Origin of the sequence: Actinoplanes nipponensis (genome assembly GCF_016862275.1) — a bacterium.
Lineage (GTDB): Bacteria > Actinomycetota > Actinomycetes > Mycobacteriales > Micromonosporaceae > Actinoplanes > Actinoplanes nipponensis.
In genome coordinates this window covers 1-57,671 of record NZ_BOMQ01000075.1, presented here as the reverse complement: position 1 = coordinate 57,671, position 57,671 = coordinate 1, and the positions used below count along the sequence as shown (strand labels likewise).

General features: G+C 72.9%; 46 protein-coding genes and 1 pseudogene (1 of these 47 running past the window's edge). 24 read left to right on the top strand and 23 right to left on the bottom strand.

Annotated elements, in window-relative coordinates:
- The 6 genes in view from Ani05nite_RS31915 to Ani05nite_RS31890 are tightly spaced (at most 1 nt apart) and all read left to right on the top strand, a layout consistent with a single transcriptional unit that may run on beyond the window.
- A protein-coding gene (locus Ani05nite_RS31915; protein ID WP_203774553.1) for a bifunctional aldolase/short-chain dehydrogenase crosses the window boundary here: on the top strand, positions 1–1,955 show its 3' portion. 76 nt of this gene lie to the left of the window's left edge; 1,955 of the gene's 2,031 nt are visible here — the last part of the coding sequence; its start codon lies beyond the left edge, outside the window; its stop codon occupies positions 1,953–1,955.
- Positions 1,952–3,361 (top strand): rhamnulokinase, encoded by a 1,410-nt coding sequence (locus Ani05nite_RS31910; protein WP_239130836.1) that lies wholly within the window; start codon positions 1,952–1,954, stop codon positions 3,359–3,361. The genes Ani05nite_RS31915 and Ani05nite_RS31910 overlap by 4 nt, the downstream gene beginning before the upstream one ends.
- 1 nt (position 3,362) lies before the next feature.
- The gene (locus Ani05nite_RS31905; RefSeq protein WP_203774551.1) at positions 3,363–4,100 is read left to right on the top strand and encodes a (Fe-S)-binding protein; all 738 of its coding nucleotides are present in this window, start codon (positions 3,363–3,365) and stop codon (positions 4,098–4,100) included.
- Complete coding sequence (locus tag Ani05nite_RS31900) at positions 4,097–5,515, top strand: lactate utilization protein B (protein ID WP_203774549.1); 1,419 nt, start codon at positions 4,097–4,099, stop codon at positions 5,513–5,515. The genes Ani05nite_RS31905 and Ani05nite_RS31900 overlap by 4 nt, the downstream gene beginning before the upstream one ends.
- Entirely contained in the window at positions 5,512–6,108 is a 597-nt protein-coding gene (locus Ani05nite_RS31895) for a LutC/YkgG family protein (protein ID WP_203774547.1), read from the top strand. Before Ani05nite_RS31900 ends, Ani05nite_RS31895 begins: the two co-directional genes overlap by 4 nt.
- The gene (locus Ani05nite_RS31890; RefSeq protein ID WP_203774545.1) at positions 6,105–7,526 is read left to right on the top strand and encodes an L-fucose/L-arabinose isomerase family protein; all 1,422 of its coding nucleotides are present in this window, start codon (positions 6,105–6,107) and stop codon (positions 7,524–7,526) included. Before Ani05nite_RS31895 ends, Ani05nite_RS31890 begins: the two co-directional genes overlap by 4 nt.
- Before the next feature lie 1,316 nt (positions 7,527–8,842).
- Here Ani05nite_RS31890 and Ani05nite_RS31885 read toward each other — a convergent pair.
- The gene (locus Ani05nite_RS31885) at positions 8,843–10,504 is read right to left on the bottom strand and encodes a Na+/H+ antiporter (protein WP_203774543.1); all 1,662 of its coding nucleotides are present in this window, start codon (positions 10,502–10,504) and stop codon (positions 8,843–8,845) included.
- 84 nt (positions 10,505–10,588) lie between these two features.
- Positions 10,589–12,049, bottom strand: a complete 1,461-nt coding sequence (ahcY, locus tag Ani05nite_RS31880) for an adenosylhomocysteinase (protein ID WP_203774541.1) — start codon at positions 12,047–12,049, stop codon at positions 10,589–10,591.
- A 321-nt stretch (positions 12,050–12,370) separates the two neighbouring features.
- Between ahcY and Ani05nite_RS31875 the strand changes: the two genes are divergently transcribed.
- Genes Ani05nite_RS31875 through Ani05nite_RS31865 form a run of 3 tightly spaced genes read left to right on the top strand, consistent with a single transcriptional unit; the run spans position 12,371 to position 14,399 of the window.
- Positions 12,371–12,703: a YciI family protein gene (locus Ani05nite_RS31875; protein WP_203774539.1), complete on the top strand. Its 333-nt coding sequence runs from the start codon at positions 12,371–12,373 to the stop codon at positions 12,701–12,703.
- A gap of 5 nt (positions 12,704–12,708) precedes the next feature.
- The gene (locus Ani05nite_RS31870) at positions 12,709–13,902 is read left to right on the top strand and encodes an RNA polymerase sigma factor (protein ID WP_203774537.1); all 1,194 of its coding nucleotides are present in this window, start codon (positions 12,709–12,711) and stop codon (positions 13,900–13,902) included.
- Positions 13,899–14,399 carry a pyridoxamine 5'-phosphate oxidase family protein gene (locus Ani05nite_RS31865; RefSeq protein ID WP_203774535.1) on the top strand — a complete coding sequence of 167 codons (501 nt, stop codon included), beginning with the start codon at positions 13,899–13,901 and terminating at the stop codon, positions 14,397–14,399. The genes Ani05nite_RS31870 and Ani05nite_RS31865 overlap by 4 nt, the downstream gene beginning before the upstream one ends.
- Before the next feature lie 6 nt (positions 14,400–14,405).
- Here Ani05nite_RS31865 and Ani05nite_RS31860 read toward each other — a convergent pair whose 3' ends face one another.
- Complete coding sequence (locus tag Ani05nite_RS31860; protein WP_203774533.1) at positions 14,406–15,407, bottom strand: Gfo/Idh/MocA family protein; 1,002 nt, start codon at positions 15,405–15,407, stop codon at positions 14,406–14,408.
- 243 nt (positions 15,408–15,650) lie between these two features.
- Here Ani05nite_RS31860 and Ani05nite_RS31855 point away from each other — a divergent pair, with 243 nt between their 5' ends.
- Positions 15,651–16,790, top strand: a complete 1,140-nt coding sequence (locus Ani05nite_RS31855; protein ID WP_203774531.1) for a M48 family metallopeptidase — start codon at positions 15,651–15,653, stop codon at positions 16,788–16,790.
- A gap of 199 nt (positions 16,791–16,989) precedes the next feature.
- Positions 16,990–17,526 carry a peptide deformylase gene (gene def, locus Ani05nite_RS31850; RefSeq protein ID WP_203774530.1) on the top strand — a complete coding sequence of 179 codons (537 nt, stop codon included), beginning with the start codon at positions 16,990–16,992 and terminating at the stop codon, positions 17,524–17,526.
- A 464-nt stretch (positions 17,527–17,990) separates the two neighbouring features.
- Here the strand turns inward: def and Ani05nite_RS31845 are convergent, their stop codons facing one another.
- Positions 17,991–19,193, bottom strand: coding sequence for a cytochrome P450 (locus tag Ani05nite_RS31845; protein WP_239130842.1), 1,203 nt, complete (start codon positions 19,191–19,193; stop codon positions 17,991–17,993).
- A 215-nt stretch (positions 19,194–19,408) separates the two neighbouring features.
- On the opposite strand from Ani05nite_RS31845, the gene Ani05nite_RS31840 reads away from it, so the two are divergent.
- Positions 19,409–19,828 carry a helix-turn-helix domain-containing protein gene (locus Ani05nite_RS31840; RefSeq protein ID WP_203774526.1) on the top strand — a complete coding sequence of 140 codons (420 nt, stop codon included), beginning with the start codon at positions 19,409–19,411 and terminating at the stop codon, positions 19,826–19,828.
- 64 nt (positions 19,829–19,892) lie between these two features.
- On the opposite strand, the gene Ani05nite_RS31835 is transcribed toward Ani05nite_RS31840, so the two are convergent.
- The 9 genes from Ani05nite_RS31835 to Ani05nite_RS31795 form a co-directional block, all read right to left on the bottom strand.
- Positions 19,893–21,308, bottom strand: coding sequence for an MAB_1171c family putative transporter (locus Ani05nite_RS31835; protein ID WP_203774524.1), 1,416 nt, complete (start codon positions 21,306–21,308; stop codon positions 19,893–19,895).
- Positions 21,305–21,718, bottom strand: a complete 414-nt coding sequence (locus Ani05nite_RS31830; protein ID WP_203774522.1) for a hypothetical protein — start codon at positions 21,716–21,718, stop codon at positions 21,305–21,307. Before Ani05nite_RS31830 ends, Ani05nite_RS31835 begins: the two co-directional genes overlap by 4 nt.
- A 140-nt stretch (positions 21,719–21,858) precedes the next feature.
- Entirely contained in the window at positions 21,859–22,908 is a 1,050-nt protein-coding gene (locus Ani05nite_RS31825; protein ID WP_203774520.1) for a sensor histidine kinase, read from the bottom strand.
- The gene (locus Ani05nite_RS31820) at positions 22,901–23,620 is read right to left on the bottom strand and encodes a response regulator transcription factor (protein WP_203774518.1); all 720 of its coding nucleotides are present in this window, start codon (positions 23,618–23,620) and stop codon (positions 22,901–22,903) included. The genes Ani05nite_RS31825 and Ani05nite_RS31820 overlap by 8 nt, the downstream gene beginning before the upstream one ends.
- 262 nt (positions 23,621–23,882) lie before the next feature.
- Positions 23,883–24,305 (bottom strand): hypothetical protein, encoded by a 423-nt coding sequence (locus Ani05nite_RS31815; protein ID WP_203774516.1) that lies wholly within the window; start codon positions 24,303–24,305, stop codon positions 23,883–23,885.
- The gene (locus Ani05nite_RS31810) at positions 24,302–25,570 is read right to left on the bottom strand and encodes a molybdopterin-dependent oxidoreductase (protein ID WP_203774514.1); all 1,269 of its coding nucleotides are present in this window, start codon (positions 25,568–25,570) and stop codon (positions 24,302–24,304) included. Before Ani05nite_RS31810 ends, Ani05nite_RS31815 begins: the two co-directional genes overlap by 4 nt.
- On the bottom strand, positions 25,543–26,220 hold the full coding sequence (locus tag Ani05nite_RS31805; RefSeq protein WP_203774512.1) for a class I SAM-dependent methyltransferase: 678 nt from the start codon (positions 26,218–26,220) through the stop codon (positions 25,543–25,545). The genes Ani05nite_RS31810 and Ani05nite_RS31805 overlap by 28 nt, the downstream gene beginning before the upstream one ends.
- Positions 26,217–26,843 (bottom strand): TIGR04282 family arsenosugar biosynthesis glycosyltransferase, encoded by a 627-nt coding sequence (locus tag Ani05nite_RS31800; protein WP_203774510.1) that lies wholly within the window; start codon positions 26,841–26,843, stop codon positions 26,217–26,219. The genes Ani05nite_RS31805 and Ani05nite_RS31800 overlap by 4 nt, the downstream gene beginning before the upstream one ends.
- Entirely contained in the window at positions 26,840–27,499 is a 660-nt protein-coding gene (locus Ani05nite_RS31795) for a glycosyltransferase family 2 protein (protein WP_203774508.1), read from the bottom strand. The genes Ani05nite_RS31800 and Ani05nite_RS31795 overlap by 4 nt, the downstream gene beginning before the upstream one ends.
- 132 nt (positions 27,500–27,631) lie before the next feature.
- Between Ani05nite_RS31795 and Ani05nite_RS31790 the strand changes: the two genes are divergently transcribed.
- The gene (locus Ani05nite_RS31790) at positions 27,632–28,678 is read left to right on the top strand and encodes an NAD-dependent epimerase/dehydratase family protein (RefSeq protein ID WP_239130834.1); all 1,047 of its coding nucleotides are present in this window, start codon (positions 27,632–27,634) and stop codon (positions 28,676–28,678) included.
- A gap of 2 nt (positions 28,679–28,680) precedes the next feature.
- Positions 28,681–30,087 (top strand): hypothetical protein, encoded by a 1,407-nt coding sequence (locus Ani05nite_RS31785; RefSeq protein ID WP_377883070.1) that lies wholly within the window; start codon positions 28,681–28,683, stop codon positions 30,085–30,087.
- Between the two features lie 66 nt (positions 30,088–30,153).
- Here Ani05nite_RS31785 and Ani05nite_RS31780 read toward each other — a convergent pair whose 3' ends face one another.
- The 5 genes from Ani05nite_RS31780 to Ani05nite_RS31760 all read right to left on the bottom strand — a co-directional run bounded on the left by Ani05nite_RS31780 (position 30,154) and on the right by Ani05nite_RS31760 (position 35,604).
- Positions 30,154–31,842: an alpha/beta hydrolase gene (locus Ani05nite_RS31780; protein ID WP_307836726.1), complete on the bottom strand. Its 1,689-nt coding sequence runs from the start codon at positions 31,840–31,842 to the stop codon at positions 30,154–30,156.
- Between the two features lie 395 nt (positions 31,843–32,237).
- On the bottom strand, positions 32,238–32,690 hold the full coding sequence (locus Ani05nite_RS31775; protein ID WP_203774586.1) for a hypothetical protein: 453 nt from the start codon (positions 32,688–32,690) through the stop codon (positions 32,238–32,240).
- 329 nt (positions 32,691–33,019) lie between these two features.
- On the bottom strand, positions 33,020–33,766 hold the full coding sequence (locus Ani05nite_RS31770) for an alanyl-tRNA editing protein (RefSeq protein ID WP_203774506.1): 747 nt from the start codon (positions 33,764–33,766) through the stop codon (positions 33,020–33,022).
- A gap of 105 nt (positions 33,767–33,871) precedes the next feature.
- Positions 33,872–34,693, bottom strand: coding sequence for an ABC transporter permease (locus Ani05nite_RS31765; RefSeq protein ID WP_203774505.1), 822 nt, complete (start codon positions 34,691–34,693; stop codon positions 33,872–33,874).
- Entirely contained in the window at positions 34,690–35,604 is a 915-nt protein-coding gene (locus Ani05nite_RS31760) for an ABC transporter ATP-binding protein (protein WP_203774504.1), read from the bottom strand. The genes Ani05nite_RS31765 and Ani05nite_RS31760 overlap by 4 nt, the downstream gene beginning before the upstream one ends.
- Before the next feature lie 145 nt (positions 35,605–35,749).
- On the opposite strand from Ani05nite_RS31760, the gene Ani05nite_RS31755 reads away from it, so the two are divergent.
- Genes Ani05nite_RS31755 through Ani05nite_RS31740 form a run of 4 tightly spaced genes read left to right on the top strand, consistent with a single transcriptional unit; the run spans position 35,750 to position 40,278 of the window.
- Positions 35,750–37,054, top strand: coding sequence for a sensor histidine kinase (locus tag Ani05nite_RS31755; protein WP_203774503.1), 1,305 nt, complete (start codon positions 35,750–35,752; stop codon positions 37,052–37,054).
- Positions 37,051–37,725, top strand: a complete 675-nt coding sequence (locus Ani05nite_RS31750; protein ID WP_203774502.1) for a response regulator — start codon at positions 37,051–37,053, stop codon at positions 37,723–37,725. The genes Ani05nite_RS31755 and Ani05nite_RS31750 overlap by 4 nt, the downstream gene beginning before the upstream one ends.
- Positions 37,722–38,657, top strand: a complete 936-nt coding sequence (locus tag Ani05nite_RS31745) for a DMT family protein (protein WP_203774500.1) — start codon at positions 37,722–37,724, stop codon at positions 38,655–38,657. Before Ani05nite_RS31750 ends, Ani05nite_RS31745 begins: the two co-directional genes overlap by 4 nt.
- Positions 38,658–38,688: 31 nt before the next feature.
- Positions 38,689–40,278, top strand: coding sequence for a methyl-accepting chemotaxis protein (locus tag Ani05nite_RS31740; RefSeq protein WP_203774499.1), 1,590 nt, complete (start codon positions 38,689–38,691; stop codon positions 40,276–40,278).
- Positions 40,279–40,287: 9 nt separating this feature from the next.
- On the opposite strand, the gene Ani05nite_RS31735 is transcribed toward Ani05nite_RS31740, so the two are convergent.
- From Ani05nite_RS31735 to Ani05nite_RS31720, 4 genes are all read right to left on the bottom strand, one after another.
- Positions 40,288–41,412 (bottom strand): citrate synthase 2, encoded by a 1,125-nt coding sequence (locus Ani05nite_RS31735; RefSeq protein ID WP_203774498.1) that lies wholly within the window; start codon positions 41,410–41,412, stop codon positions 40,288–40,290.
- Between the two features lie 74 nt (positions 41,413–41,486).
- Positions 41,487–42,527: a beta propeller repeat protein gene (locus Ani05nite_RS31730; protein ID WP_203774497.1), complete on the bottom strand. Its 1,041-nt coding sequence runs from the start codon at positions 42,525–42,527 to the stop codon at positions 41,487–41,489.
- Positions 42,527–45,643 (bottom strand): isoleucine--tRNA ligase, encoded by a 3,117-nt coding sequence (gene ileS, locus Ani05nite_RS31725; RefSeq protein WP_203774496.1) that lies wholly within the window; start codon positions 45,641–45,643, stop codon positions 42,527–42,529. The genes Ani05nite_RS31730 and ileS overlap by 1 nt, the downstream gene beginning before the upstream one ends.
- 23 nt (positions 45,644–45,666) lie before the next feature.
- Positions 45,667–46,287 carry an L-threonylcarbamoyladenylate synthase gene (locus Ani05nite_RS31720; RefSeq protein WP_203774495.1) on the bottom strand — a complete coding sequence of 207 codons (621 nt, stop codon included), beginning with the start codon at positions 46,285–46,287 and terminating at the stop codon, positions 45,667–45,669.
- A gap of 127 nt (positions 46,288–46,414) precedes the next feature.
- On the opposite strand from Ani05nite_RS31720, the gene Ani05nite_RS31715 reads away from it, so the two are divergent.
- The gene (locus Ani05nite_RS31715; protein ID WP_203774494.1) at positions 46,415–48,337 is read left to right on the top strand and encodes a zinc metalloprotease; all 1,923 of its coding nucleotides are present in this window, start codon (positions 46,415–46,417) and stop codon (positions 48,335–48,337) included.
- A gap of 46 nt (positions 48,338–48,383) precedes the next feature.
- On the opposite strand, the gene Ani05nite_RS31710 is transcribed toward Ani05nite_RS31715, so the two are convergent.
- Positions 48,384–48,809, bottom strand: a complete 426-nt coding sequence (locus Ani05nite_RS31710; RefSeq protein WP_203774493.1) for an NUDIX domain-containing protein — start codon at positions 48,807–48,809, stop codon at positions 48,384–48,386.
- 72 nt (positions 48,810–48,881) lie between these two features.
- On the opposite strand from Ani05nite_RS31710, the gene Ani05nite_RS31705 reads away from it, so the two are divergent.
- The 5 genes and pseudogenes from Ani05nite_RS31705 to Ani05nite_RS31685 all read left to right on the top strand — a co-directional run.
- Positions 48,882–52,538 (top strand): WGR and DUF4132 domain-containing protein, encoded by a 3,657-nt coding sequence (locus Ani05nite_RS31705; protein ID WP_203774492.1) that lies wholly within the window; start codon positions 48,882–48,884, stop codon positions 52,536–52,538.
- An 83-nt stretch (positions 52,539–52,621) separates the two neighbouring features.
- Positions 52,622–53,695 carry an ATP-binding protein gene (locus Ani05nite_RS31700; RefSeq protein WP_239130841.1) on the top strand — a complete coding sequence of 358 codons (1,074 nt, stop codon included), beginning with the start codon at positions 52,622–52,624 and terminating at the stop codon, positions 53,693–53,695.
- Positions 53,696–53,698: 3 nt separating this feature from the next.
- Positions 53,699–56,080, top strand: coding sequence for a DUF5682 family protein (locus Ani05nite_RS31695; protein WP_203774490.1), 2,382 nt, complete (start codon positions 53,699–53,701; stop codon positions 56,078–56,080).
- On the top strand, positions 56,073–57,197 hold the full coding sequence (locus Ani05nite_RS31690; RefSeq protein ID WP_203774488.1) for a VWA domain-containing protein: 1,125 nt from the start codon (positions 56,073–56,075) through the stop codon (positions 57,195–57,197). Before Ani05nite_RS31695 ends, Ani05nite_RS31690 begins: the two co-directional genes overlap by 8 nt.
- 76 nt (positions 57,198–57,273) lie before the next feature.
- A pseudogene (locus tag Ani05nite_RS31685) lies at positions 57,274–57,671 on the top strand (hypothetical protein); the annotation flags it as partial.

The following is a 57,671-nucleotide window of genomic DNA, read 5'->3' as shown; positions in this document are numbered from 1 at the left end:
CCGGCGGCAACACGTCGGCGAAGGGGACGGAGACCGACCCCGTCACCAACGCCCCGACCGAGCTGGTCTGGGTCAAGGGCTCCGGCGGCGACCTCGGCACGCTCACGGAGTCCGGCCTCGCGGTGCTGCGGCTGGACCGGCTCCGCGCGCTGGCCGGGGTCTTCCCCGGCGTCGAGCGCGAGGACGAGATGGTGGCGGCGTTCGACTACTGCCTGCACGGCCGGGGCGGCGCCGCCCCGTCGATCGACACGGCCATGCACGGCCTGGTGGACGCGCCGCACGTCGACCATCTGCACCCGGACGCGGGCATCGCGCTGGCCACCGCCGCCGACGGCCCGGCGCTGACCAAGGAGATCTTCGGCGACCGGGTGCTGTGGGTGCCGTGGCGCCGGCCCGGCTTCCAGCTCGGCCTGGACATCGCCGCCGTGCAGCGGGCCAACCCGCAGGCCATCGGCGTCATCCTCGGCGGCCACGGGATCACCGCGTGGGGCGCCACCAGCGCCGAGTGCGAGGCCAACTCGCTCGAGATCATCAACACCGCCGCGGCCTGGATCGCCGGTCACGGCCGCGAGGCGCCCTTCGGCCCCCTGGTCCACGAGGCCCTCACCGACGAGGTACGGCGGGAGCGCGCGGCCGCCCTGTTCCCGATCGTCCGGGGCCTCGCCTCCACCGACCGCCCGCAGGTCGGCCACTACACCGACAGCGAGGTCGTGCTCGACTTCGTCCGCCGCGCGCGGATGCCGGAGCTGGCCGCGCTGGGCACCTCCTGCCCGGACCACTTCCTGCGGACCAAGGTCAAGCCGCTGGTGCTGGACACCGCGCCGGACGCGCCGCTCGCCGAGGTCGAGGCCCGGCTCAAGGAACTGCACGCCGCCTACCGCGAGGACTACCGCGGCTACTACGAGCGGCACGCCGGCCCGGACAGCCCGGCCATGCGCGGGGCGGACCCGGCGATCGTGCTCATCCCCGGCGTCGGCATGTTCAGCTTCGGCGCGAACAAGCAGACCGCCCGGGTGGCCGGCGAGTTCTACGTCAACGCCATCAACGTGATGCACGGGGCCGAGTCGGTCTCCACCTACGCCCCGATCGACGAGGCGGAGAAGTTCCGGATCGAGTACTGGGCGCTGGAGGAGGCCAAGCTCCGGCGGATGCCGAAGCCCAAGCCGCTGGCCACCCGGATCGCGTTCGTCACCGGCGGCGGCTCCGGCATCGGCCGGGCGATCGCGCTGCGGCTGGCCGCCGAGGGCGCCTGCGTCGTGGTCGCCGACCGCGACGCCGACGCCGCGCGGACGGTGGCGGCCGAGATCGGCGGACCGGACGCGGCGGTGGCCGTGGCCGCCGACGTGACCTCGCCGGCCCAGGTCGCCGCCGCCCTCCGGGACACCGTGCTGGCCTTCGGCGGGGTGGACCTGGTCGTCAACAACGCCGGGCTGTCGATCTCCAAGCCGCTGCTGGAGACCACCGAGGCCGACTGGGACCTCCAGCACGACGTCATGGCCAAGGGCTCGTTCCTGGTCGCCCAGGCGGCCGCCGCGGTCATGATCGCGCAGGGTCTGGGCGGCGACGTCGTCTACATCTCCAGCAAGAACTCGCTCTTCGCGGGCCCGAACAACGTCGCCTACGGCGCGGCCAAGGCCGACCAGGCGCACCAGGTCCGGCTGCTCGCCGCCGAGCTCGGCGGGCACGGCATCCGGGTCAACGGCATCAACCCCGACGGGGTGGTCCGCGGCTCCGGCATCTTCGCCGGCGGCTGGGGCGCCCAGCGGGCCGCCGTCTACGGCGTGGAGGAATCCGAGCTCGGCGCCTACTACGCCCAGCGCACGCTGCTCAAGCGCGAGGTGCTCCCGGAGCACGTGGCGAACGCGGTGTTCGTGCTGACCGGCGGCGAGCTGTCACACACGACCGGCCTGCACATCCCGGTGGACGCCGGGGTGGCAGCCGCCTTCCTGCGGTGAAGACGTTCGCGGCGGTCGACCTCGGCGCGTCCAGCGGGCGCGTCATGGTCGGCCGGGTCGGGCCGGGCACGCTCGCCCTGGAGGCGGTCAACCGGTTCCGCAACGAGCCCGTCCGCGCCGGCGGCACCCTCTACTGGGACATCCTGGCGCTGTACCGGGGCGTCCTGGAGGGGCTGCGCCGGGCCGGGCCGGTCGACGGCATCGGCATCGACTCCTGGGCCGTGGACTACGGGCTGCTCGACGCGACCGGGGCCCTGCTGGGCAACCCGGTGCACTACCGCGACTCGCGGACCGAGGGCGCGGCCGAGCGGGTCGCGTCGGTGATCGGCGAGGAGAAGCTGTACGCGCTCACCGGCCTGCAGAAGCTGCCCTTCAACACCATCTATCAGCTGGTCGCCGCGGCCGGCACCCCGCAGCTGGCGGCGGCCCGGCAGCTGCTGATGATCCCGGACCTGCTGGCGTACTGGCTGACCGGCGAAACGGGAGCGGAATTCACCAACGCTTCCACGACCCAGCTTCTCGATCTAGGCTCGGGTCGGTGGGCCGGAGAACTGATGACCGCGCTCGGGATCCGGCCCACCCTCTTCCCGCCGCTGCGGGCGCCCGGCACGGTCATCGGCCCGGTGCTGCCTGAGCTGGGCCTCGGCACGCCGGACGTCATCGCCGTGGGGTCGCACGACACCGCGTCCGCGGTGGTGGGGGTGCCGGCGGCGGGCCCGGACTTCGCCTACATCTCCTGCGGCACCTGGTCGCTGGTCGGTGTCGAGCTGGACGCGCCGGTGCTCACCGAGGCGTCCCGGCGGGCCAACTTCACCAACGAGGGCGGCGTCGACGGGACGGTGCGCTATCTGCGCAACGTGATGGGGCTCTGGCCGCTGCAGGAGTGCCTGCGCGAGTGGGGCTCCCCGGACCTGCCCGCGCTGCTGCGCGAGGCCGCCGCGGTGCCCGCCTTCCGGGCCGTCGTCGACCTGGACGACCCGGTCTTCCTGCCGCCGGGGGACATGGCCGGCCGGCTGACCCGGGCCGGTGACCGCCCGCCGTCCGGCCGGGCCGAGATCGTGCGGTGCGTGCTGGACAGCCTCGCGCTGGCCCACCGCCGGGCCGTCCGCCAGGCCCAGGAGCTGTCCAGCCGGTCCGTCGGCGCGGTGCACATCGTCGGCGGCGGCGCCCGCAACGAGCTGCTCTGCCAGCTCACCGCCGACGCCTGCGGACTGCCCGTGCTGGCCGGCCCGGTCGAGGCCACCGCGCTGGGCAACGTGCTGGTGCAGGCCCGGGCGGCCGGGGCGATCAGCGGTGACCTCCCGGCGCTGCGGGCCCGGTTGCGGGAGACTCAGCAGATCGTGCGCTACGAGCCGCGCGGCGACGCGGCCGCGTGGCGAGCGGCCGAGCGCCGACTGGAGGCCTGACATGCGCATCGCGCTGTTCGTGACCTGCCTGGCCGACACCATGTTCCCGGCGGCGGCCAAGGCGACCGTGCACCTGCTGGAGCGGCTCGGCCACGAGGTGGTCTTCCCCGAGGGGCAGACCTGCTGCGGCCAGATGCACATCAACACCGGCTACCAGCAGGACGCCCTGCCGCTGGTCCGCCGGCACGTCCGGACCTTCGCCCCGTACGACGTGGTGGTGGCGCCGTCCGGGTCGTGCGTGGGATCGGTGCGGCACCAGCACGCGATGGTGGCCCGGTCGGCGGGGGACGAGGGGCTGGCCGCCCGGGCCGAGGACGTCGGCTCGCGCACGTACGAGCTGTCCGAGCTGCTGGTCGACGTGCTCGGGGTGGAGGACGTGGGCGCGTACTACCCGCACCGGGTGACGTACCACCCGACCTGCCACTCGCTGCGGATGATCCGGGTCGGCGACAAGCCGCAGCGGCTGCTGCGCCACGTCCGCGGGCTGGAGCTGGTCGAGCTGCCCGCGGCCGACCAGTGCTGCGGCTTCGGCGGCACGTTCGCGCTGAAGAACGCCGACACGTCGACGGCGATGCTGGCCGACAAGATGCGCCACGTGCTCGACACCGGGGCGGAGGTCTGCACCGCCGGCGACTCGTCCTGCCTGATGCACATCGGCGGCGGCCTGTCCCGGCTCGGCGCCGGCGTCCGGACCGTGCACCTCGCCGAGATCCTCGCCGCGACGGAGGACACCCCATGACCACGTTCCTCGGCATGCCGACGACCTCGCCGCGTGGCGTGGGGCACCTGCGCGGCGACGAGGCGTTCCCGGCCGCCGCCCGCAAGGCCCTGGGGAACGCCCAGCTGCGCCGCAACCTCGGCCACGCCACCACGACGATCCGGGCCAAGTCCGGCGCGGTGATCGCCGAGCTGCCGGACTGGCAGGAGCTGCGGACGGCCGGCTCGGCGCTGAAGACCGACACCATGGCCCGGCTGCCCGAGCTGCTGGCGCAGCTGGAGGAGAACGTCACCGCGGCCGGCGGCGTCGTGCACTGGGCGGCGGACGCCAACGAGGCCAACCGGATCGTCACCGAGCTGGTCCAGGCCACCGGGGAGACCCGGGTCATCAAGGTCAAGTCGATGGCCACCCAGGAGATCGCCCTCAACGAGGCGCTGGAGGCGGCCGGCATCGAGCCGGTCGAGACCGACCTGGCCGAGCTCATCGTGCAGCTCGGCCACGACAAGCCCAGCCACATCCTGGTGCCGGCGATCCACCGCAACCGGGCCGAGATCCGCGAGATCTTCCTGCGCGAGATGCCCGGCGTCGACCCGGCGCTCACCGACGAGCCGGTGATCCTGGCCGGCGCGGCGCGGCGCTACCTGCGCGAGACGTTCCTCAGCACGAAGGTCGCGGTGTCCGGGGCCAACTTCGCCGTCGCGGAGACCGGCACGCTGGCCGTGCTGGAGTCCGAGGGCAACGGCCGGATGTGCCTGACCCTGCCGGAAACCCTGATCACGGTCATGGGCATCGAGAAGCTCGTGCCGACGTGGCAGGACCTCGAGGTGTTCCTGCAACTGCTGCCCCGGGCCTCGACCGGGGAACGGATGAACCCGTACACGTCGATGTGGACCGGGGTGACGCCGGGCGACGGGCCACAGAACTTCCACCTGGTGCTGCTGGACAACGGACGTACCGCGGTGCTGGCCGACGAGGTGGGGCGCCAGGCGCTGCACTGCATCCGCTGCTCGGCGTGCCTCAACGTGTGCCCGGTCTACGAGCGGACCGGCGGGCACGCGTACGGGTCGGTCTATCCGGGCCCGATCGGGGCGGTGCTGTCGCCGCAGCTCACCGGGGTCGAGGACAACGCCTCGCTGCCGTACGCGTCGTCGCTGTGCGGTGCCTGCTTCGACGCCTGCCCGGTGAAGATCGACATCCCGTCCATCCTGGTGCACCTGCGCAACGAGGCGCCGCACCCGCGGGGCGAGCGGGCGGCGATGCACGCGGCCGCGTACACGATGGACCATCCCCGGCTCTACGCGGCCGCGCAGCATGCCGCGAAGCTCAGCCGGCTCGCCGGTCGGCGCCTGCCGCCACCGCTCAGCGGCTGGACCGCCAGCCGCGATCTGCCCGACCCGCCGCCCGAGACCTTCCGCGACTGGTGGGCCAAGCGATGAACAGCCGCGAGCTGATCCTCGGCCGGATCCGCGCCGCCCTCGGCGACACCGCGCCGCCGGCCGAGATCCCGCGCGACTACCGGCGCGGCGACGAGCCCGCCGACCTGGACCGGCTGGTGGAACGGCTGGAGGACTACAAGGCGGTCGTGCACCGCGGCGTCCCCGTCGCCGAGACGGTGGCCGCGCTCGCGCCCGCGCCGCTGATCGTGCCGCCCGGCATCGACCCCGACTGGCTGCCCGTCGGCGTCGACGTGCTGCGCGACGAGGGACTGAGCGCGGGGACGCTGGCCGGCGCCGGGGGAGTGCTCACCGCCGCCACCGTCGCCGTCGCGGAGACCGGCACGATCGTGCTCGACGGATCACCCGGCCAGGGCCGGCGGATCATCTCACTGCTGCCGGACCTGCACATCTGCGTGGTACGGGCGGACCAGGTCGTCGCTTCCGTGCCGGCGGCGCTGGCCCGGCTCGACCCGCGCCGCCCGCTCACCTGGATCAGCGGCCCGTCGGCCACCAGCGACATCGAACTCAACCGCGTCGAGGGCGTCCACGGCCCGCGCCGCCTGCACGTCATCCTCCTGGAGGCACCGTCATGACCGACCTTCTCCCCGTCAAGCAGCGGCGCAGGACCCGGATCGGGCTGGTCGCCGGCGGCCTGGGCACGTACTGGCCGCAGTTCCCCGACCTGCTGCCCCAGCTGCAGGAGTCCGCCCGCTACGTCTCCCAACGCTTCCAGGACATGGACGCCGAGGTCACCGACGTCGGCTTCATCTCGGACGCGCAGGAGGGCGCGGCCGCCGCGGAGAAGCTGCGGGTGGCCGACTGCGACCTCATCGTGCTGTTCCTGACGACGTACCTGACGGCCTCGATGGTGTTGCCGATCGCCCAGCGGGCCAACACCCCGGTCCTGGTCATCGACCTGCAGCCGACCGAGAAGATGGACCACGCGTCGTTCGACACCGGGGCGTGGCTGGCGTACTGCGGGCAGTGCCCGGTGCCGGAGATGGGCAACACGTTCCGCCGGGCCGGGATCCCGTTCCGCTCGGTCTCCGGCTGGCTGCGGCAGGAATCGGCCTGGCAGCGCATCGGCCAGTGGATCCGGGCGGCCCACGTCCGCGCGGCCCTGCGGCATGCCCGGCACGGGCTGATGGGTCACCTCTACCCCGGCATGCTGGACGTCTCGACCGACCTGACGCTGCTGCCCGCGACGTTCGGCTCGCACGTCGAGGTGCTCGAATTCGACGACCTGCGCCAGCGCGTCGAGCAGGTCACCGAGGCCGAGACCAAGCAGCGGATGGACCTGGCCCGGGAGATCTTCACCCTGGACGACACGGTGCAGGAGGAAGACTTCGCCTGGGGCGCCACGGTGTCGGTCGCGCTGGACCGCCTGGTCGACGACTTCGCGCTGGACAGTTTGGCCTACTACCACCGCGGCCTCGACGGCGAGCAGCACGAACGCCTCGGCGCCGGCATGATCCTCGGCGCGTCCCTGCTGACCGCCCGCGGCATCCCGGCCACCGGCGAGTACGAGCTGCGCACCACCGTGGCCCAGCTCGCCACCCAGGCGGTCGGCGCGGGCGGCTCGTTCTGCGAACTGCAGGCGCTGAACTTCACCGACAACGTGGTGGAGATGGGCCACGACGGCCCGGCCCACCTGGCGGTCAGCGCCCGCGACCCGCTCCTGCGCGGCCTGGGCGTCTACCACGGCAAGCGCGGCTGGGGCGTCAGCGTGGAGTTCGATGTCCGCCCCGGCCCGGTCACGCTGCTCGGCCTCGGCCAGGACCGGGACGGATCGCTGTCGTTCATCGCCGCGGAGGGGACGGTGGTGCCGGGGCCGCTGCTGGCCATCGGCAACACGACCAGCCGGGTCGACTTCGGCCGGGATCCGGGTGAGTGGGTGGACGAGTGGAGCGCGTCGGGGGTGGGGCATCACTGGTCGCTGTCGCTGGACCACCGGGCGGCGGATTACAGGGCGGCGGCTAGCCTGCTGGGCATCGACTTCCGGCAGGTCTGACCCGGTTGTGGGCAATGATGGCGGTGCTTCCTGGATCTTGATGAGGGGTGGCCGGGTTTGGGGGCCGGTAGTTATCAAGGTCTCGAAGTGGGTCTGCGTGGTCGAGGGGGTTGGGGCTTCGTCGTTGGGGAAGTGGCGCGGCGAGGTCCTGTATGGATTCGGTGCTCGGGTGCTCGGGTGCTCGGGTGCTCGGGTGCTCGGGTGCTCGGGTGCTCGGGTGCTCGGGTGCTCGGTTAGCCGGTGGCGGCGGCGTTGGCGGTTCAGCATGATGCCGTGGCGTGGCCATCACGGGGCAGCTGCCGCATTGATGTTGCCCACCTGTGCAGATCTTGGAGAGTTGGGGCCTCTTCCAGGGCGCTGAGTCATCAAGATCCGGCTGCAGAGGATCTTGATCGACGTTGCCCAGTGCTCGTTGGTGGCGGGCGTCGGCTGTTGAGCGGGATGCTGTGGCGTGGCCATCAAGGGGCAGTCGCCTCATCACTGCTGCCCGCCTACGCGGATCTTGGAGAGTGGGGGCCTTCTCCAGGGCGCTGAGTCATCAAGATCCAGCTAGAGACGATCTCCGGTGCCCGGTGCCCGGTGCCCGGTGCCCGGTGCCCGGTGCCGGTTGGTGGCGGGCGTCGGCTGTTGAGCGGGGTGCTGTGGCGTGGCCGTCACGGGGGCAGTCGCCTCATCACTGCTGCCCGCCTACGCGGATCTTGGAGAGTGGGGGCCTTTTCCAAGGCGCTGAGTCATCAAGATTCAGCTAGAGACGATTCATATCACTCGGTGCTCGTGCTCGGTGGCTCGATTAGCCGGTGGCGGTGGCGGTGGCGGTGGCGGTGGCGGTGGCGTCGGCGGTTCAGCGGGATGCCGTGGCGTAGCCATCACGCGCCAGCTGCCGCATCACCGCCCCCCAGCTGCGCGGATCTTGGAGAGTGGGGACCATTTCCAAGGCGCTGAGTCATCAAGATCCAGGTGAAGACAATCTCCACCGGGAGACGGGGCCGCGGGCACATGGGAAAGCCCTGCGGCGGGCCGGGCCGGGCTCGGCGGAACCGGATGCGCGAGCCGGATGGGGGCGGGTCGGGCTGGCCGTGACCAACCGGAGCGGGTACCCAGGCGAGGCCAGCTAGCCGGACCCCCTGCCGGATCGGGGGCCCACCCGCGGCAGGTAGGCCTGGCGACACGCCGGCGACAGCCAAGCCGCGGGCAGCCGCCACAACCCCCACCCCCACCCAGCCGGAAGCCGAAGAAAGAGCCATGCAATTAGCCGGAGCGACGGTCAGCACCATGCAACCAGGCACGACATCGCCCGAAAGAATTTGATCAAGAACCTACCGGGGCCGATCCGGCAGCAGCCGCTCCTCGAAGTCGAGTTCCCGTTCCAGCACCCGCAGCCCTTCGTCCGAGAGCCGGTCCGCGTCCCGCCAGCGCAGCAGTTCGTCGCGCTGGGCGTCGATCACCGCGCGGCGGACGCGCAGACCGGCCTCGTACTGCGGGGAGTGCGGCACCCGGTCCGAGTCGGACTGGTCGAGCAGGTCGAGCCGGCGCCGGTAGCGCTCCATCCGGTGGCCGAGCTGTTTGCGCATCGCCTCGATCGCGGCGTCCTCGACGTCGTCGTGCTTCTCGTGGTCGATCTCGTCGAGCCGGTCGAGTGCCGCCTGCACCGACGCCGAGCGGGCCTCGTTGCGCAGCCGGACCTTGTCGGCTTCGTTGGCGCGCAGCCCGAGTATCCGCACCAGCGGGGCGAAGGTGACGCCCTGGCCGACCAGCGTCACCAGCACGACGACGAAGGCGCAGAACAGCAGCAGGTCGCGGTCGGGGAACGGCGCGCCGCTCTTGGTGGTGAGCGGCACGGTGAAGATCGCCGCCAGGGTGATGACGCCGCGGGTGCCGGCCCAGCTGAGGGCGGTGATCTCCTTGCCGTTGAGGCGTCGTTCGCGTTCCCGGCCGCGCTGTTCGGTCTCGTCGCTGGTGCCGCCGAGCCGGGTGTGCAGCGAGATCGGCAGCATCTGGGTCAGCACCAGGAACAGCGGGCGCAGCAGCAGCACCACGCCGACGGAGATGGCGACGGCGATGACGATCGTCGATGTCTCGTACTGCGACAGGCCGCGGACCACGGCCGGCAGCTGCTGGCCGATCATCAGGAAGACCAGCCCCTCCAGCAGGAAGTCGACCAGCCGCCAGACCGCGCTGACCTGCAGCCGGCTCGCGCCCGAGCCCAGCCGGGGCATGTCGTGGCCGACGATCAGGCCGGCCACGACCACGGCCAGCACGCCGGAGACGTGCACCCGCTCGGCCAGCAGGTACGCCACGAACGGGGTGGCCAGCGAGACGGCGTTGGCGATCAGCGGGTCGTGCATGATCGGGCGGGCGGTCCGGACGCCGTACGCGACCAGGATGCCGGCGATCACCCCGCCCACGGCCATGATCACGAACTCGCCCACGGCCGAGGTGAACGAGAACTTGCCGTTCGAGGCGGCGGCCAGCGCGACGCTCAGCAGGGTCAGCGCGGTCGCGTCGTTGAGCAGGCCCTCGCCCTGGATCAGGGTGACGATGTTGCGGGGCAGGCCGATCCGCTTGCCGATGGCGAGCGCGGCCACCGGGTCGGGGGGTGCCACGGCGGCGCCGATCGCGACCCCGGCGGCGAGCGTGGCGCCGGCTACGAACAGGCTGAAGCCATAGCCGATGAGCAGGGCGGTGAGCAGCACCAGGACCACGGAGAGGCTGATCACGGTCCGCAGGTTGCGGCGGATGTCGACCAGCGAGGAGTTCAGCGCCGCGTTGTAGAGCAGCGGCGGGAGGATGAGCGTCAGGACCAGGTGGGGGTCGAGTGCGATGTTGGGGCCGGGCAGGACGGCGTACACGATCCCGACGACCGTCAGCAGGGCGGCGGCGGGCAGACCGGTCTTGGCGGCGACCCAGCGCATCGCCACCACGACGGCGACTCCGGCCAGGATGAACAGCAACGTCGTCTCGACTTTCACCCGGCACATTCTCCCGGACGGCGGCCGATCACGCGCTCATGATCGAACGTGGCCCGGGTCTCCCGGTGAGCGGGTGACCCGGGCCTCGATCGGTCAGTACCGGTAGTGGTCCGGCTTGTACGGGCCCTCGACGTCGATGCCGAGGTACTCCGCCTGCTTCTTGGTCAGCGTGGTGAGCCGCACGCCGAGCGCGTCCAGGTGCAGCCGCGCGACCTTCTCGTCCAGGTGCTTCGGCAGCACGTAGACCTGCTTGTCGTACGCCTCGGGCTTGGTCCAGAGCTCGATCTGGGCCATCACCTGGTTGGTGAACGAGTTGGACATCACGAAGCTGGGGTGCCCGGTGGCGTTGCCCAGGTTCATCAGCCGGCCCTCGGAGAGCACGATGATCGCGTGCCCGTCCGGGAAGCGCCACTCGTGCACCTGCGGCTTGATCTCGACCTTCTCGATGCCCGGGACCTTGGCCAGCCCGGCCATGTCGATCTCGTCGTCGAAGTGGCCGACGTTGCCGACGATCGCGTTGTGCTTCATCTGCGCCATGTGCTCGGGCGTGATGATGTCCTGCCCACCGGTGGTGGTGATGAACAGGTCGGCCTCGGCGACGACGTCCTCGATCCGGACGACCTGCATGCCGTCCATGGCCGCCTGCAGCGCGCAGATCGGGTCGATCTCCGTCACGACGACCCGGGCGCCCTGGCCGCGCAGCGTCTCGGCCGAGCCCTTGCCGACGTCGCCGTAGCCGCAGACCACGGCGAGCTTGCCGCCGAGCATGACGTCGGTGGCCCGGTTCAGGCCGTCGACCAGCGAGTGCCGGATGCCGTACTTGTTGTCGAACTTGCTCTTGGTGACCGAGTCGTTGACGTTGATCGCCGGGAAGAGCAGCTCGCCGGTCTTGGCGAACTTGTACAGCCGGGCGACGCCGGTGGTGGTCTCCTCGGTGACGCCCTTGATGTCGGCGGCGATCCGGGTGAACCGCTGCGGGTCCGACGCCAGGCTGCGGCGCAGCGTGTCGAGGATGACCGTGTACTCGTGGCTGTCCTCGGTGGTGGTCGCGGGGACCGCGCCGGCCAGCTCGAACTCGCGGCCCTTGTGCACCAGCAGGGTGGCGTCGCCGCCGTCGTCGAGGATCATGTTCGGGCCGAGGCCGTCACCGAAGTCGAACAGCTGCTCGGTGCACCACCAGTACTCCTCCAGCGTCTCGCCCTTCCAGGCGAAGACCGGGGTGCCGGTGGGGGCGTCGACGGTGCCCTCGGGGCCGACCACGATCGCGGCGGCGGCCTCGTCCTGGGTCGAGAAGATGTTGCAGGACACCCAGCGGACGTCCGCGCCGAGCGCCACGAGGGTCTCGATGAGCACGGCGGTCTGGATGGTCATGTGCAGCGAGCCGGCGATGCGCGCGCCGCTGAGCGGCTTGCTGTCGGCGTACTCGGCGCGGATGGACATCAAGCCCGGCATCTCGTGCTCGGCCAGCCGCATCTGGTGGCGGCCGAACGCGGCCAGGGACAGGTCGGCCACGGCGAAATCGAGGCCGTTGCGCTGCTGAAGACGATCGTTCATGAAGAAGGGCACCCCCCTCATCGGGAGGCGCCCTTGAGACTCTGACCCGGGGGCCGAGCGTGGCGGAGCTCCGATCGCACGGAGTCCGTCGCAGCGCCTCTCGGCCGGGGGCTAGCGCCGCTCTTGGGCGCGCAGCCAAGAATAGCGGCCGACTCGCAAGATCGCCTCTGTCCCTCGGTTCCGGGCACGGCGTTCCCGCTGCTCGTGCGGGGGGTGGCGGCAAATTGTGACGCGGGCCACTATCTCCGGGGGCCGGACCTGTCCGGAACGGCGGCGCCCGTTCGTCACGGTGGTGAGATCACGGGAAAGAGGAGAACCGACATGAAGTACATGATGTTCGTCTGCACCGACACCGAGCCGGAGACCGACGAGTCCCGCATCCCGACCATCGAGGCCTGGGTGGCGGAGAACGACGCCGCCGGGCGGCGGGTCGAGGGCAGCGTGCTCGGCGCGGCCGCGGCGGCCACGACGGTCCGGGTACGCGGCGGCGAGCTGCTCCTCTCGGACGGCCCGTTCGCCGAGACCAAGGAGGTCATCGTGGGCTTCGACATCCTCGAGTGCGCCGACCTGGACGAGGCCATCGAGGTGGCCCGGGCGCACCCGATGGCCCACGGCGGCCGCCTCGAGCTGCGCCCGTTCGTCGACCTGGCCTGACGCGCATGACCGACGCCGGGAAGGCCGTCGCCCGAGCCGGTGCCGAGGCGTACCCGCGGATCGTGGCCGCCCTGATCCGGGTCACCGGCGACTGGACGCTGGCCGAGGACTGCGCCCAGGAGGCCCTCACGCTCGCCCTGGAACGCTGGCCGCGCGACGGGGTGCCGGCGAACCCGGGCGGCTGGCTCATGACGGTCGCCCGCAACAAGGCGACCGACGTGCTCCGGCGGGCGGCCGTCGAACGCCGCAAACTGGCCGAGCTGGCCCTGCTCACGGCGCCGGCGAGGGAGGGGGAAGAGGTCGTGGACGACCGGCTGCGGCTCATCTTCACCTGCTGCCATCCCGCGCTGGCCCTGGAGGCGCGGGTCGCGCTGACCCTGCGGACCGTGGCCGGGGTGCCGACCGCCGACATCGCGCGCGCCTTCCTGGTCACCGAGCCGACCATGACGCGGCGGCTCACCCGGGCCAAGAACAAGATCGCGACGGCCGGCATCCCGTACCGGGTGCCGGCCGGGCCGGCCCTGGCCGAGCGCCTGCCGGGGGTGCTGGCGGTGCTCTACCTGCTCTTCACCCGGGGGTACGACGCGGACGGCGAACCGGCGTTCGCGGCGGAGGCGATCCGGCTGGCCCGGCTCCTCGCCGAGCTGATGCCGCGCGAGCCGGAGATCACCGGCCTGCTGGCGCTGTGCCTGCTGCAGCACTCCCGGCGGGCCGCCCGCCGCGACAACGACGGCAACCTGCGCCCGCTGGACCGGCAGGACCGGTCGCGCTGGGACCACGCGGCGATCGCCGAGGCGCTGGCGCTGCTGCCGTCGACCACCGGCCCGTACGCGTTGCAGGCCCGCATCGCCGCCTGCCACACCGCGACGCCGACCGACTGGCCGGCCGTCGCGGGCCTGTACGACCAGCTGTACGCGCAACTGCCCACCCCGGTGGTCGCGCTCAACCGGGCGGTGGCCCACGGGTACGCGCACGACCCGGCGGCCGGGCTGCGGTTGCTGGCCGAGGCGCGGGCCGGCGGTGCGCTGGACGGGTACCCGTACGCGGTGGCGGCGGAGGCCGAGCTGACCGCCCGGGCCGGGGACACAACCGGCGCGGTGGCCCTCTTCGAGCAGGCCGCCGCCGTGGCCCCGTCCGCGCCCGAGCGGCGCGCCCTGCTGGCCCGCGCCGAGGAACTCAGTCGTGAAGAGGAGCCATGACCACACCGACCGCCGAACTCAACGAGGACTTCAGTGAGCCGGGCGCCACCGCGGTCCCGTGGGCCGACGCCGAGCGGGTGCTGGCCGCGGCGGAGATGTTCTTCCTGTCGACCGTGCGCGCCGACGGCCGCCCGCACGTGACCCCGCTGCCGGCGATCTGGGACCGGGGCCGGCTGCACATCTGCACCGGCGACCGGGAGCAGAAGGCGAAGAACCTGGCCCGCCGACCGGAGTGCGTGCTGTCCACCGGCAGCAGCCGGTTGCACGGCGGGCTGGACGTGGTGGTCGAGGGCGTGGCGCTCCGCGTCACCGGGCCGGAGCGGCTGCGCGCGCTGGCGGCGCTGTGGAAAGCCCGGCTGGACTGGGACTTCGAGGTGGGCGAGGGCGCCTTCCGGGACCCGGCCGGGCGCACCGGGCTGGTGTACGGGATCAGGCCGGCCAAGGTGCTGGCCTTCGGCAAGGGGCCGTACACGCAGACCCGGTACCGCTTCGGGTGAGCCCTGTCAGGCGGCGCCGCGCACGTCGCTGACGCGGACGGGCCGGTGCTCCCGCAGCGACACCGTGCACGCCTCGGCGATCCAGGCCGCCTCGACCGCGTCCGCGACCGTGCACGGGCTCTCCCGCGTACCGGCCACGACCTCGGTGAAGGCGGCCAGCTCGCGCCGGTACGCCGCCGCGAACCGGTCCATGAAGAAGGTGTGCGGCGGGCCGGCCGGGAAGGTGACGCCGGGCTCGACCGAGCGCAGCGGTAGCCCGTCCTCCAGCCCGACGGCGATGCTGTCCGCGCTGCCGTGCACCTCCAGCCGCACGTCGTAGCCGCGGCCGTTGTAGCGGGTGTTCGACACGACGGCGAGGGTGTCGTCGTCCAGGGTCAGGATGGCCGCGGCGGTGGCGGCGTCGCCGAGCTGCGCGAACAGGTCGTCGCCGCGGGCGCTGCCGGTGGCGTACACCTCGGTCACCTCGCGGCCGGTGACGTACCGGACGATGTCGAAGTCGTGCACCGCGCAGTCCCGGAAGATCCCCCCGGAGCCGGCCAGATACGCCGCCGGCGGCGGCGCCGGGTCCATGGTCGTCGACCGTACGGTGTGCAGCCGGCCCAGCTCGCCGCTCGCGACGGCGGCCCGCGCCGCCAGGAAGCCGGGATCGAAGCGCCGGTTGTAGCCGACCTGCACCCGCGCGCCCGCACAGTGCCGCAGCACCTCCTCGGCCGCGGCGGCGTGCCGGGCCACCGGCTTCTCGCAGAAGACCGGCAGACCCGCCTCGACGGCCGCGAGGATCAGCTGCGGATGCGCGTCGGTGGCGGCCGCGATGACCACGCCGTCGACGCCGCTGGTCAACAGGGCGGCCGCGGTCGGCGCGGGCTCGGCGCCGTACTTGCGGGCCGTTCGCTCGGTCACCGCCGGCACCGCGTCGGTGACGACGAGCTGGGTGACCGCGGGCAGCCCGCTGAGCGTCTCGGCGTGCAAGGCGCCGATCCGGCCGAGACCGATGAGTCCGATCCGCATCCTCAGTTCCTCGATCCGGTCCCGTTCCGCAGCTCCACGCTCTGAGAATGGGCGAGATGCAAGATCGAGACAAGGCGGCGGGGCCATCGGTGACGTCCCGCCCGGGCCTCGCGGGCGCGGGCCGACCGGGTCGGCCGAAAGTCGGAGGCGGCCGGGCGGAAGTCCCGCTCGGAGCCGATGCGCCCGGCCCCCGCATTGGCGAAGCTCATCTCGGATCTCCGGACGAGGCGCGGAAGGACCACCATGACGATCGACGACGAGAATCGGCCGGCCCGGCAACGGGTCACGCTGACCGACATCAGCTCCCGGGCCTGGGAGCACCCGGCCGACCGCGGCGCGCTGACCGCGCTGCGCGAACTGCGTGGCTTCGACGACGTGGTCAAGGCGTTCTTCGGCATGTGGAACGAGCGCGGCTTCCGCCTGCAGTACCTGGCCGGGTCGATCCGCGTGGACCACCGTCAGTATCCGCGCGTCTACCAGCGCTTCGCCGAGGCGGCCGCCACGCTCGACATCGCGGAGCTGCCCGAGCTGTACGTGACCCAGTCGCCGATGATCCACGGTCAGGCGATCGGGATGGACAAGCCGTTCATCGTGATCACCACGGCCGCGGTGGAGAAGCTGGACGACGAGGAGCTGCGCGCGCTGCTGGGCCACGAGATCGGCCACGTGCGCAGCGGTCACGCCGTCTACAAGACAATCATGATGATCCTGACCAAGTGGGCCACCAACGTCAGCTGGCTGCCCATCGGTGCCATCGCCCTGCGCGCGATCATCGCGGCGATGTACGAGTGGTGGCGCAAGGCCGAGCTGTCGGCCGACCGTGCGGGCCTGCTGGCCGGCCAGGACCCGGCGGCGTCGACCCGGCTGCTGATGAAGCTGGCCGGCGGCGGCGACCTCAGCCAGATCGACACGGCCGCGTTCCTGGAGCAGGCGGCCGAGTACCAGGGCGGCGGCGACCTGCGCGACAGCATCCACAAGATCAGCATGACGGCGTGGAGCAGCCACCCGGTCCCGGTGGCCCGCGCGGCGGAACTGCGCCGCTGGGTCGACTCGGGTGAGTACAGCCGCATCATCGGCGGCGACTACCCGCGCCGCGACTCCGACGGCAACACCTCGGTGACCGGCGACGTCAAGGCGGCGGCGAGCCACTACCGCGAAACCTTCGAGACCTCCCAGGACCCGCTGGTGACGCTGGCCCGCCGGGTGACGGGCGGCGCCGTCGACCTGGGCGACTGGGCCGGCACCCAGGCGGGCCGGGCGCGGGCCTGGGCCAGCACGGCCGCGGACGCGGCGAGCCGGGCGGCCCGGCGCGAGAGCCGGCCCGCCGACCGCCCGGCCGATCCGCCGGACGATGCCCCGGCCGGGGACAACCCGCCGGTCTGATCGGGATCGCCCGCGCGCCGTAGCCCCCAAACCCGCCGCGCGGGCGATCCGCCGGGGCGCTCGACGGCGGACGGTCGGTGGCTTGATCGACCGCCCGCGCGCCGCACCCCACCTGCGTCTCTTCGGCACGTTGCGCGACTCCGGCCGCATGATCGGTCGCCGGGCGGCCCGGGTGCCGCGGGCGTCCTAAAATCGGGCTGTGCAGACTCGTGCCGGAACCCCGCGACCCATCACCCGCTACGGCAACCCCGTCCTGCATCGACGATGCGCCGAGGTGACCTCCTTCGACGAGGACCTCCAGCAGCTCGTGGCCGACATGTTCGCCTCGATGGCCGCCGCCGAGGGGGTCGGCCTGGCCGCCAACCAGATCGGCGTCGACGCGCGGGTCTTCGTCGTCGACTGCCCCGACGCGACGGACACCAACGTCGTCGCCCACGTGGTCAACCCCGTCCTGCACCTGCCCGAGGGCCGGGAACTGGAGGTCGACAGCGAGGGCTGCCTGTCGGTTCCCGGCGTCCGCGCGGACGTGGGCCGCCCCACCACTGCCTCCGTGACCGGCGTCGACATGTTCGGCCAGCCGGTGCGGATCGACGGCACCGGACTGCTCGCCCGCTGCCTGCAACACGAGACCGACCACCTCGACGGCCTGCTCTACGTCGACCGGCTGCCCGCCAAGCAGCGCAAGCGGCTGCTGTCCGAGAGCGCGGAGGCGCCCGGCGTCGGCGTACCCGAGTAGGGCGTCGGCGTACCCGAACAGGGCCGGGGCCCGCATCGCCGACCCGGCTGCTGGTGGGCCCGGTCGGCGGGCCGGTGTCCGCCGACCGGCCGCCGCGGCCGTCGCGACGGCCCGGTCGCGCCGCCGCTTCCGCCGACGGCGGGCTGCTGACCGGAGAGTGGGCCATCGGCGGTTCGGCCATTCGGTGATGATCGACGGTACGGATGGACAATAACCGCCGCGGTCGATACTCTTTCCTGGACGCCGTTGCGAGTTCTTCCCCCGTGGAATTCGCAGCGGCGCCCTTATTTTCCTGGGGTTTCCGGGGTGAAGTGGGCTGGGGAATGCGCTTTCCGGGGCGCTCGTCAGCGCAGGCCGGGGATCCGGTCGGGCGTCTTGGTCCATGTTGCCCTTGGCGGCGGTCCGGTTGGTGGTCTCCGGCGGATGACGGGCCGGACCGGGTAGCGGTCGGCGCGACCGGGCCGTCAGCCCACCGATATCGGCAGCTGGGTGTAGCCGCGGATGGCCAGGCTGTCGCGGCGGCCCGGCTCGCCGGCGAGCGTCAGCTTCGGGAAGTGCGCGAGCAGCGCCGGGATGGCGATCTGAGCCTCGAGCCGGGCGAGCGGTGCCCCGAGGCAGTAGTGGATGCCGCCGCCGAAGGACAGCGGCGCGTTGTCCGGCCGGGCCAGGTCGAGCCGGTCCGGGTCGGCGAAGCGTTCCGGGTCGCGGTTGCCGGCTCCCAGGTACGCGACGAACCGTTCACCGCCCTGCACCGGCACGCCCGCGATCTCCACGTCTTCCCAGGCCACCCGGGCCAGCAACTGCACCGGGGTGTCGTACCGCAGCAGCTCCTCGACCGCCGAAGCCGCCAGCCCGGGCTGCCGGCGCAGGAGCTCCAGCTGGTCCGGGTTGCGCAGCAGGGCCACCACGCTGTTGGCCAGCAGGTTGGTGGTCGTCTCGAAGCCCGCCGCGAACAGCAGCGCGGCCATGGTGAGCAGCTCGTCCTCGGTGAGCTTGTCGCCGTCCTCCTCGGCCGCGACCAGCGCGCTCATCAGGTCGTCGCCCGGTTCGCGGCGGCGTTCCGCGGCCAGGCCGGCGAGGTACTCCCGGATGGTGGCCGCCGCCGGGTCGGCCGTGGCCAGCACCTCCGGCGTGATCACCTCGAGCACCTGGGTCCAGTCGCGGACCAGGCCCTGGAACTGGGCGCGGTCCGCTTCCGGGACGCCGAGGAGCTCACCGATGACGTTGACGGGCAGCGGGAACGCGAACGCATCGATGAAGTCGACGTCGCCGTCCATCCGTACCAGAAGATCCTGGACCATCTCCGCGATCCGCGGCTGCAACGCCTGCACCCGGCGGGCGGTGAAGGAGGAACTGACCAGCCGGCGCAGCCGGGTGTGGTCCGGGGGGTTGATCGCCAGGATGCTGGTGAAGAGCTGGTGCAGCGCGGGGTGGTCGGCCCAGCCGGGCTGGACGAACTCCAGCATGTGCGACGGCATGTGCCCGAGCCGGGGATCGCGGGTGACCGCGACGCAGTCGGCGTGCCGGGTGACGACCAGCGCGCCGTCGTCGGCGCGCACGATCGGGGAGATCTCCCGCAGCCGCCGATAACGAGGGTACGGATCCTCGCGCCCGGTCAGGCGGGTCAGCTCATCGAGCAGCGTCGAGACCTCGGCACTCTCCACAATGTCCGTCACGAGGAAAAGAATACCGGCGGGTTGAGCGGTGGCGGAGCATCGTTTACGCTCGGCCCGAGCGTCATCAACCTGAGTTTACGGTCGTTCACCGGTGCCCCTACATCGGGGGATGTGCAGCCTCGGCTGCTCATGGGCATCGATGCAGCGACCGGTTTTCGTCAGTATGATCCGCATGTCCCATCTTGACCCGGCGACGAGGGAGTGCGGTGTCCAGCGAGTTCTCCATCGCCGAAAAGCTGGACCGCCTCTTCACCCAGGTCCGGTCGGCCGGCCAGGGCGAGGTCAGCTACATGACGGTGGCCGAGGCCATCCGGGCGCAGCAGGGCATCCAGATCTCCCACACGTACATCTGGCAGCTCCGCACCGGCCGCCGCACCAACCCGACCGTGCAGCACCTGAAGGGACTCGCCACGTTCTTCGGCGTCCCGGTGGCGTACTTCCTGGACGACGACGCGGCCCGGAAGATCGACAGTCAGCTGGCGCTGCTGGGGACGCTGCGGGATGCGAAGGTGCAGGAGATCGCGCTGCGGGCGGCGGATGTCTCGCCGAGCTCCCGGGACACGATCGGGGAGTTGGTGCGGAAGGTCTGGGAGCTGGAGCGGGACCGGGGTAAGCCTGCCGGGTGAGTGGGTGGGTGACGGGCGGGCTTCGCGGCCTGCTGTGCGCCTGGTTCGCAGCACCAGGTGCCCTCTAGTTGCGTTCTTCCCGTTGGCAACGTCGTCCGTTGGCTGGTGTTTTGGTCTCGTCGAGGTTGGTTGATCCCCCCGTCGCGTTCGTCGTCGCTGTCGCTGTCGCTGCTGCTGCTGTCGCTCCTGTCGCTCCTGTCGCCGCTGTCGCCGCTGTCGCCGCTGTCCTTGCTGTTGCTGTCGCCGCCGTCGTTGTTGTCGTCGCCGTGGGCGGCGGGCTCGTGGTGGCGGTGGGAGTCGCGGTTGCGGCGGGGTGGGGAGTGGTGGCGGGGGTTGCCGGCTGGTGGTGGGCGAATGCCGATGCCTCTCTGCGGCGGAAGGCGGCACTTACGGCGCTGAGCCAGGCGACCTCGTCGGCGATCTCGCCGCCGATGTCCGCCCAGCCGTCGCCGTTCTCGATCGGTGCCGCTCCGGACCGGTAGCGACTCAGGGCGAAAGCGATGCCGCAGGCTTCGATCAGCGCAGGGTCGTCGCCGACGTGGCTTCGTGCCTCGTCGCGCGTGCCGGCCGGCAGGTGATCGCGCAGGGTCAGCATGCCGTCCCGGATCTCGATCACCCGGCGGTACAGCCGCAACTGCACCTCGTCGACGCCGGCCAACTCGAGAAGAGCCCGTCGCCGCGAGAAGAGGATCAGTTCGGGAAACGTTCGGCGCATCACCGACCACAGCGGGCGAAGCGCCCACAGGGAGTGGTAGGTGCGCATAATCGCGCGCAGCTTGCCGACGGCCGGCACTGCAGCACCGATCAGGCAGACGATGATGCCGATGGTGCGGAGCGCGTTGGCCGCCGGCTCCGCTTTGTCGACCGGGATGGTCAGGCCGGCGCTGTGGGCCACGATCACCGCCGTCTTCAGCGCCGCGTACACCGCGACCAGGAACGTGCCCGCCGCGATGGCGCGGAGGCCCTGGCGTAGCGCGCCGGCGGGTGCCGGGCGGCTGATCCGCCAGAACAGACCGGTGGCGAGGGCGAGGACTGCGCCCAGGTAGCCGTTCAGGATCACCCAGTAGGCGGCGGCCGTCGGCGCTGTGGCCGTACCCATCAGCTCGGCACCCTTGGTCTTGATGCCGCCCGGCGTCACAGCCACCAGCACGAGCAGAACCACCAGCTCCGACACGGCCAGCACCAGCTGCCAGCGCGCGGCGCGCGGATGGTCGGCGTCGTAGCCGGTGATCAGGGAGAGGAAGCGCAGCAGAAAGAACGCGGTGACCACGGCGAGCAAGTGGGGGATGACCTGGGCTTGGGGGACCAGCTTTCCGAGGAGCGCGTTGACGCCCGGCGTGGTCACTGTCTTGGTGACGGCCAGCGCGAACAGGGTCGCCCACATCGCCCGCTGCTGGGCGTCGCGCCAGAGCGTGGGAAAGCGGACCGCCACGGTGCCCCAGAGCAGCACCAGGACGACGCCGGTGAGGACGCCGTTCAAGACGGGAACTTCAGCACATCGGCGACCCGGCCCAGCGTGTCGCCGGGCAGGCCGGCGTGGGACAGCCGGCCGGCGGCCGGGCGCCGGCCCGAACGGGCGCGGATCAACGAGGCGAGAATCTCCGCCTCGCGCTCCTGGGCAGTGGTGTAGCTGGTCCGGCCGAGGATCGTCTCGATCGTGGTGGGATCGAGGTCCGGCACGAGGCGGCCGATCACGCCGCCGTCGGCCGCCGGCCCCGCCTGGAGGTCGGCGTTGAGGCCGGTGGTGTGGCCGCTGAGCATGTGGCTCAGCTCGTGCAACACGATGTGTTCGGCGTGCAGCCGCGACGTTCCGGGGTCGTAGAACACATAGTCCGCGTCCGGCACGGAGATCCACAACCCGCACGGCGCCCCCGCGCTGAGCCCCGGCATCGGCTGCAGGGTGAGGGGTCGTCCCCGATGAGCGGCCATGACGGCGCAGAAGGTGTCCAGATCGAACGGGTTCGGGATGGGAATGTTCTCTAGGCGACGCTCGCAGCGTCGACGCAGCCGACTCACCTGTTCCCCCCGGTCTAGGTTCGGTTGCCCAGGCTACTCGCCGGAATGCGCACCTCGAATCGGCAGCCGTTGCCGGTGTTGCGGACACCGACATGTCCGCCGTGCGCCTCGACGAGTCCTCGAACGATGGCGAGACCGAGCCCTCCACCGGCTGCCGAGCTGCTCGGACCGTCGTCCTGCGGCGCCGGCGTGCGGGAGCGTTCGCCGCGGAAGGCCACGTCGAAGACCCTGGGCAGGTCGTCCTCCGGTATGCCGCCGCAGGTGTCGGACACGGCCAGCCAGACCTCGCCCCGCTCCGCCCCGGCGTCGACCACGACGGTGCCGTCCGGCGGCGTGTAACGCACGGAGTTGACGAGCAGATTGGCCACCACCCGGCTCAATTCCGGCTCGCCCGCAGTCACGATCGGCCATCCGGACTCGCGGGCCAGGACCCGCACGCCACGGCGAGCGGCGAGCGGGGCGGTCGTCGCGATGGCGTCCGAGACGATGTCGCCGAGCGGCACGCTGGACAGCGCGAGCCGTAGCGCGCCGGCGTTGATTCGGGACAGTTCGAACAAGTCGTCCACCAGCGAGGCCATCCGGTCCGTCTCGATGCGGATTCGTCGGTGGTACACCGCCACCGTCGCGGGATCCTGGACGATGTTGTCCTCCAGCGCCTCGGCCATCGCCCGCAGCCCCGCGAGCGGGGTGCGCAGGTCGTGCGACACCCAGGCCACCAGGTCACGCCGGCCCGCCTCGAGCTGACGTTCACGCTCACGGGCCTGGGTGGCCCACACCGACGCGGCGGCGAGCCGGTGGCCGAAGGTGGCACCCACTCCCAGGCTCACCGCGGCCGACGCGGCCACGGTGATCAGGACGACCTGAAGGTCGTGGGCGGAGAGGAACATCGCCCGGGCGACGGCGGCGACCCCGGCGACCACGGAAGCGACGGTGATGGTCAGCAGCACGCAGACATGGAGAATGATCGACCGGTTCCGCAGCAGCCGGAGTGCCACTTCACCGACCACGCCGACGACGGCGCCGGCCGCAAGCGCGTAGAGCCCGATCAGGACGAGGTCAGACATCGCCGGACACCCGTTCGTAGCGGTAGCCCACGCCCCACGCGGTGAGGATGCGTCGCGGAGAGGCGGGGTCGGCCTCGATCTTCTCCCGCAGCCGCCGGACGTGGACCGTCACCGTCGAGTGGTCGCCGAACTGCCAGCCCCAGACCTTGTCGAGCAGCTCGGCCCGCGACCAGGCCCGGGCGGGATGACGCATCAGAAACACCAGCAGCTCGAACTCCCGGCCGGTCAGGGGCAGGACCTGATCGCCGAGGCGAGCGATCCGGCGGCCGGTGTCGGCGCTCAGGTCACCATCGACGATGGTCGCCGAGCTGGGCGGAACGGCGGGCGACACCGACCGGCGCAGCACCGAGCGGACGCGCAGCACGAGCTCACGCGGCGAGAACGGCTTGGTGACGTAGTCGTCGGCGCCGACCTCCAGCCCCACCACCCTGTCCGACTCCTCGCCCAGGGCGGTCAGCATCACGACCGGCAGCTCGGGCGACTGGCGGCGCAGCCGCCGGCAGACCTCGAGACCGCCGATGCCGGGCATCATGAGGTCGAGGATCACGATGTCGGGCATCTCCAGGTTGACGGCGGCCAGCGCGGCGAGGCCGTCGCCGACCAGCCGCACCTGGCAGCCATCCTGCTCGAGGTAGCGGCGGACGACGTCGCTGACTGTCGGGTCGTCGTCGACGACCAGTACGCGGTGGCTCACGGCTGCGACGCTACCCATGCCGGCCGCCGGGAGACCTTGCAATCTGCTTACGGCCTGGCCGCGGGATGGCTCGGGTCGGCCGCTCACCGCGGGTGGATCTCCTTGACCACGGCGTTGACCCGGTTGAACTACGGGATGGGACAGGCGGCGGTGCCGGCCCACCTCGACGTCGCGTCGAGCTCGCTCCCGGCGCGGTCGTTGCCGGCGCGATCGTTCCTGGCGCGATCGTTCCTGGCGCGATCGTTCCTGGCGCGATCGTTCCTGGCGCGATCGTTCCCGGTCAGCGGGAGTCACGATCGGCCCTCCGCTCGGCGGTGCGGGAGCGCGCCCGCGCCGCCGAGACAAGGGCGGCGGTCCAGGTCATCGCCAGGATCAGCGCCAGGCCGCGTCCGTAGGCCAGGGGCAGAACCGACGGGTTGTCGCCGGATCGCCCGTAGCCGAGGACGAGCGGCAAGGCCACGAACCCGACGGCGAGGCTCGTGATCCCGGCCGCCTGCATGCTGGGCCGGGCCCAGCGGGGCGCGAAACGCGCGAGGAGCGCGCCGCAGGCGATCGTGACGGGTAGCAGCACGGCGTCGTGCGCCACGAGAACCGCGGCGAGAAACAGCACGACGCCGCCGGGCTTGAGATCCAGGTCGGTGGCCGCGCCGAGCACCGCGTACCCCATGACGATCACACCCACCGCGATCAGCGCGCCTCTCACGACGCCTCCCGTACGGTGATTCGGGCGACCCATTTGGTCTGCAAGACGCCGGGCCGGTTCGGAGCGATGAGCCGCGCCGGATATCCGTGGTCCAGGTGCAGCGGCGCGCCGTTGAGCCGCAGTGCGATCAGGGTCCATCGGTCTCGCACATGGGGAGAGGCGACCGTCGACGTCCGATACCGGCCGCCGTGCTCCAACGACTCGACTTCGGCGGTCGCCGACTCGGGATCGCCGCCGGCGAGGGCTATCAAGTCGCGGAGCCGCACCCCTGTCCACGTGCCGGTCGCGCTCCAGCCTTCGACACAAGTGATCGGCAGCACGACCGTCTGCTGGTCGAGCGCCGCCAGATCGGCCGCGGAGAGGGCGACCTCTTTGGTAGGCCCCGCCACCACCAGTCGGTACGCCGGGTCGAGGGCTCGGTCCCGGACGCCGGCCCCCGCGGAGGTCTTGTTGACCGGCAGGCGTTGCGGACCGAACGTGGACCGACGCGGGGCCAGCACAGACACCGGCGCCAGCGGGGCGACAGTCTGTCCCGCCGTGGCGATGGTGATCAGGCCCGCCGCCGCCCCGACCGTGCCGAGCAGCCCGCGCCTGCTGAGCGCGGGACCGGACCCGTCCGGCACCGGCCGAACGAACGCCTCCCGGACGACGGGCAGCTTGACGCCGATGTGCACCAGCAGCGCCCCGACCGTCAGCCATGCCACCCAGTAGTGGCCGGTCGTGAAGAAGAACGGTAGGGGCCGGTACCAGTGGGCGATGTTGAGAACGCCGCCGACCAGCTGGAACAGGGCCGCGGCCACCAGCACCGCGATGCCGGCCCGTTCGATCGCCTGTCCGATGGTGCGCGCCGGCGGCCACGTGAAGAGCCGGGGATAGACCGACCAGAGCTTCGCTCCGAGCAGGGGGATCGACGCCAGGCCCGTGGCCACGTGCAGGCCCTGCGTCAACCTGTACAGGCTCGCCGGTCGGGCGGGCCACCGGAACCAGAACGGCGGATGCTGAACGAAGTGGCTGATCAGCCCGGTCAGGAAGCACACGGTGAACGCCACGGCCAGGGCGATCCCGAGCTGGCTGGTCAGCCGGGTCGACCGTAGCGGCGAGGAGAACGCGTCTGCCTTCAGCGGTCCGCGGCGCAGTGCCCCCGGTGGCTCCGGGAGCGGGTGCCGTGCCAGGTCGGGCAGTCGCGGGAAGGCCGGGCGGCGCACGGCGAAAAGCCGGGCCCGTCTGGCCGGCTCCGTCACGCCGGGGTCAGGGTCGCGAACCATCGTCCCGCCTCCCTCCAGGTCTCCGTCACGCGCAGCGCCGAAAGCTCGGCGAGGGCGGCCAGATCCTCCGCGGCGACTTCCGCCCACCGGAACGTGGCGGAACCGGCGGTGTCAGCAGTCCCGGCGGCGCGGACGCTGGCCTCGCCCGCCCAACTACGGGTGCCCGCGGCGGAGACCTCGGCGTGCAGGCGCCCGTCCGAGCCGAGCAACTCGCGGCAGCGCCGAAGCAACGCGACGGGGTCACCGCCGATGCCGATGTTCCCGTCGGCCAGCAACAGATGTCGCCAGCGGCCGTGTCCGGGCAGCTGGCCGAACACGTCCCGCCGTAGCGCTGTGGCGCCCCGCGCCCGCGCCATGCGAACGGCCGTCGCGCTGACGTCGACACCGAGAGCGGGACAGCCCCAGCGGCTCAGCGCGTTGATGAGCCGGCCGGGACCGCAACCGACGTCGAGGGTCGGGCCGGAACAGCGGTTGAGCATGCCCGAGTCGCCGGGCAGGCGCATCCGGCACCAGGACGCGGTGTCGATGATGCGCTCGGTGCCGTGCGGACTGCGCAACACGAGCTCCGCGACCTCGCCGGCTTCGGCGCGGCGCAGTGCCGCATCGTAGACATCGAGGATCCTCGGACTGGTGATCGTCGAGGTGGTCATGCCGGCACCCCCGCGTCGAGTGCGGTGACCGCTTGCCGGAACTCGCTGCCCGCCGGGCACAGGGCGGCCACGGCCCGCGCATCGGTGACGGTGTCGACGTCACGGAGGACCGGCAGCAGGCTCACCCGCAGACCGAGATCACGCAGTGCCTGCAGGGTGCGGGCGCCGGTGTCGGACAGGGAGGTGGGAATCCGGCGCAGCACGGCGGCGTGCGCGGGATCGCGCAGCCCGAGCGACCACCAGCCACCGTCCTCGGCCGGCCCGAGAACGGCGTCTGCCTCGCCGAGCCGGCCGACGGCGTCGGCGAGATGGCGTCGGGTCAGCTGGGGTGTGTCCATGCCGACCAGGACGGCGGGTCCCGCGCCGGCGTCGGCGAAGGCATGAGCGAGCCGTGCCGGAAGCTCGTCGCCGCGCTGGGCGACACGTTCCCAGCCCATCGGCGCGGGATGGTCACCGTCCACCGCCAGGACGCCCGTGCCCATGCTCGCGCTCACGGTCGTGAGAGTGTCGTGCAACGCGGCGCCCGCCACCATCGCGGCCTGCTCGAGCGTCCACGGCGGACAGAGCCGGGTCTTGACCCGGCCCGGCACGGGCGTCTTGGCCAGCACGAGGATCCGGGTCATCGGGCGAGCACCGCGCTCATGTCGCGGATGGCGCGGGCGGTGCCGCGTACCGTTCCGCTGACCTTGGATCGGGTGCCGGCGGCGCGCGGGTGATAGGCGACATCGATCTCGACGACCCGCCAGCCGGCCCGGCCCGCCGCGATCAGCAGCTCCAGCGGATAGCCGAAGCGGCGGTCCCGCAGCCCGAGAGCCAGCAGCTCGGACCTTCGGGCGGCGCGGATCGGGCCGATGTCGTGCACGTCGAGCCCGGTGGTGCGGCGCAGCCGATGGGAGAGCACGGCGTTGCCGAGCCGGGCGTGCACCGGCCACGCGCGGCGGGTCGTCGGCCGGCGCCGGCCGACGACCATCTCGGCCGCGCCCCGCCGAACGGGGTCGGCCAGCCGGGGCAGGTCGGCGGGATCGAAGGAGCCGTCCGCGTCCAGCACGCAGACCACGCCGTCAGCCGGGTCCGCGGCCAGGATCCCGGCGTGTACGGCAGCGCCGTACCCCGGCTGGGCGACGGACACCACCTCGGCGCCGTGGGCCCGCGCGACCTCGGCCGAGCCGTCGGTCGACCCGTTGTCGGCGACGATCGCCCGATAGCCCGCGGGCAGCCGCGTGAGCAGTCGCGGCAGGGCGGGGGCCTCGTTGAGGCAGGGCAGCACCACATCGGTCATGTCCGCAAGCTAGCGGGGAAGGAGCTGGGAAAACCCTTACGAGATAATGACGTCCGGGGCAGTTCTTACGAACCGCTGACGCCTCTCCGCGATCGGCTCCGTACCCGGTCCGGGAGGCCTAACGTGGCCGCCGTGACCCACGTACTCGTGACCGGCGGCGCCGGTTTCATCGGAAGCCACGTGACCGCCGCGCTGCTCGCGGCGGGCCATTCCGTCTCCGTCCTCGACAACGGCCACCCGGCGGCGCACCGGGAACCCCTGCCGGAGACGGTTGCCGGTGCCGCCGTCCAGGTGGCGGATCTCCGTGACCGTGACGCGGTGGCGGCCGCGCTGCGCGGGGTGGAGGCCGTCGTGCACCAGGCCGCCATGGTCGGCATGGGCGTCGACCTCGCCGACCTCCCGGAGTACGTCGGCAGCAACGACCTGGCCACCGCCGTGCTGCTCGCCGGGATGGCTCACGCGAAGGTACGCCGACTCGTGCTGGCCAGCTCCATGGTCGTCTACGGGGAAGGTTCCTACGCCTGCCCGGAGCACGGGCCTCAGCGTCCGCCGGCCCGCACTCCGGAGGACCTCCAGGCCGGGCAGTTCGATCCGCCCTGTCCCGTGTGCCGGACGGCGCTGGTTCCGGTCACCACGGGCGAGGACGCCAGGCTCGAACCGCGTAGTGTCTACGCGGCCACCAAGCTGGCGCAGGAGCATCTGGCGTCCGCCTGGGCGCGGCAGAGTGGTGGATCAGTGGTCGCCCTGCGCTACCACAACGTCTACGGGCCGGGCATGCCTCGGGACACCCCCTACAGCGGAGTGGCTGCCATCTTCCGCTCGGCCCTGGAGGCGGGTCGCGCACCGCGGGTGTTCGAGGACGGCGGGCAGCGCCGCGACTTCGTGCACGTGCGGGATGTGGCCCGGGCCAACGTGGCGGCGCTGGAGGCTACCGACCGGGAGGGGTTCTCGGCCTACAACATCGCGTCCGGTCGCCCGGCGACCGTGGCTGACATGGCGCATGCCCTGGCCGGGGTGCTGGCCGGCCCCTCGCCGGTGGTCACGGGGGAGTTCCGGCTCGGCGACGTCCGGCACGTGGTGGCATCGCCCGAGCTGGCACGCCGGGAGCTGGGCTTCACCGCCGCCATCGACCTCGCGAGCGGGATGGCCGACTTCGCCACCGCGGAGCTGCGGGCGTGACGATTCTGCAGCGAAGCCGGCCGTCCAGCGCACGCGCGCGCCTGTCCCGCGCTTCCCGCGCGGACATCGCCGCGGCCGTGGTGGCCGTGGCGCTGATCGGGATCGCCGCTGTGGTGGGAGGTCTGCTCTATCTGGCGGGGCGCCCGGTGCAGGCCAGTTCCCCGCCCTTCTACGCACACTGGCTGCCGCACATCGGTCCGGGGACGCCCCTGGCACTGGCGGTCGCGGTGCTGGTCGTGTGGCAGGGGCCGAAGCTTGCGGCACGGTTGGCCTGGCGGTCTCTGCTCGTCGCGGCGTACGCGGCCGCGGTCGCTTGGACGCTGAGCCTGGCGCTCGTGGACGGCTGGCAACGAGGGATCGCCGGGCGCCTCACCACCAAGCCGGAGTATCTCCACGAGGTGCCCGGTGTCACCGATGTGCCGGCGATGTTGCGCGGCTTCGCGGCTCGGATTCTCGACTTCCAGCCGGATTCCTGGACCACCCACGTCTCCGGGCATCCACCGGGAGCGCTTCTGGTCTTCGTCGGCCTCGATCGGATCGGCCTCGCCGGCGGTGGATGGGCGGCGCTGACCTGTGTGCTGGCCGGTGCGGCGGCAGCGGTGGCAGTGCCGGAGACCGTTCGACTGCTGAGCGGTGGGGGTGACGGCCGTTTGGCGACGGGATGGCGCCGCGGGACGCGCGGCAGTGTGGCCGTCGCCGAGCCGACGGAGGCCGCTCGAGCCGCAGTGCCCTTCGCCGTTCTGTTTCCGGGAGCGGTGTGGGTGGGCGCGTCCGCCGATGGGTTGTTCGCCGGGGTGGCCGCGGTGGGAGTGATGGCGCTGGCCCGGGGGCTGACGCGACGTGCGCCGGTGTCAGCCTTCTTCGGCGGCGTGCTGCTCGCCTCAGCGCTCTACCTGTCGTACGGGCTGACCCTGCTCGCGCCCTTGGTGCTGGCCGTCGTCGTGCTGGCGCGTCGGTGGCGTCCGCTGCTTCTCGCCGCCCTGGGCGGCGGGGCGGTGGTGGCTGTCTTCACCGCCAGCGGGTTCTGGTGGTGGGACGGCTATCAGCTCGTGGTGGAGCGGTATTACCAGGGCGTGGCGAGCGACCGATCGTACGGGTACTGGGTGTGGGCGAACCTTGCGGCGTTCACGGCGGCGGCCGGGTTGGCGGCCGCGCCGATTCTGCGGCGGGCGGTTCTGGGCCGGCCCTCGACGCCGCAGCGGCTGCTTCCGCTCGCCGCGATGGTGGCCGTGCTGGCCGCCGACCTGTCCGGCCTCAGCAAGGCCGAGGTCGAACGGATCTGGCTGCCCTTCTCCGTCTGGCTGGCCGCGGGAGCCGTGCTGCTTCCCCCGCCGAGCCGCCGCGGCTGGCTCATCGTCCAAGCCGCGACGGCCCTGCTGGTCAACCATCTGTTGCTCACGAGCTGGTAGGGGCCCGTGATGAAGACCGTCGTGCGGTGCTGCCGGCGGGCTGCCGGCAGCACCTCCACGTCGGTCTTACCTGGTGCCGTTGAGGATCGACGTCGGGATGAGGTCGGCGACCGGCGGAAGCTGCTTCGACTGGTCCGCACGCATGGTCGACATCTCCTCCGGCTTGTCCGGGGCCTCGAGCGGCTCGGTGAACGGCTGCACCTCACCCTGGCAGACCTTGCCCTTCGCGGGCAGCGTGGCCTTGAGCAGGTAGGTGTCGATCGCGTTCGTCGCGCACGCCGACGTGCCGTAGGCGGTGTGACCCCAGTTCGTGCTGGACAGCAGGCGGCTGTTCGGCAGGAGCTTGGCCGAGGACACGGCCTCCTCGTAGTTCGTGGCGGGATCCCACTGGCTGCCCACCACGAGCACCGGAGCGGCCGTACGGCGGTTGAACGGGCCGGTGTAGGCGTCCTCGTCCCGAACCGTCCACGAGTTGCGGGCGCACTGCACGCTGCCCCACGCCCAGGCGCGGCCGAAGTAGGGGGCGCGCTTGTCAGCCTTCGCCGTCGCCGCCGGCCACGATGCCGCGTCCTTCGGGTGCAGACCGTCGGTGCACATCACGCCGCTGAAGGCCTCGAAGCCGTTGTCGTACGGGAAGTCGCGAGCCGGCCTGCGGTTGCGGGCCTCCTTGATGCGCTCGATGACCGCCTTCTTGGCGACCGCCTTGTCGGCGCTCGTCGCGGCGGGCGCCGCCAGCAGCGTCCACAGCTGGGACGACAGGTCGGCCACGCTCTCGCCCGCGTAGACGTCGTAGAGCGAGCCGAGGATGCCGCCGACGAAGTCGGCGTAGGTGATCGTGTACGTGCCGAACTCGTCGGTGACCACGAGCGGCTTGGCGCGCAGCTTCTGGGCGATCGTCTCGAAGTTCTTGACCGGGTCGCCGGCCGCGAAACTGCAGTACTTCTCGCCCGCCTTGTCGCAGCGCTGGAGAATCTCGCGCAACGCCTTGTAGGCGCCGTCGGCCGAGTGCATCCGTTCGTCCTGGATCTGGTTCTTCGTCTTGCTCGTGCCCGTCCACGACACCGGGTCGATGACGCCGTCGACGACCAGTGCCCGGAAGCGGTCCGGGAACATGTTGGCGTAGTACTGGCCGATCGCGGTGCCGTAGCTGAAGCCCAGATAAGTCAGCTTCTTGTCGCCCACGGCACGGCGCAGCACGTCCATGTCCCGGACTACCTCGGCGGTGGACATCGCGCCGGCGATCTTCTTGCCGGTGGTCGAGCACGCCTTGGCCACGGTCGTGGCCGACTTGATGTACGCCTTCTCCTGGGTCTTGCCGTAGGGGAAGGCGACGTTCAGGCCGGCATAGGCCTGGGTCTGGGCCTTGGTGGACTTGAAGCACTTGACGTTCTCACTGCTGGCGATGCCGCGCGGGTCGACGCCGACGATGTCGAAGCGGTCGAGCAGCGGGTCGCTCAGGAACAGCGGCGCGTTGAGGGCGATCGACGTGCCCGAGCCGCCGGGTCCGCCGGGGTTCAGGAACAGGCTGCCGATCTTGTGCTTCTGGTCGCGGGCCTTGACCCGCAGCACCGCGATCTCGGTTGTCGCACCCTTGGGCTTGTCGTAGTCCAGAGGCAGCCGCACGGTGGCGCACTCGGCCGTCTGGTAGCACTTGTACCAGCCGAGTTTGGGCGTCTTGACGCTGTCGACTCGCTTGCGTTCCTTGGCGCTCGTGGTCGCGTTCTTCTTGGCCGCCAGAAGAGGAACGGCGGACACGGGCGTGACGGTCTGGGGCGTGGCGGCCGCTGCGGGCACCACGGCACCGGTGGCGAGGACGACGCCGGCAACTCCGGCGATCGCCAGACGACTGGCGGAAGAGGGCATACGAACTGCCTTTCGGACGGTGACCGCAGCGAGGGTGCTGCGGTCGGGTGGATCGTAGAAACTCAATGCCACCTTTGCGTCCACATTGGTGCCGTTCGTAGGCCCCGCAATCACCGTTCCGTCTTCGGTCGTTGTCTATTCAGGCTTGTGGATGGCGGATGGGACTGTGCGGATCGGAAATTTGTCACATCTGTGCCGGCGATTCCGGCGCTCCGCGGGGTCGAGGCGTCGGATGGCGCCGGCCCGCCGGGCGAGGCGTGTCCCGGCGGCCTTCGCCGTCAACGACTTCAGCGGCCGCCCGCCCCGACCGACCGAGCCTGCCGCCCGGCCAGCCTGCCGCCCGCCCGCCCGGCCGAAGCTGCCGCCCGGCCGCCCGGCCGAAGCTGCCGCCCGGCCGAAGCTGCCGCCCGGCCGCCCGGCCGAAGCTGCCGCCCGCCCGGCCGCCCGGCCGAAGCCGCCGCCCGCCCGGCCGCCCGGCCGAAGCCGCCGCCCGCCCGGCCGAAGCTGCCGCCGGCGGGTGCCTCAGCGGCGGTCACCGTCGCCACCGACGCGGCGGAGCCGAGCGAACCCGATTCGGCCAGCCCGCCGGCATTGCCGCCGAATGCTGTTCCGCCGGTGCAGATCTGGTGCTCGGAGCCGGTGGTGATCGCTAAGGACGAGTGGACGATGTTCTGCGCTTGCTTCGAGGTGACGAAAGTGGCGACCACCCTGTCGTCCGCGCCGACGAACGGCAGCGTCATGCCCGCCGGCAAGGGCTGAGCGCGTCCTGTGCCGCCGTCATCGATCGGCGTCGATCGGCGTCAATGCGTGTCGATGAGCGTCCCGGCGGGGATTGATGAGGGCAGGCCGACCCCGGGTCCGCTGGCTGCGGCAACGGCGCCGGGACGGAGCAGGCTCCGGGGACCCCGGCGCGGGCGGATGGACCCTCCCGAGCGAGGTCGGCGTCCAGCTCGCCGACCTACCTCAGAGGCTCGTGGCTGGCGTCCAGCTTGCCGCCGCTCCGTCCGGCGCCCAACTCCTCGGTCTCGGCTGGTCCACGCACACCACCCGCCACAACCACACCCGGCTCTCAGCCGACAAGCTTGATCCGCACCCGCCGGTTCTGCCGTCCCTTGCTCTCCACCTTCACCACCTGCACCCGCCCCACCTGACCGGTCGACGCCACGTGCGTACCCCCGTCGGCCTGTACGTCCAGTCCCACGATGTCCACCACCCGGATCTCCGGGTTCTCCAACGGCGGCAGGGCGTCCTGCGTCCGCACCAGGTCCGGGATCGCCAGGGCCTCGTCGCGCGACAGCACCCGGGCGACGATCTTCCGGTCGGCGGCGACCTCCGCGTTCACCGCGTCCTCGAGGGCCTGCTTGAAGCCCGGCGGCACCTCGGGCAGGTTGAAGTCCATCCGGGCCTCGCCGGGCTGCATGTTGCCGCCGGTCACCAGCGCCCCGAAGTCGCGGAACACCGTGCCGCAGAGGATGTGCAGGCCGGAGTGGGTGCGCATCAGCGTGGTGCGCCGGTCGTCGTCGACCGCGCCGCGGACGGTCGCGCCGGCGGGCGGTACCGGGTCGCCGGGGGCGGGGATCAGGTAGTGCTCGTCGCCCTTGCGGGTGTCCACGATCCGGGTCTGCACGCCCTGCCAGATGAGGACGCCGTGGTCCGGTGGCTGGCCGCCGCCGCCCGGGTAGAACGCGGACCGGTCGAGGACGATCCCGGCCTCGGGGTCGGCCGGGTCGGACCAGACGACTGTGCAGTCCCACTCGCGGATGGTCGGGTCGACCCAGTCGAGGCGGTGGGTGTGTCCATGCTGCTCGAAAGCCATCGCCCGAGGGTAGACCCGCGACCCGGCCCGGATCCAAGACCCGACGCCGGACGCGCGGCGGACGGGGGAGCGGTGAACAAACCCGCCCCCCAACCCCATCAAGCATCAGGCATCAAACCGCCGCAACCGCCAAGCCGCTCCCCCCACCACCGCCACCACATACCCCAGGAAAACCGCAAGCCCGGCCCACGGCCCCAGCCCGTCCCCCACCGAAACCGCCGTGAAAGCACCCCCCGCATCCGACGGCAGATACTGCACCACCCGGTCCCCCCAGGAATCCGGCAGCAACAGCTGCGCCACCCCGCTGAGCAGGAACATCACCCCGAACAGCGTGCTGATCGCCGCCGGTGTCGAGCGCAGCAGCGCCCCCAGCGCCAGCCCGAGCACCCCGGAGCCGGCCAGGATCACGGCCGAGCCGATCACCGCGCGGGCCACGCCCGGGTCGGTCCAGGAGGCCGCGCCGTCGCCGATCAGGGCCTGGCCGCCGGTGAAGGCGATCGCCGACGCGGCCAGGCCGGTCACCAGGGCCACCGCCGCGAACACGGCGATCTTGCCCCAGAGCAGCGGCAGGCGCTTCGGTACGGCGGTCAGCGACGACCGGATCATGCCGGTGCTGTACTCGCTCGCCATGAACAGCACGCCCAGGGTGCCGAAGGCGAGTTGGGCGAAGGTGAGCCCGGCCAGGCTCGCGTCGACCGGCCCGAGGTCGCCCGGGTTCGGGCCCGGGCCGGCGGGGGCGGCGCCGGAGCCCGACATCGACGAGGCCAGCAGGCCGATCCCGATCATCAGGGTGACCGCCACGGCCAGCGTGATCACGGTCGAGCGCAGGGACCAGAACTTGATCCACTCGGAGTGGATGACGCGGGCCTGGGTGACCCTGAGGCGGGGCGGGGCGGCGGACACGATCGGCCGGGTCACGGTGCTCATGCGGCTGCTCCTACGGTCTGGTATTCGACGGCGTCCCTGGTCAGTTCCATGAAGGCCGCCTCCAGCGAGGGCCGGCGCACGGTGAGCTCGTGCAGGGCGATGCCGGCCGTGGCCGCGCGGTCGCCGATCTGGTCCGCCGCGAGGCCGGTCACCTCGAAGGCGCCGCGCTCGACGCTGAGCATCGTCACGCCCGGCCCGGCCAGCAGGTCGTGCAGTTCCACCGCCCGCGGCGAGCGGACCAGCACCGATTCGAGCGCGGCCCGTTCGATGAAGTCCGCCACCGAGACGTCCGCGATGAGCCGGCCGCGGCCCACGACCACCAGGTGCTGGGCGGTCAGGGCCATCTCGCTCATCAGGTGCGAGGAGACGAACACCGTGCGCCCCCCTGCGGCCAGGCCCTGCATCAGGCCGCGGATCCAGAGGATGCCCTCCGGGTCGAGCCCGTTCACCGGCTCGTCGAGGATCAGCACCTCCGGGTCGGCCAGCAACGCCGAGGCGATGCCGAGCCGCTGGCCCATGCCGAGCGAGAAGGCGCCGGCCCGCTTGCGGGCCACCTCGTGCAGGCCGACGAGGTCGATGACCTCGTCGACCCGGGCGCGGGGGACCCCGGTGGTCGCGGCCATGGCCAGCAGATGGTGGTACGCGGACCGCCCGGTGTGCACGGCCTTGGCGTCCAGCAGCGCGCCGGCCTGCCGCAGCGGCGCGGTGTGCTCGGCGTACGGGCGGCCGTTGATCGTGGCCGTGCCCGACGTCGGCCGGTCCAGCCCCAGGATCATCCGCATCGTGGTCGATTTTCCGGCGCCGTTGGGCCCCAGGAAGCCGGTGACGATGCCCGGCCTGACGGTGAAGGTCAGGGAGTCGACGGCGGTCTTGGCGCCGTACCGCTTGGTGAGTTCGTGGACCTCGATCATGGGACCCAGCGTGAGCCGCCGCCGGGGTGATCCGCGTCGTCCCGCGGCGGGCGGCTCCGGCTACTGCAGGCGTGGTACCGGCGGCCGGTTGGTTACCGCGCCGAGACGACGCTGCGCAGGCGGGGCCACGCGTACCGTGATCTCCATGGAGCTGGGCGAGGTGCGCGAGACGCGGTTCTGGCGGGCGGTGCGCCGCCATCCGCAGCTCAGCGATGCCGCCCTGGCGTTGCCGCTGGTGGTGCCCGCGATCGTGGTCGTCACGGTCGGCGGGCCCGGGGAACAGCCCCGCATGCTGGGCCTGACCGATCTGGTGGCCGGCGTCATCGCCTTCGGCGTGGTGACCGTCCGCCGCCGGTTCACCCGTACCGGTCTGGTCGTCGCCGCGCTCGCCTGGCTCGTTGCCGTCGTCGGGCAGCACGAACGGCAGCCGGTCCTGATGGTCGCGCTCGTGCTGCTGTCCTTCACCCACGCCGCCCGGTCCGACCGGCGCACCGCGTGGCTCACCGCCGGGTGCCTCGCCGCGGCTCTCTACCTGTCCGGGGTGCTGTGGGCGGGCGGCAGCTGGTGGGCGCCGGAGAACCTGGGCGCGCTGGCCTGGATCGGCATGGCCACCGCGGTCGGCGACGCCACCCGCAGCCGGCGGGCGTACGTGGCCGAGGTCGAGGAGCGGGCCCGGCGGGCCGAGCAGAGCCGCGACGAGGAGGCGCGGCGCCGGGTCGTCGAGGAACGCCTCCGGATCGCCCGGGAGCTGCACGACGTGGTCGCCCACCACATCGCCGTCATCAAGGTGCAGGCCAGCGGGGCGAAGCACATCCTGCCGCACCGCCCGGAGCGGGTCGGCCCGGCGCTGGACCACATCAGCCGGTCCTCGGACGCCGTGCTCCAGGAGATCGCCTCGGTGGTCGGCCTGCTGCGCGGCCCGGGCGAGCGGGACGCCGGGGCGGCGCCGGACACCGAGCCGACCCGCGGCCTGGCCCGGCTGTCGGCCCTGCTCGACGATCTGGCCGCCGCCGGCCTGCGGGTCGATCACCGACAGCTCGGCGCCGCCCGGGAACTGCCCGCGCTGGTCGATCTCGCGGCGTTCCGGATCGCCCAGGAGGCCCTGACCAACGCCCAGAAGTACGGCGACGGCACCGCCCGGCTCGCCGTGTCCTACACCGCGGACGGGGTGACGCTGGAGATCACCAACCCGGTACGGCCCGACGCGCCGGCGTCCGGCTCGGGCTACGGCATCGTCGGCATGCGCGAACGGGCCACCTCGACCGGCGGCGCCCTCAGCGCCGGCCCCACCCCGAACGGCCACTTCACCGTCCACGCGCAGCTCCCCACCGCGCCGCAGCCCGCCGGTGACCGTGCGGCCGGCGTACCGCAGGCCGGCGGGCGGGCCGTCTGCCACCGGCCGGCCGGACCGGTCGCCGAGCCCGGGGCCGCCCGCCGGGTCGCGTCGTGACCATCCGCATCGTGCTGGCCGACGACCAGCCCCTGATCCGCGCCGGTTTCCGGATGTTCGTCGAGCCCGACCCCGACATCGAGGTGGTCGGCGAGGCCGGCACCGGCCGGGAGGCGGTCGAGCTGGCCCGCTCGGCGCGCGCCGACGTGGTGCTCATGGACATCCGGATGCCGGAGATGGACGGCATCGAGGCCACCCGCCGGATCGCCGCCGCCGAGGACCTCGCCGGGGTCCGGGTGCTCGTGCTGACCACCTTCGAGAACGACGACAACGTGGTGCTCGCGTTGCGGGCCGGGGCCAGCGGCTTCCTCGGCAAGCACGTCGACCCGGTCGATCTGCTGCACGCCATCCGGGTCGTCGCCGCCGGGGAGGCGCTGCTCTCGCCGGCCGCCACCCGAGGGCTGGTCAGCCGCTTCCTGAGCCAGCCGGTGCCGGCCGCGCTGCCGGCCGCCCTCGAGCTCGGCGGGCTCACCGACCGGGAACGGGAGGTGCTGGCGCTGGTGGCGTACGGGCTGTCGAACGAGGAGATCGCCGAACGGCTGTACCTGTCGCCGCTGACCGTCAAGACGCACATCAACCGGGCCATGACCAAGCTGGGCGTCCGGGATCGCGCGCAACTGGTCGTCATCGCGTACCAGAGCGGTCTGGTCCGGCCCGGGGAGCAGCCGTGAGCGCGCTCGCCCTCGCGGTCCTGCTCTGCGTCGCGTCGGCGGCGGGCTATGCCGCCGCGGCGGTGCTGCAGGAGCGCGTGGCGCGCCGGCCGCTCGGCGTGCTGGTCCGGACGCCCTCCTGGTGGGCGGCCATCGCCCTCAATGCGGCCGGGGCCGGCCTGCACGTGGTCGCCCTGCGGTACGGGCCGCTGTCGCTGGTCCAGCCGTTCGGCGTGCTCACCCTGGTGTTGGCGGTCCCGCTGGCCGCCGTGGCGGCCCGGCGGGTGGTCACCCGCACCGAGGTCCGCGGGATCGGCCTGACGGTGGCCGGCCTGGCCGGCATCCTGGTGCTCGCCGGTACGGCCGGCGGCATCGCGGTGCTGACCAGCGTCCAGCTCGTCGGCCTGTTGCTGGTCACCGCCGCCCTGCTGACTGCCCTGGGCGGCTGGAGCGCGGTGCCCGGCGCCTCGGGGCTGTGGGCGGCCGCCGCCGCGGGAGTGTCGTTCGGCGTCTCCTCCGCGCTCACCCAGACCGTCGCGGTGCACCTCACCGGCGAGGGGATCGCCGCGTTGCGGGACCCGGTGGTGGCCGTCGCCGGCCTCGCGATCGCCGTCCTCTCCAGCGCCGGCATGCTGTTCTCCCAGCGCTCCTACCGTGACGGCCTGGGCGCCCCGCTGGCGGTGAGCACGCTCGCCAATCCGGTGATGGCGGCCGCCGTCGGGCTGGTGCTGCTGGGCGAGCGGATCACCGGCGGCGCGCCCGGCGCGGCGGTCGCTCTGGCCAGCGCGGCGATCGCGGCCGCCGGGGTCACGCTGCTCACCCGGGCCCAGGTGCGCGCGGCGGCCGGGCCGGATCCCTTCCGGAGCAGCACGGTCCCCGCGGCGCGGATTCCGGCAACGTTGTTGCTCCCTGGCGGTCAGCGATCGGCAACCCGCGTCGATAGGGGGAGGTAAGCGACGGCTCGATTTCAGGGGTGTGGAGAAGGTGGCTGGTCCTACCACGTGGGCGCGCAACCGGCGGGTCTCGACGAAGGTGCTGACGGTCGCCGGGGTGGCGATCGCGGGGATGGTCGTCACCGGGTTCATGAGCCTGGCCGGGATCGCCGACCTCAAGACCACCCGCAACGACGAGCTCAGGGGCGGGGTCCCGTACATCACCAACCTGAACAACGCCGCGCTGGCCGCCAAGGCCGCCGCCAACGACGAGCGCGGCTATCTGATCGCCGGGGACCCGAAGTTCCGGGACGAGGCCCTCAAGCGGCAGACGACCGTCGACGGCCACCTGGCGACCGCCCGGGGCCTGGGTGACCCCCCGCAGCAGGCCGCGATCGACAAGCTGAAGACGGCGACCGACGCCTGGTTCACCGCGCTGCGGGCGGAGTTCACGACGTTCGGCACGGACCGGCCGGCCGCGATCGCGGCGGCGCTGGGCGCGAATCGCGACCTCCGTAAGGCGTACGAGGAACAGCTGGCCGCGGAGATCGCCCGGGCGGACGAGGCGCTGATCGCCGGCCGGCGGTTCGACGCGACCGTCACCAGCACCCGGATCAGCCTGATCTGGACCATCCTGATCGCCCTGGCCCTGGCCGTCTTCCTCGCCCTGTGGGTGGCCCGGATGATCGTGACGCCGCTGCGCCGGGTGTCGGCGGTGCTGGAGGCCGTCGCCGAGGGTGATCTGAGCAGGACCCTCGACGTGGACCAGCGGGACGAGCTGGGACACATGGCGACCTCGCTGCGCCGGGCGACGGCCACCCTGCGGCAGACGGTCACGGATCTGGCCCGGCATTCCCGTACGCTCGGCGCCGCCGCCGGTGAATTGGCCGCCACCAGCCGGAACAGCGCGGCCAGCGCGGAGACCGGCGCCCGGCAGGCGAGCAGCGTCGCCGAATCCGCGGCCGCGATGTCGTCGAACATCCAGACCGTCGCCGCGGGCGCGGAGGAGATGGGCGCCTCCATCCGCGAGATCAGCCAGAGCGCCACCCAGGCGGCCGGGGTCGCCGCCCGCGCGGTCGACGTCACCGCCACGACCACCACCGTGATGGCGAAGCTGGGCGAGTCGTCCGCGGAGATCGGCAACGTGATCAAGGTGATCACCTCGATCGCCGAACAGACCAACCTGCTGGCCCTCAACGCCACCATCGAGGCCGCCCGCGCCGGGGAGATGGGCAAGGGCTTCGCCGTCGTGGCCAGCGAGGTCAAGGACCTGGCCCAGGAGACGGCCCGGGCGACCGAGGACATCGGTCAGCGGGTCGCGGCCATCCAGACCGACACGGTCGGCGCGGTCGACGCGATCGGGGAGATCAGCGAGATCATCGGCCGGATCAGCGAGTTCCAGACCACCATCGCCTCCGCCGTCGAGGAGCAGACGGTGACCACCAACGAGATGAGCCGCAATGTGACCGAGGCCGCCGACGCCGGCGGCCGGGTGGCGGAGACGATCAACGACGTGGCCGCCTCGGTCCAGCTCACCACGGTGGGCGTGGCCGAGGCGGACCGGGCCGCGGGCCGGCTGGCGGAGATGTCGGACGACCTCCAGGTGATCGTCGACCGGTTCCGGCTCGAGCCGGCCCGCTGACCGCCGGCCTCAGAGGTACGAGCGGCCCGCGTTGCGCTTGAGCGCGTCCTCCCAGCCGGCCAGCTCGGCCGGCTCCCGGTCGTGCACCCCGACGTACGCGGCGGACGGGCGGATGAGCTTCGCGAGGCGCTTCTGCTCGAGGATGTGGCTGGCCCAGCCGGCCGTCCGCGCGCAGGTGAACATCGAGGTGAACAGCGGCGCGGGCACCTCGGCGAAGTCCAGGATGACCGCCGCCCAGAATTCGACGTTGGTCGCCAGCACCCGGTCCGGCTTGCGTTCGCGCAGCTCGGCCAGGGCCGCGTCCTCCAGCGCCCGGGCCACCTCGTAGCGCGGGGCGCCCAGCTCCTCGGCGGTGGCCCGCAGCAGCCGGGCCCGGGGGTCCTCGGCGCGGTAGATGGCGTGCCCGAAGCCCATCAGCCGCTGACCGCTGTCGAGCACCTGCTTGACGTAGCCGCGCGCGTCGCCGGAGCGCTCGACCGCCTCGACCATGTGCAGGGCCCGCGACGGGGCTCCGCCGTGCAGCGGGCCGGACATCGCGCCGACCGCGGCCGAGACGGCGGCGGGCACGTCGGCGCCGGTGCCGGCCACCACCCGGGCGGTGAAGGTGGACGCGTTCATGCCGTGCTCGGCGGCCGAGATCCAGTACCGGTCGATCGCGCTGACGTGCCGCGGGTCGGGCTCGCCGCGCCAGCGCACCATGAAGCGCTCGACGATGCTGCCGGCCGCCTCGACCCGGCTCGCCGGGACGCGGGGCTGATCGGCGCCGCGGGCGCCCTGGGCGACGAAGTCGAGCAGCGTCGCCGAGGTGCGGGCCAGGTCCGCGCGGGCCTGGGCGTCGTCGATGTCGATCAGCGGGCGGAGGCCCCACTGCGGGGCCATCGTCGCGATGGCCGCCTGCGCGTCGGCGCGGATGTCGCCGGAGCGCACGCTCAGCGGCACGGGCTCGGCCGCCGCCAGCGGGGCGCCGAAGTCCCCGTCGACGAGCAGACCCCAGACGTCGGCGTAGGACACCTTGCCGACGAGTTTCTCGATGTCGATGCCGCGGTAGCGCAGGGCGCCGCCGTCGCGGTCGGGCTCCGCGATCTCGGTCTCGAACGCGACGACGCCGGCCAGGCCGGGGGGAACGGTCAGCATGGTGACTCCCGGGGAACACATCGGTGGACGTCGAACATTACCGCCGAGTAGCTTTGCTCAGGGTGGGGAAAATGTCACACCCCGCGAGCCAGCCAGGCCCGGTCGCCGGCGATCAGCAGCACCCGGTCATCGCGTCCGGCGACGGCCGACAGTGGACGCGCCCGCCGCGGGGTCGTGACGGTCAGCCAGGACCGGCCCGCGTCGGCGGAACGCCAGAGCCGGCCGGCCGTCGCCGCGTACAGGCGTCCGTCCGAGACGGTGAGCGACCGGATGCCGGTGGCGTCGGGCCGGCCGAAGCGGCCCACCGCGGTCCAGCCGGGGCCCCGCCACGCACCGAAGGTGTCACCTCGGGGGCCGACCGCGACCAGCGCGGCACCGAGCCGGACCACTCGCTGCAGTTCCTGGTAGCCCTCCTCGTCCGGCAGGGCGGCGCGCCGCCACGAGGCGCCGTCGGCGGACGACCAGGCGGCGGGGGCGTCACCGAGGCCGCCGACGAGCCAGAACTGTCCATCAAGGACGGCGCCGTCACGGGCGAAGGCGCGGGCCAGCCCGGGAGCGTTCTCGAAGAGCCGGAAGGCGGTGCCGTCCGGGGACAGCCACGCGGCCGCGCCGCCGGTCCGGTTGCCGGCGATGAGGAAACCCGACGGGCCACCCGCCATCCGGCCGACGTCCACCGCGGTGTCCCCGCCGTACGTCTCGAACGGCGCCGCGGCCTCGGCCAGCGAGCCGTCCGGACGTTGGTGCCACGTGCTGACCCGGGGGTTGCCGTGGGCGCCGCCGCTGCGCGAGCCGATCGCCGCGATCCGGCCGCCGGCGCACGCCACGGCGTACAGGACGCTGCGTGGGCCGTAGTAGCTGCCGGGCAGCGCGGCCAGGGTGACGCTGCGCCAGCTCCGGCCGTCGGTGCTGGCCCAGGCGGCCGGGCTGGTCCCGCCGTCCGGGGCGGCGCGCCCGCCGACGACGTACCACTGCCCGCCGCAGGCGACCCCGTCCCGCAGCAGGCGGGTGCCCGGGCCCGGCAGCGACAGCTCGGTCCAGGCGTTCGGCGGCGCCGCGGCGCAGCCGCCCAGCACCGCGAGCAGGATCAGCGCGGCCAGCCGGCGGACGGCGCGCATCAGGCCTTCCGCAGCCAGAAGGTCAGCCCGAGCGCCTCCTCGCGGAACGCGGTGGCCCCGGCCCAGAACGGCTCCCCGGGCGCGTAGTCCGTGGCCAGCACCTCGTCGGCGACGAGCCCGGCGTGCTCGGCGAGCGCGGCCGCCGTGTCCTCCCGGGTGGCCGCGTACCGCAGCGCGATCCGGTCGGCGACCTCCAGACCGCTGGTCTTGCGGGCGTCCTGGATCAGCCGGATCGCGTCCCGGGCCAGGCCGGCCCGGCGCAACTCCGGGGTCAGGCGCAGATCCAGGGCGAGGGTCGCGCCGGCCTCGGCCACGACCGCCCAGCCCTCCCGCGGCGTCTCGGTGATGATCACCTCGTCCGGGCCGAGCGAGACGGTCTCGCCGCCGACCACCACCTGGGCGTGGCCGGCGGAGCGCAGCGCCTCCTTCAGCGCGGTCGCGTCCGCGGCGGCGACCGCGGCCGCCACCGCCTGCACGGCCTTGCCGAACCGCTGGCCCAGCGGCCGGAAGTTGGCCTTGGCCGTGGTGTCCACCAGCGAGTCGCCCGCGGCGCCCACCGGGAGCACCACACCGACGTTCAGCTCGGCCGCGATCTCGGCGAGCAGCTCGGGGGAGAGCTCGGCGAAACCCGGCGCCGAGGCCAGCGCCCGCGACAGCGGCTGCCGCGTCTTCAGGCCCGACTCGGCCCGGGCCGAGCGGCCCAGCTCGACCAGCCGGCGGGCGGTCGCCATCCGCGCCGACAGCGCCGGGTCGATCAACGCCTCGTCGGCGACCGGGTACGCGGCCAGGTGCACCGACACCGCGGCGGTCGGCGTGACCGGCGTGACCAGGTCCTGCCAGACCCGCTCGGTGACGAACGGCGTGATCGGCGCCAGCAGCAGCGTGAGCGTGGCCAGCACCTCGTGCAGGGTGGCCAGGGCGGCCGGGTCGCCGCGCCAGAACCGGCGGCGGCTGCGGCGCACGTACCAGTTGGACAGGTCGTCGATGAACGCCGCGAGCAGCCGGCCCGCCTCCTGGGGGTCGAACCCGGCCAGCGCGGCGTCCACCGCGCGAACCAGCGAGTGCAGCTCGGAGAGCACCCAGCGGTCCAGGACCGGGCGGTCGGCCGCCGGCGGGTCGGCGTCCGACGGCGCCCAGCCGGCGGTACGCCCGTAGAGCGACTGGAAGGCGGCGGTGTTCCAGTACGTCAGCAGGGTCTTGCGGACCACCTCCTGCAACGTGCCGGGCCCGATCCGCCGCGACGACCACGGCGATCCGCCCGCCACCATGAACCAGCGCACGGCGTCCGCGCCGTGCCGGTCCATCAGCGGCAACGGCTCCAGGATGTTGCCCAGGTGCTTAGACATCTTGCGGCCGTCCTCGGCCATGATGAGGCCCAGGCACACCACGGTCTCGTACGCCGACCGGTCGAACACCAGCGTGCCGATCGCCATCAGCGTGTAGAACCAGCCGCGGGTCTGGTCGATCGCCTCGCAGACGAACTGCGCCGGATAGCTGCTCTCGAACCGCTCCTTGTTGCGGTACGGGTAGCCGAACTGGGCGAACGGCATGGCCCCGGAGTCGTACCAGGCGTCGATGACGTCGGGCACCCGGGTCGCCGGGGCGCCGCACCGGCAGGCGAAGGTCACCGCGTCGATGAACGGCCGGTGCGGATCCAGCCCGGACAGGTCCTCGCCGGTGCGCTCGCTCAGCTCCCGCAGCGAGCCGACGCAGGTCAGGTGGCCGTCCGGGCAGCGCCAGATGGGCAGCGGGGTGCCCCAGTAGCGCTGCCGGGACAGCGCCCAGTCGACGTTGTTGGCCAGCCAGTCGCCGTACCGGCCGTGCTTGATCGTGGGCGGCTGCCAGGTGGTGCGCTCGTTCTCGCGCAGCAGCCGGTCGCGGACGGCTGTGGTGCGCACGTACCAGGAGGGCTGGGCGTAGTAGATGAGTGGGGTGTGGCAGCGCCAGCAGTGCGGGTAGCTGTGCTCGTACGCCTCCTCGCGGAACAGCAGGCCACGGCTCTGCAGGTCGGTGACGAGGGCGGCGTCCGCGGCCTTGAAGAACACGCCGCCGACCAGCGGCACCTCGGGGCTGAAGGTGCCGTCGGGCCGGACCGGATTGACCATCGGCAGCCCGTACGCCCGGCAGCCGGCCAGGTCGTCCGCGCCGAAGGCCGGCGCCTGGTGCACCAGTCCGGTGCCGCTGTCGGTGGTCACGTACGACGCCAGGATGACGATGTGCGCGTCCGGCACCGCCACCAGGTCGAACGGCGGGCGGTAGGTCCAGCGCTCCAGCTCCTTGCCCGGCAGCGCGGCGACCACCCGCCACGACCCGGGCAGCGCGCCCAGCCGGTCCTGCGCGACGATCACCTGCTCGGCGCCGTCGCCGGCCACGACGTAGGTGACGTCCGGGTTGACCGCGACCGCGGTGTTGGCGACCAGCGTCCACGGCGTCGTGGTCCACACCAGCAGCGACGCCTGCCCGGCCCACGGGCCGGAGGTGAGGGGGAAGCGCACCGTGACCGAAGGGTCGACGTCCTGCTCGTAGCCCTGGGCCAGCTCGTGGTCGGACAGGGCGGTCTGGTCGCGCGGGCACCAGGGCGCGACCCGGAAGTCCTCGACCAGCAGGCCCCGGTCGAAGATCTGTCGCAGCGACCACCAGACCGACTCGATGTAGGCCGGGTCCATGGTCCGGTACGCGTCGTCCATGTCGACCCAGTAGCCCATCCGCCGGGTGAGCTCGGCGAACGCGTCCGTGTGCCGGGTCACCGACTCACGGCACCGGAGGTTGAACTCGGCGATGCCGTACGCCTCGATGTCCTGCTTGCCGGTGAAGCCGAGCTCCTTCTCCACCGCGAGCTCGACCGGCAGGCCGTGGCAGTCCCAGCCGGCCTTGCGGGTGACGTGGAAACCCCGCATGGTCCGGTACCGGCAGAAGACGTCCTTGAAGGCCCGGCTCTCGATGTGGTGGGTGCCGGGCCGGCCGTTGGCGGTCGGCGGCCCCTCGTAGAAGATCCACTCGGGCCGGCCCGCGGACTGCTCCAGGCTGCGGTGGAACACGCTGTTGGCGTGCCAGAAGTGCAGCACCTCATGGTCCAGCGAGCCCAGCTCGACCTGGGCCGGCACCGGCAGGTACATGGCTGACCCCCTCGTGACGTGCGCTAGGCGAAGCGTGCCGGATCGCCGGCGCCGACGCGAAGGATTTCCGGCTCGCCGCCGGACAGGTCGATCACCGTGGTGGGGACGGTGCCGCACTCGCCCGAGTCGATCACGGCGTCCAGGGCGTGGTCGAGCCGCTCCTTGATCTCCCAGCCCTGGGTGAGCGGCTCCTCCTCGCCGGGCAGCAGCAGGGTGCTGGACAGCAGCGGCTCGCCGAGCTCGGCCAGGATGGCCTGGGTGACGACGTGCTCCGGGATCCGGACCCCGACGGTCTTCTTCCGCGGGTGCAGCAGCCGGCGCGGCACCTCCCGGGTCGCCGGCAGGATGAAGGTGTAGCTGCCGGGGGTCGCGGCCTTGACCGACCGGAAGACCGCGTTGTTGATCTGCACCAACTGGCCCAGCTGGGCGAAGTCGCGGCAGACCAGGGTGAAGTGGTGGCCGCCGCCCAGCTGGCGGATCTCGCGGATCCGGTCGAGGCCCTTGGCGTTGCCGATCCGGCACCCCAGGGCGTAGCAGGAATCGGTCGGATATGCGATCAGCCCGTCGTCCTGCAGGATGCGGACCACCTGGGAGACGGCCCGCGGCTGCGGATTGTCGGGATGTACGTCGAAATACTTCGCCACGTCCCCGAGCCTAGAGCGCGCGGGCCGGCGCGGGGCGGCATTTGCCCCACCGCCGGGCCCGGCGTGCAGTGACGCTTTTACCTGCGTAAATCTTTACTGCGGGTCCGCCGGGTGGCAGCGTGACCACATGAGACGGAGAGCCGCACTCGTCGTTGCGCTGATCACGGCGATGGTGGGTGCGTCCGCGGGAGCCGCGGGCGCCGCACCGAGATCCTCCTACACCTATCTGCACCCCGGCGGCCAGCCCCGGCTGACCGAGCGGGTGCCGGTCAACGTGGTCTTCCTGGGTTATGAGCCGAATCAGGTGGGTAAGTCCGCCTATCTGTCCGGCCTGCCGAAGCGGTACGAACCCGTGGTCCGTTCCCGCCTGGCCTACGGCACGACCGAGAAGCTGGGCATCACCTACACCTACGACTACCGGGTCAGCTACAGCAGTCGGTCCTATGAGGACACCTTCTTCCGGCAGCTCGGCAAGCTGGCCAAGCCGGCGCCGCTGACGGCGTACCAGACCGCCTACAACGAGCAGGCGAAGAACGTCAAGGACATCACCGACAACCACACCATCGACGCGCCCAGCGTGGAGAAGTGGCTCGCGTACCACCCGCCCGCCGGTGTCGACACCCGGCGGAACACCATCTTCTTCATCAACTGGTACGGCCGCGCCGACTTCAAGTTCCACGTCTACACCAAGATCGGTGAGCCCGACCCCGACACCGGCTACGACTTCGGCCAGAACCGGGACAGCCGCAAGATCATCGCCTGGGGCGGCACCACCGCCGACGACGAGGAGACCGGCCTGGGCCGCACCCGGCGGGTCTGGTTCCACGACCTGTCCGCCGGCCCCGAGTCGTGGACCAGCAACTACGACGTGGACAACCCGGACCTCGACGGCGACGGCGTGGTCGACTACCGCATGCCGCCGACCTGGGAGTACACCGCGGGCGGGTTCCGGGCGCCCGGGGCGCTGACGGGCGACCTCTCCAAGATCACCCGGTACGTCGCGCTGAACCTGCTGATGACCTCCTCGCCGCTCTACCCGGTGGAGCTGCCGACCCCCGAGCCGCCCAAGTCGATCAACATCGACAGCAACACGTACGAGGGCTGGCCCGGCGTCGACGCCTCGGCGCAGTACATCAAGCCCAAGCTGGTCGTCGAGGAGCTGTCCGAGCTGCGCTGGCGCAACCGGCTCGACTTCGACAACCAGGACCTGCCGTACGACGCCCGCGCCCAGGAGTGCTACCTCGGGGTGCTCACCGACGAGAGCTGCTACCCCGACTCCGGCTACCCGGCGTTCGCCAACCTCTACCTCTACAACTGGGAGAACCTGGCGCGCACCAAGGACGACGCCGGCCGGGTGGACTACGAGGTCCCGGTGTTCAACTACGCCGTGGCCGAGGGCGTCGGCGTGCCGGCGCTGGGCTTCGCCGACGACAACTACGTCGACGGCACCCAGACCGGGGTCTTCACCTTCATCTCCCCCGAGGTGGTCGCCTCCGGCTACGGCCTGAGCACCACCCAGATCCACGAGGTCGGCCACCACCTGGGCATGAGCCACCCGCACGACGGCTACGACAGCGAGACCGGGGTGGACTACGGGCCGGAGGGCAGCTTCCTGTTCGCCAACGCCGGCGACGAGAGCAACACGATGATGAGCTACATCGACCTCAACTGGGACTTCAGCCAGTTCGACCGGGACAACAGCGACCGGTTCCTGACGGCGGCGTACCACGAGGCGGCGAACCGGCTGGCCGCGGACGTGCAGTCGGCGGCCGGGGCGGCGAAGGCACGCGCGCAGCTGCGGGCGGCCGACGTGCTCCTGGGCCTGTCCACCAAGGCGTTCGCGCGGCACGAGTACCGGGCCGCGTACGCGTTCGCCGAGGGGGCGTACTACCAGGTCGTCGGGGCGGCCAAGCGGGCCGGCGCGAACCCGGCGGCGGCGGCCCGGGCCATGGCGGCCGAGGCCGACGCGGCCCGCCGGACCACCGAGGTGCACGACCCGCACGAGTTCATCGACACGCTGGCGCCGGACAGCCCGCGCAGCCAGCCGTGACCCCGCGGTCCGGGGTGGCTCCGCGCAGCCACCCCGGACCCTCCGGTCACCGGACCGGATAGACCCGCCAGCCGTCCGGCGGCGGCAGCCCCCGCCAGACGGTGAGGCTCATGGCGGACGGCGGGTAGAGCGGCTCCGGCAGCTCCTCCGGGGCGTACCAGCCCCAGTCGGTCAGGACGTCGGGCTCCAGCGCCCGCGGCGGCGTGCCCGGCCACGGCGCCACGGCGGCGGCGGTCAGGCCGCTGCCGGCGGTGCGCACGCCGATGGCGATGACCTCCGGCCGCGTACCGTCGATGCCAGCCTCCTCGGCCGCCTCGCGGGCCGCGGCCTGCTCGATCGTCTCGCCGCCCTCCACGTGGCCGCCGGGCAGGCACCAGGACGGCTGCTCGCCCGCCGTGAGCCGGCGACCGAGCAGCACCCGCCCGCGCGCATCGACGAGGATCAGACCCACACCCACCACCGGTCTCGTCATGCGGTGATTTTGTCGTACCGGATCGCTACCGTGCCTCGCACCGGTCCACCGACCCCTGACGAGGTTTGCCACATGCGCAGTTTCGAGTTCGTCGACGCAGCATCGAAGAAGTTCTGGGAGGTCGACCAGGACGGCACCGAGGTGACGGTCCGCTGGGGCCGCGTCGGCACGACCGGGCAGACCAAGGTCAAGAGCTTCGGCTCGGCGGCCGAGGCCGCCGCGCACGAGGGCAAGCTGATCGCCGAGAAGATCCGCAAGGGGTACGGCGAGACGACCACCACAACCGCAGCGACGTCCCCTCCCCGCACACCGGCCCCGGCGCCGCCCGTCGCCGCCGAGCAGGTCCCCGCGCCGCCCGTCGCCGCCGAGCAGACCCCCGCGCCGCCCGTCCCCGCCGACGAGGACACGCTGGTTCAGCCGGCCACCTGGCTCCGGCACCGGGTCCCGCGCCGCGGCAGCAGCGGCGTGGGCCGCTTCGTGCCCGACCCCAAGGCCCGCACCACCGTCGACGAGATCCTCAGCCGCAAGCCCGGCATGGTCGTCAACGCCCTGCGCGCGCCGGTGACCGACCCGGCCGTCGCGCAGGCCGGGGCGGCCTGGCTGGCGGGCGACCCGCAGACCCCGGCGCTGGGTGCGGCCGCCGTCGCCGCCGCCGCGACCCTGGGCAACTGGGACGTCCAGGAGAAGTTCGTGGCGTTCGCCGACGTGTGGATCGTCGGGCACGGGCTGCGCCTCGCCGCCCAGGCCGCGGTCGAGCTGATGTCCCTGACCCTCGACGACGGCCTGCCGCCCGGCCCCCGCCACGCCAGCCAGCAGTTCGGGGTCCGGTTCCTGCGCCCCGGCGAGGAGCGCCGCGGCTGGTATCGCGACCCGGCCCTGGCCACCGTGCTGCGGGTGCGAGCCGCGCTGGCGGCCGCCTCCGACGAGGAGTACGCCGAGGTGGTCGACGCCCTGACGCCGTACCGGGGTGCCGGCGCCTACGCCCGGGCCGCGACCTCGGTGCTGGTCCCCACCCGGCCGGAATGGGTCGCCGAGGACGTCGCCGCCGCGGTCGCCGACGACGACGAGTCGCGCGCGGCCGCGCTGCTGCACGCCGCCGGCACGGGCGAGCAGGTGACCACCCTCGGGCTGCTCACCAACACCTGGGGCGTCGCCAATTCGCTCGCGGCGCTGACGACGATCGTCGATGGCGTCGGGGCCGCCGCGGCGCCGGCGTTGTTCCGCTGGTTCGACGACATGGACTACGCCGACGGCCGGCGGCGCCTGTCGTCCGTGCTCGCCGTCCTGCCGAGCGACGAGGTGATGCGCGGCCTGGTCGACCGGATCGACGTCAAGTTCATCCCGCCGGCCCTGCTCGAGGCGGCCGGCCGCTATCCGGCCCGGGCGCTGCGGATCCTCCCGGCCGGGGCGGCCCGGCCCGCGGTCGCCGCCATCCTGCGCTCCCACGTGCTGGCCCATCCCGGGCTCGTCGAGCAGCTGCTGCCGGGGCTGGAGCCCGACGCCCGGCAGCGCATCGAGGCGATCCGCGCGCAGGCCGCGGCGGTGGTGCCGGCGCCGGTGAGCGCCGTGCCGCCGTTGCTGCTCGACCCGCCGTGGCGGCGCGCCCAGGCGGCCCGCAAACCGGTGGTGATCCCGGGGCTGAGCTGCGCCGACGCCCCCAGCATCGAATGGCTCGACGGGGAACGCGAGCAGTGGCGGCAGACCCCCTACGACCACTACGACGACGGCCGGCGGAGCTGGACCGAGATGGCGGCGTGGATCGCCGACGGGACCAGCGCCTGGTGGCAGACGGTCGGTTTCTTCACCCGGGCGCCCGAGCTGCTCGCCCGCCCGCTGCTGGCGAAGTGGCGGCCCGCGGACACCTGGCAGGCCGGCGTCTGGATGCGGGTGGTCGCCGCCCGGTTCGAGCTGGCGGCGCTGCCGACGCTGCTCGACCTGGTCCGGCGCAGCCCGGCCGAGACCGTGCCGCTGCTGCTGCCCTTCACCTCGCCCGAGATCGCGACCGTGATGGCGGACGCGTACGCCCGGCTCAAGAGCGTGCGGGAGACGGCGCTCACCTGGCTGCGGCGGCACCCCGCCGAGGCGGCCCGGGCCCTGGTGCCGGCCGCCCTCGACAAGGCCGGCGTCTCGCGCCGGCAGGCCGAGGACGCGCTGCTCGCCCTGCACGCCGGCGGGCACACCGAGGCGGTGATCACGGCCGCGCGGGGCTACGGCGAGCAGGCCGCGGCGGCCATCCGGACGCTGCTGGAGACCGATCCGCTGGCGGTGCTGCCGCTGAAGCCCCCGGCGATCCCCGGGTGGCTGGTGCCGGGCCTGCTGCCGCCGGTGCGGTTGCGCGACGGCTCCGGCGCGCTGCCCGCCGAGGCGGTGGTCAACCTGGTGACCGTGCTGGCCGTGGGCCGGTCCGGGACGCCGTACGCCGGGGTGGACATCGTCCGGCAGGCGTGCGAGCCGGCGAGCCTGGCCGAGTTCTCCTGGGAGGTCTTCCAGGGCTGGCGGACCGCGGGCGGCGACAGCAAGGAGGGCTGGGTCCTCGAGATCCTCGGCGTGGCCGGCGACGACGAGACCGTCCGCCGGCTGACCCCGCTGATCCTGGCCTGGCCGGGCGAGGGCGGGCACGCGCGGGCGGTCACCGGCGTCCAGATCCTGGCCCGCATCGGCACCGACGTCGCCCTCATGCACCTGCACGGCATCGCCCAGCGGGCCAAGTTCAAGGGTCTCAAGGCGGCCGCCGCCCAGAAGATGGCGGAGGTCGCCGCCGGGCTCGGGCTCAGCGCCGACCAGCTCGCCGACCGCCTGGTGCCGCAGTTCGGCCTGGACGCCGCGGGCAGCATGGTGCTGGACTACGGCGCCCGGCAGTTCACGGTCGGCTTCGACGAGCAGCTGCGCCCGTACGTCGCGGACAGCTCCGGCAAGCGGCTCAAGGCCCTGCCGAAACCCGGCGCCCGCGACGACGCCGAGCTCGCCCCGGCGGCGTACCAGCAGTTCGCCGCGCTCAAGAAGGACGTCCGCACGGTCGCCACCGACCAGATCCGCCGCCTGGAACGCGCGATGGTCACCGGCCGGCGCTGGACCGGCGCCGAGTTCCGGCAGCTGTTCGTGGCGCACCCGCTGCTCTGGCACATCGTCCGGCGGCTGGTCTGGGCCACGTACGACGACGCCGGCCGGCCGGCCGGGGCGGTCCGGGTGGCCGAGGACAGGTCGTTCTCGGACGTGCACGACGAGCGGGCCGAGCTGGCCGACGACGCCTGCGTCGGGGTGGCCCACCCGCTGCACCTGGGCGACAGCCTGCCCGACTGGGCCGAGGTCTTCGCCGACTACGAGATCCTGCAGCCGTTCGCGCAGCTGGGCCGCGAGACGTTCAGCCTCACCCCGGAGGAGGCCGCGGCCGCCCGGCTGACCCGCTTCGAGGGCCACACGGTGCCGACCGGCCGGGTGATCGGCCTGGAACGCCGGGGCTGGCGGCGCGAGGAGCCGCAGGACGCCGGGGTCCAGGGCCGCATCGAGCTGGCCCTCGGATCGCGCCAGGAGGTCGTCATCGAGCTCGATCCGGGCATCGCGGTCGGCGCGCTGGACATCTTCCCCGAGCAGAAGTTGGAGATGATCTTCCTGTCCGACGGCACGGGCAACCGCTGGGGCGCCGACACGACGGGACACGTCCCGCTGGGCCGCCTCGACCCGGTGACCGCGTCCGAGATCATCCGCGACCTGACGGAGCTGACCCCATGAGCCCCACCCGCCGCGTCTCCGCCGCCGGCCCGGCCACGCCCGGGCCCGGGTCGGTGGTCGAGGTCACCGAGCCGGCCGACCGGGTGCAGCGGCCCCCGGCCGAGGTGCGGTACGCCGACGAGCTGGCCCGGCTGCGCGAGGCCGACACGGCCGCCCGGCCGCCCGGCTGGGTGCTCAGCGTGCAGGCGGCCCGCCGCTTCGTGGTGGGCGACAGCAAGCTCGGCATCAGCCGCAAGTTCGTCGGCGACCCCTCGCTGATCGACCGCGCCCTCATCACGCTGGCCACCAGCCGAGGGCTGATGCTGGTCGGCGAGCCGGGCACCGCCAAGTCGCTGCTCTCCGAGCTGCTGGCCGCCGCGGTCAGCGGCGACTCCACCCTCACCATCCAGGGCGGCGCCGCCACCACCGAGGACCAGATCCGCTATTCGTGGAACTACGCGCTGCTGGTCGCCGACGGCCCGTCCCCGCGTTCGCTGGTGCCCGCGCCGCTGCTGCGCGGCATGGCCGAGGGCCGCACGGTCCGGTTCGAGGAGATCACCCGCTGCCCGCTGGAGGTGCAGGACTGCCTGCTGTCCCCGCTGTCCGACCGGGTGCTGGCCATCCCCGAGCTGACCGGCCCGGAGGCGATGGTCTTCGCCCGCGACGGCTTCAGCATCATCGCCACCGCCAACACCCGCGACCGCGGCGTCAACGACATGAGCTCCGCCCTGAAACGGCGCTTCAACTTCGAGACGGTCTTCCCCATCGCCGACCTCGCCACCGAGCTGGCGCTGGTCGAGGCCGAGGCGGCCGCGCTGTTGCGGCGCTCCGGGGTGACGGCCGAGCCGCGGCGCGACGTGCTCGAGGTGCTGGTGACCACGTTCCGCGAGCTGCGCACCGGCGAGACCGCGCGCGGTGACTCGATGGACCGGCTGTCCGCGGTGATGAGCACCGCGGAGGCGGTGTCGGTGGCCCACGCGGTCGGGCTCCGGGGCTGGTTCCTGCGCGGCGAGCCCGGCACGGCCGAGGACCTGGTGTCGTGCCTGGCCGGCACCGCCGCCAAGGACAACCCGGAAGACCTGGCGAAGCTGCGGCGGTACCTCGCCCAGCAGGTCACCTGGCGCGGCGGCGAGCAGTGGCAGGCGTTGCACAACGCCCGCCACCTGCTGCCGGGCTGAGCCGTGCCGGTCACCTTCATCGGGGTCCGCCACCACAGCCCGGCCTGCGCCCGGCTGGTCGCCGCCACGATCGACGAGCTGCGGCCCGCCTACGTGCTGATCGAGGGGCCGGCGGACCTCAACGAGCGGATCGGCGAGCTGCTGCTCGGCCACGAGCTGCCGGTGGCGGTGTTCAGCAGCTACCGCGACGGGGAACGCCGGCACGGGTCGTGGGCGCCGTTCTGCGCGTACTCGCCGGAGTGGGTGGCGCTCACCCACGGCCGGGCGGCCGGCGCGGAGCTGAGGTTCATCGACCTGCCCGCGTGGCATCCGGCCTTCGCCGGGCGCAGCAACCGCTATGCCGACGCCGAGCTGCGCTACGCCGAGGTGATGGAGCGGCTGTGCCGCAGCTTCGACGTGGACAACGTGGACGTGCTGTGGGACCACCTGTTCGAGGTGGCCCCGGCGGACGGCAGCGCCGAGCGGCTCGCGGTCTACTTCGACCTGGTACGAGGCGAGTCGGCGGCGGGCGAGGCGGACACGGCCCGCGAGGCGTACATGGCGCGGTGGGTACGGGCCGCGGCGGCCGCGGCGGGGGACCGGCCGGTCGTCGTGGTGACCGGCGGCTTCCACCGGCCCGCCCTCGTCTCGGCGCTCGCCCTGCCGGCCGGCGACGGGGCCGGTGGGCCGGCGTGGCCGGAGGTGCCGGCCCTGCCCGCGGAGGCGGTCGGCGGCAGCTTTCTGGTGCCGTACTCGTTCCGGCGGCTGGACGCCTTCGACGGCTATCAGAGCGGGATGCCGTCCCCCGGCTACTACCAGGAGCTGTGGGAATCGGGGCCGGAGGCGGCGGCGCGCCACCTCACCGAATCCGTCGCGGCCCGCCTGCGGGAACGCCGGCAGCCGGTGTCCACAGCGGACTTGATCGCCGCGCGGACCACCGCGGCGGGGCTGGCCACGGTACGCGGGCACCGGCATCCGGCCCGCACGGACGTGCTCGACGGGCTGGCCTCGGCGCTGGTGAACGAGGCGTTGGACGTGGCCCTGCCGTGGGCGAACCGGGGCACCCTGCGTACCGGCAGCCACCCGGTCGTGGTCGAGATGGTCGCCGCGCTCAGCGGCACCCGCGTCGGCCGCCTGCACCCGGCCACACCGGCGCCCCCGCTGGTCCACCACGTCAACGCCGAGCTCGAACGCCTCGGCCTGGACGGCGCCGACGAGCTCGACCTCGACCTGACGGTGCCGGCCGACCGGGCCCGCAGCCAGGTGCTGCACCGGGTCCGCGTCCTGGCCGTGCCGGGCTTCCGGCGTGACGCGGGCCCGTCCACCGGCCTCGACCCGGTGCTGCGGGAACGCTGGAGCATGCGGCCCGACCCCGCCCGGCTCACCGCGTTCATCGAGGCCGGCGCGTACGGCGCCACCCTCGCCGACGCGTGCGCGGCGGTCCTGGCCGAGCGGGCCACCCAGGCCGGCCGGGACGTCGATCTGCTCGCCGGCGTGCTCTTCGACGCGGCGCTGTCCGGCACGGCGCAGGTGTCCGAGCAGGCCCTCGCCGACATCGAGGCGACGGTCGCGGCGGCGCCGGAGCTGGGCGCGCTCGGCCGGATGCTGGCCGTGGTGCTCACCATGTGGCGGCACGACCGGATCCTCGGCACCGCGCACAGCGCCACCCTCGGTACGGTCATCGTCGCCGCGGTCCGGCGCGTCCTGTGGCTGGCCGAGGGAGTGCACGGTCAGTCGGCGGCGGCCGACCTGGGACGCATCGGCGCGCTCGCGGCCTGCCGCGACGCCCTGCGGTACGCCCGCCGGCAACTGGGTCTGGACCTGCCGGGCGCCCTGGAGGTGGCCGCGCGGCTGGCCGCCGACGGCGGCGCGCCGCCCGACCTGCGGGGCGCCGCCTTCGGCCTGCGCTGGGCGCTGCAACAGACCTCGTCCCCCGATCCGGGTGCTTCCCCGGCAAATGCCGCCGACGGTCAGGGTGAGCCTGCGCTCGGTGCCCCGGCGGCCGCGCCGAGCACGGATCCGCCCGATCCGGTGCGGGCGGTACGGGGCGCCTTCCAGCCCGATTCCGCGGGTGACTGGCTGGCCGGACTGTTCGCCCTGGCCCGCGAGGAGGTGCTGCACACTCCGGCGGTGGTCGGGCTGCTCGACGAGCTGGTCTCCGCGATGGCGGCCGACGACTTCCTGATCGCGGTGCCGGCGCTGCGGCAGGCGTTCGAGTTCTTCCCGCCGCGCGAGCGGGAGCAGATCGCCGGCCGGCTGCTGGAACGGCGCGGCCTCGCCGGCACCGGCCGGAGCCTGCTGCGTGGCGTCGGTGATCCGGAGCTGGTCGCCGCCGGGATGCTGCTGGACGACCGGGTCGACGCGGTCCTGCGCCGCGAGGGACTGACAGGTGGGACACGTGACTGACCCCGATCTCGAACGCTGGCGCCTCGTCCTCGGCGCCCCGGCCGCCGCGCTGGGGTCGCTGGGCCCGGACGGGCTCGCCCGCGACGCGGCGCTGGACTGGCTGTACGGCCGCGACGGCGACCTGGAGAAGCGCGACGTGCGCCGCGGCGACGGCCGCGCCGGCGGTGACGGGCCGTCGCAACTGACCACAGTGGACTGGCTGGACGACATCAACCGGCTGTTCCCCCGCGAGACGGTGGAACGCCTGCAACGCGACGCCATCGAGCGGTACGAGATCACCGACATCGTCACCGACCCGGCCGTGCTGGAACGCGTCGAGCCGAACCCCGCGCTGCTCAAGGCGGTGCTGCAGACCAAGCACCTGATGAACCCGGAGGTGCTGCGGCTGGCCCGGCGCATCGTCGAGGCCGTCGTCCGCGACCTGATGGCCAAGCTGGCGACCGAGGTGCGGGCCGCGTTCACCGGCGCCCGGGCCCGGCGACCGAGCCGGTGGCGGCAGGCCCGGGACTTCGACATGACCCGTACCATCCGCGCCAACCTGGGCCACTACCGGCCGGAGGAGCGGCGGCTGTTCATCGAGACGCCGCACTTCTTCTCCCGTACCCGCAAGCACGTCGAGCAGTGGCAGGTGATCCTGCTGGTCGACCAGTCCGGCTCGATGGTCGACTCGGTGATCCACTCCGCGGTCACCGCCGCCTGCCTGTGGGGCCTGCCGGGCGTCCGGACCCACCTGGTCGCCTTCGACACCGACGTGGTCGACCTGACCAGCGAGGTCGACGACCCGGTCGAGCTGCTGATGCGGGTCCAACTCGGCGGCGGCACCGACATCGGCCGGGCGGTCCGCTACGGCGCCGGCCTGATCGAGCAGCCCCGCCGGGCGATCGTCGCCCTGATCACCGACTTCTACGAGGGCGGCTCGCCGTCGCTGCTGATCCGCACGGTCCGCGAACTCGTCGAGCAGGGCATCCGGGTCCTCGGCCTGGCCGCCCTCGACCAGGACGCCAACCCCAGCTACGACCGCGACATGGCCCAGCGCCTGGCCGACGTGGGCGCCTCGGTGGGCGCGATGACCCCGGGCGAACTGGCCACCTTCGTCGCCGAGCAGGTGGGCCGATGACCCGGCTCACCGGGACACAAGCCCGAGCGCTCTTCGGCTGCCACCCGGCCGCCTCGGTGCGGGGTCGGTGGGTCCGATGAGGGCGGACCTGCGGGCCCTGACCCCCGAGACGCTGGCCGAACTCACCAACCGCGGCCTGGTGAAGCGGGCGGTCCGGGAGACGGAGCGGGCCGCCCCCGCGATCGTCGAGGACGACGATACGACCGTGCACGCCACCTTCGAGGACGGCGTGACGACCACGCTCCCGATCGGCGGCCTGGACCGGGGTCGTTGCAGCTGCGGAGCGCCCGGCGTGTGCCGACACATCGTGGGCCTGGTGCTGGCCTACCAGCGCGCGCCGGCCCCTTTCGGCCGGCTGGCGGAGGCTGACCGGCGGGGAGCGGTCGAGGAGCAGCCTGCCGGGCTTGAGCACAGTGGAGACGCTCGGCCGGGTTCGACGGCCGGGCAGCCTGCCGGTGCGGTGGAGAATCCGCA

Bases quoted from the DNA above. Each gene is read 5' to 3' on its own strand.
- Ani05nite_RS31905 (WP_203774551.1), top strand. From the start codon at position 3,363: ATGCGCATCGCGCTGTTCGTGACCTGCCTGGCCGACACCATGTTCCCG.
- Ani05nite_RS31900 (WP_203774549.1), top strand. From the start codon at position 4,097: ATGACCACGTTCCTCGGCATGCCGACGACCTCGCCGCGTGGCGTGGGG.
- Ani05nite_RS31895 (WP_203774547.1), top strand. From the start codon at position 5,512: ATGAACAGCCGCGAGCTGATCCTCGGCCGGATCCGCGCCGCCCTCGGC.
- Ani05nite_RS31890 (WP_203774545.1), top strand. From the start codon at position 6,105: ATGACCGACCTTCTCCCCGTCAAGCAGCGGCGCAGGACCCGGATCGGG.
- Ani05nite_RS31885 (WP_203774543.1), bottom strand. From the start codon at position 10,504: ATGTGCCGGGTGAAAGTCGAGACGACGTTGCTGTTCATCCTGGCCGGA.
- ahcY (WP_203774541.1), bottom strand. From the start codon at position 12,049: ATGAACGATCGTCTTCAGCAGCGCAACGGCCTCGATTTCGCCGTGGCC.
- Ani05nite_RS31875 (WP_203774539.1), top strand. From the start codon at position 12,371: ATGAAGTACATGATGTTCGTCTGCACCGACACCGAGCCGGAGACCGAC.
- Ani05nite_RS31870 (WP_203774537.1), top strand. From the start codon at position 12,709: ATGACCGACGCCGGGAAGGCCGTCGCCCGAGCCGGTGCCGAGGCGTAC.
- Ani05nite_RS31865 (WP_203774535.1), top strand. From the start codon at position 13,899: ATGACCACACCGACCGCCGAACTCAACGAGGACTTCAGTGAGCCGGGC.
- Ani05nite_RS31860 (WP_203774533.1), bottom strand. From the start codon at position 15,407: ATGCGGATCGGACTCATCGGTCTCGGCCGGATCGGCGCCTTGCACGCC.
- Ani05nite_RS31855 (WP_203774531.1), top strand. From the start codon at position 15,651: ATGACGATCGACGACGAGAATCGGCCGGCCCGGCAACGGGTCACGCTG.
- Ani05nite_RS31830 (WP_203774522.1), bottom strand. From the start codon at position 21,718: ATGCCGGGGCTCAGCGCGGGGGCGCCGTGCGGGTTGTGGATCTCCGTG.
- Ani05nite_RS31825 (WP_203774520.1), bottom strand. From the start codon at position 22,908: ATGTCTGACCTCGTCCTGATCGGGCTCTACGCGCTTGCGGCCGGCGCC.
- Ani05nite_RS31820 (WP_203774518.1), bottom strand. From the start codon at position 23,620: ATGGGTAGCGTCGCAGCCGTGAGCCACCGCGTACTGGTCGTCGACGAC.
- Ani05nite_RS31810 (WP_203774514.1), bottom strand. From the start codon at position 25,570: ATGGTTCGCGACCCTGACCCCGGCGTGACGGAGCCGGCCAGACGGGCC.
- Ani05nite_RS31805 (WP_203774512.1), bottom strand. From the start codon at position 26,220: ATGACCACCTCGACGATCACCAGTCCGAGGATCCTCGATGTCTACGAT.
- Ani05nite_RS31800 (WP_203774510.1), bottom strand. From the start codon at position 26,843: ATGACCCGGATCCTCGTGCTGGCCAAGACGCCCGTGCCGGGCCGGGTC.
- Ani05nite_RS31795 (WP_203774508.1), bottom strand. From the start codon at position 27,499: ATGACCGATGTGGTGCTGCCCTGCCTCAACGAGGCCCCCGCCCTGCCG.
- Ani05nite_RS31775 (WP_203774586.1), bottom strand. From the start codon at position 32,690: ATGACGCTGCCGTTCGTCGGCGCGGACGACAGGGTGGTCGCCACTTTC.
- Ani05nite_RS31770 (WP_203774506.1), bottom strand. From the start codon at position 33,766: ATGGCTTTCGAGCAGCATGGACACACCCACCGCCTCGACTGGGTCGAC.
- Ani05nite_RS31765 (WP_203774505.1), bottom strand. From the start codon at position 34,693: ATGAGCACCGTGACCCGGCCGATCGTGTCCGCCGCCCCGCCCCGCCTC.
- Ani05nite_RS31760 (WP_203774504.1), bottom strand. From the start codon at position 35,604: ATGATCGAGGTCCACGAACTCACCAAGCGGTACGGCGCCAAGACCGCC.
- Ani05nite_RS31755 (WP_203774503.1), top strand. From the start codon at position 35,750: ATGGAGCTGGGCGAGGTGCGCGAGACGCGGTTCTGGCGGGCGGTGCGC.
- Ani05nite_RS31735 (WP_203774498.1), bottom strand. From the start codon at position 41,412: ATGCTGACCGTTCCCCCCGGCCTGGCCGGCGTCGTCGCGTTCGAGACC.
- Ani05nite_RS31730 (WP_203774497.1), bottom strand. From the start codon at position 42,527: ATGCGCGCCGTCCGCCGGCTGGCCGCGCTGATCCTGCTCGCGGTGCTG.
- ileS (WP_203774496.1), bottom strand. From the start codon at position 45,643: ATGTACCTGCCGGTGCCGGCCCAGGTCGAGCTGGGCTCGCTGGACCAT.
- Ani05nite_RS31715 (WP_203774494.1), top strand. From the start codon at position 46,415: ATGAGACGGAGAGCCGCACTCGTCGTTGCGCTGATCACGGCGATGGTG.
- Ani05nite_RS31710 (WP_203774493.1), bottom strand. From the start codon at position 48,809: ATGACGAGACCGGTGGTGGGTGTGGGTCTGATCCTCGTCGATGCGCGC.
- Ani05nite_RS31705 (WP_203774492.1), top strand. From the start codon at position 48,882: ATGCGCAGTTTCGAGTTCGTCGACGCAGCATCGAAGAAGTTCTGGGAG.